50 protein-coding genes, 1 tRNA gene and 3 pseudogenes (1 of these 54 only partly in view) are annotated in these 56,004 nt (G+C 71.5%); 28 read left to right on the top strand and 26 right to left on the bottom strand.

Translation table 11 applies throughout. From position 1 onward, the window contains the following. Positions 1-90: 90 nt before the first annotated feature. Positions 91-411: a hypothetical protein gene (locus ABZT03_RS26245; protein WP_356043341.1), complete on the top strand. Its 321-nt coding sequence runs from the start codon at positions 91-93 to the stop codon at positions 409-411. Here ABZT03_RS26245 and ABZT03_RS26250 read toward each other — a convergent pair. Genes ABZT03_RS26250 through ABZT03_RS26265 form a run of 4 tightly spaced genes read right to left on the bottom strand, consistent with a single transcriptional unit; the run spans position 359 to position 4,318 of the window. Continuing rightward, positions 359-1,600: an MFS transporter gene (locus ABZT03_RS26250; protein WP_356043343.1), complete on the bottom strand. Its 1,242-nt coding sequence runs from the start codon at positions 1,598-1,600 to the stop codon at positions 359-361. The two genes, ABZT03_RS26245 and ABZT03_RS26250, sit on opposite strands and share 53 nt — an antisense overlap. Next, positions 1,597-2,901, bottom strand: coding sequence for a GH1 family beta-glucosidase (locus ABZT03_RS26255; protein ID WP_356043345.1), 1,305 nt, complete (start codon positions 2,899-2,901; stop codon positions 1,597-1,599). Before ABZT03_RS26255 ends, ABZT03_RS26250 begins: the two co-directional genes overlap by 4 nt. A 58-nt stretch (positions 2,902-2,959) precedes the next feature. Next, entirely contained in the window at positions 2,960-3,226 is a 267-nt protein-coding gene (locus ABZT03_RS26260) for a protealysin inhibitor emfourin (protein WP_356043348.1), read from the bottom strand. Positions 3,227-3,247: 21 nt separating this feature from the next. Next, on the bottom strand, positions 3,248-4,318 hold the full coding sequence (locus ABZT03_RS26265) for a M4 family metallopeptidase (RefSeq protein ID WP_356043478.1): 1,071 nt from the start codon (positions 4,316-4,318) through the stop codon (positions 3,248-3,250). A 338-nt stretch (positions 4,319-4,656) separates the two neighbouring features. On the opposite strand from ABZT03_RS26265, the gene leuA reads away from it, so the two are divergent. The 3 genes from leuA (at position 4,657) to ABZT03_RS26280 (ending at position 8,794) form a co-directional block, all read left to right on the top strand. Continuing rightward, the gene (leuA, locus tag ABZT03_RS26270; protein WP_356043349.1) at positions 4,657-6,378 is read left to right on the top strand and encodes a 2-isopropylmalate synthase; all 1,722 of its coding nucleotides are present in this window, start codon (positions 4,657-4,659) and stop codon (positions 6,376-6,378) included. A 196-nt stretch (positions 6,379-6,574) separates the two neighbouring features. Then, a complete protein-coding gene (locus tag ABZT03_RS26275) occupies positions 6,575-7,273 on the top strand; it encodes a TerB family tellurite resistance protein (RefSeq protein WP_356043352.1) in 699 nt (232 codons plus the stop codon). A 174-nt stretch (positions 7,274-7,447) separates the two neighbouring features. Next, positions 7,448-8,794: a sialidase family protein gene (locus ABZT03_RS26280; protein WP_356043354.1), complete on the top strand. Its 1,347-nt coding sequence runs from the start codon at positions 7,448-7,450 to the stop codon at positions 8,792-8,794. Here ABZT03_RS26280 and ABZT03_RS26285 read toward each other — a convergent pair. The 4 genes and pseudogenes from ABZT03_RS26285 to ABZT03_RS26300 form a co-directional block, all read right to left on the bottom strand. Continuing rightward, the gene (locus ABZT03_RS26285) at positions 8,697-9,632 is read right to left on the bottom strand and encodes a dihydrodipicolinate synthase family protein (RefSeq protein ID WP_356043356.1); all 936 of its coding nucleotides are present in this window, start codon (positions 9,630-9,632) and stop codon (positions 8,697-8,699) included. The two genes, ABZT03_RS26280 and ABZT03_RS26285, sit on opposite strands and share 98 nt — an antisense overlap. After that, positions 9,629-9,772: pseudogene (locus ABZT03_RS26290) on the bottom strand (peptide ABC transporter ATP-binding protein); the annotation flags it as partial. The pseudogene ABZT03_RS26290 and the gene ABZT03_RS26285, both read right to left, overlap by 4 nt. 271 nt (positions 9,773-10,043) lie before the next feature. Then, entirely contained in the window at positions 10,044-11,012 is a 969-nt protein-coding gene (locus tag ABZT03_RS26295) for a hypothetical protein (RefSeq protein WP_356043359.1), read from the bottom strand. Beyond that, positions 11,009-11,536, bottom strand: a complete 528-nt coding sequence (locus tag ABZT03_RS26300; protein WP_356043362.1) for a SigE family RNA polymerase sigma factor — start codon at positions 11,534-11,536, stop codon at positions 11,009-11,011. Before ABZT03_RS26300 ends, ABZT03_RS26295 begins: the two co-directional genes overlap by 4 nt. A gap of 81 nt (positions 11,537-11,617) precedes the next feature. Between ABZT03_RS26300 and ABZT03_RS26305 the strand changes: the two genes are divergently transcribed. Further along, the gene (locus ABZT03_RS26305; RefSeq protein WP_356043364.1) at positions 11,618-12,091 is read left to right on the top strand and encodes a protein phosphatase; all 474 of its coding nucleotides are present in this window, start codon (positions 11,618-11,620) and stop codon (positions 12,089-12,091) included. Here the strand turns inward: ABZT03_RS26305 and bla are convergent. Then, positions 12,084-12,971 carry a class A beta-lactamase gene (gene bla / locus ABZT03_RS26310; protein WP_356043365.1) on the bottom strand — a complete coding sequence of 296 codons (888 nt, stop codon included), beginning with the start codon at positions 12,969-12,971 and terminating at the stop codon, positions 12,084-12,086. The genes ABZT03_RS26305 and bla overlap by 8 nt on opposite strands. A 152-nt stretch (positions 12,972-13,123) precedes the next feature. Here bla and ABZT03_RS26315 point away from each other — a divergent pair, with 152 nt between their 5' ends. After that, the gene (locus tag ABZT03_RS26315) at positions 13,124-14,326 is read left to right on the top strand and encodes an abortive phage infection protein (protein ID WP_356043367.1); all 1,203 of its coding nucleotides are present in this window, start codon (positions 13,124-13,126) and stop codon (positions 14,324-14,326) included. On the opposite strand, the gene ABZT03_RS26320 is transcribed toward ABZT03_RS26315, so the two are convergent. Further along, positions 14,278-14,730 (bottom strand): GNAT family N-acetyltransferase, encoded by a 453-nt coding sequence (locus tag ABZT03_RS26320; protein WP_356043369.1) that lies wholly within the window; start codon positions 14,728-14,730, stop codon positions 14,278-14,280. The genes ABZT03_RS26315 and ABZT03_RS26320 overlap by 49 nt on opposite strands. Before the next feature lie 175 nt (positions 14,731-14,905). Here ABZT03_RS26320 and ABZT03_RS26325 point away from each other — a divergent pair, with 175 nt between their 5' ends. The 9 genes from ABZT03_RS26325 (at position 14,906) to ABZT03_RS26365 (ending at position 24,674) form a co-directional block, all read left to right on the top strand. Then, positions 14,906-15,694, top strand: coding sequence for an SCO2525 family SAM-dependent methyltransferase (locus ABZT03_RS26325; protein ID WP_356043371.1), 789 nt, complete (start codon positions 14,906-14,908; stop codon positions 15,692-15,694). Between the two features lie 40 nt (positions 15,695-15,734). Further along, a complete protein-coding gene (locus tag ABZT03_RS26330; RefSeq protein WP_356043374.1) occupies positions 15,735-17,573 on the top strand; it encodes an SCO2524 family protein in 1,839 nt (612 codons plus the stop codon). Between the two features lie 3 nt (positions 17,574-17,576). Beyond that, entirely contained in the window at positions 17,577-18,494 is a 918-nt protein-coding gene (locus tag ABZT03_RS26335; RefSeq protein WP_356043377.1) for an SCO2523 family variant P-loop protein, read from the top strand. Further along, positions 18,491-19,486, top strand: coding sequence for an SCO2522 family protein (locus ABZT03_RS26340; RefSeq protein ID WP_356043380.1), 996 nt, complete (start codon positions 18,491-18,493; stop codon positions 19,484-19,486). Before ABZT03_RS26335 ends, ABZT03_RS26340 begins: the two co-directional genes overlap by 4 nt. Position 19,487: 1 nt before the next feature. Beyond that, positions 19,488-20,471 carry an SCO2521 family protein gene (locus ABZT03_RS26345; RefSeq protein WP_356043383.1) on the top strand — a complete coding sequence of 328 codons (984 nt, stop codon included), beginning with the start codon at positions 19,488-19,490 and terminating at the stop codon, positions 20,469-20,471. 40 nt (positions 20,472-20,511) lie between these two features. After that, on the top strand, positions 20,512-21,486 hold the full coding sequence (locus tag ABZT03_RS26350; protein WP_356043386.1) for a DUF6879 family protein: 975 nt from the start codon (positions 20,512-20,514) through the stop codon (positions 21,484-21,486). Positions 21,487-21,618: 132 nt separating this feature from the next. Then, a complete protein-coding gene (gene recO, locus ABZT03_RS26355; protein ID WP_356043389.1) occupies positions 21,619-22,365 on the top strand; it encodes a DNA repair protein RecO in 747 nt (248 codons plus the stop codon). Between the two features lie 31 nt (positions 22,366-22,396). Next, positions 22,397-23,236 carry an isoprenyl transferase gene (locus ABZT03_RS26360; RefSeq protein ID WP_356043390.1) on the top strand — a complete coding sequence of 280 codons (840 nt, stop codon included), beginning with the start codon at positions 22,397-22,399 and terminating at the stop codon, positions 23,234-23,236. Positions 23,237-23,273: 37 nt separating this feature from the next. Then, positions 23,274-24,674, top strand: a complete 1,401-nt coding sequence (locus ABZT03_RS26365) for a histidine-type phosphatase (protein WP_356043392.1) — start codon at positions 23,274-23,276, stop codon at positions 24,672-24,674. An 11-nt stretch (positions 24,675-24,685) separates the two neighbouring features. On the opposite strand, the gene ABZT03_RS26370 is transcribed toward ABZT03_RS26365, so the two are convergent. The 4 genes from ABZT03_RS26370 to ABZT03_RS26385 are packed head-to-tail and all read right to left on the bottom strand — an operon-like array spanning position 24,686 to position 27,830. Further along, entirely contained in the window at positions 24,686-25,120 is a 435-nt protein-coding gene (locus ABZT03_RS26370) for a transcriptional repressor (RefSeq protein ID WP_356043394.1), read from the bottom strand. Between the two features lie 60 nt (positions 25,121-25,180). After that, positions 25,181-26,083 carry a metal ABC transporter permease gene (locus ABZT03_RS26375; protein ID WP_356043397.1) on the bottom strand — a complete coding sequence of 301 codons (903 nt, stop codon included), beginning with the start codon at positions 26,081-26,083 and terminating at the stop codon, positions 25,181-25,183. Beyond that, positions 26,083-26,850, bottom strand: a complete 768-nt coding sequence (locus ABZT03_RS26380) for a metal ABC transporter ATP-binding protein (RefSeq protein ID WP_356043480.1) — start codon at positions 26,848-26,850, stop codon at positions 26,083-26,085. Before ABZT03_RS26380 ends, ABZT03_RS26375 begins: the two co-directional genes overlap by 1 nt. Before the next feature lie 26 nt (positions 26,851-26,876). Continuing rightward, positions 26,877-27,830, bottom strand: a complete 954-nt coding sequence (locus ABZT03_RS26385; protein WP_356043399.1) for a metal ABC transporter substrate-binding protein — start codon at positions 27,828-27,830, stop codon at positions 26,877-26,879. Positions 27,831-27,991: 161 nt separating this feature from the next. Between ABZT03_RS26385 and ABZT03_RS26390 the strand changes: the two genes are divergently transcribed. The 3 genes from ABZT03_RS26390 (at position 27,992) to ABZT03_RS26400 (ending at position 31,168) form a co-directional block, all read left to right on the top strand. Further along, positions 27,992-29,374 carry a glycine--tRNA ligase gene (locus ABZT03_RS26390; RefSeq protein WP_356043402.1) on the top strand — a complete coding sequence of 461 codons (1,383 nt, stop codon included), beginning with the start codon at positions 27,992-27,994 and terminating at the stop codon, positions 29,372-29,374. 173 nt (positions 29,375-29,547) lie between these two features. Further along, positions 29,548-30,558 (top strand): aldo/keto reductase, encoded by a 1,011-nt coding sequence (locus tag ABZT03_RS26395; protein WP_356043405.1) that lies wholly within the window; start codon positions 29,548-29,550, stop codon positions 30,556-30,558. Between the two features lie 25 nt (positions 30,559-30,583). Next, the gene (locus tag ABZT03_RS26400; RefSeq protein WP_356043408.1) at positions 30,584-31,168 is read left to right on the top strand and encodes a TetR family transcriptional regulator; all 585 of its coding nucleotides are present in this window, start codon (positions 30,584-30,586) and stop codon (positions 31,166-31,168) included. A gap of 7 nt (positions 31,169-31,175) precedes the next feature. Here ABZT03_RS26400 and ABZT03_RS26405 read toward each other — a convergent pair whose 3' ends face one another. From ABZT03_RS26405 to ABZT03_RS26425, 5 genes are all read right to left on the bottom strand, one after another. Next, positions 31,176-32,141, bottom strand: a complete 966-nt coding sequence (locus ABZT03_RS26405; RefSeq protein ID WP_356043411.1) for a hypothetical protein — start codon at positions 32,139-32,141, stop codon at positions 31,176-31,178. Then, positions 32,138-32,995 carry a hypothetical protein gene (locus ABZT03_RS26410; protein WP_356043414.1) on the bottom strand — a complete coding sequence of 286 codons (858 nt, stop codon included), beginning with the start codon at positions 32,993-32,995 and terminating at the stop codon, positions 32,138-32,140. The genes ABZT03_RS26405 and ABZT03_RS26410 overlap by 4 nt, the downstream gene beginning before the upstream one ends. A gap of 61 nt (positions 32,996-33,056) precedes the next feature. Then, entirely contained in the window at positions 33,057-34,199 is a 1,143-nt protein-coding gene (locus ABZT03_RS26415; RefSeq protein ID WP_356043417.1) for a serine hydrolase domain-containing protein, read from the bottom strand. A gap of 142 nt (positions 34,200-34,341) precedes the next feature. Further along, entirely contained in the window at positions 34,342-34,548 is a 207-nt protein-coding gene (locus ABZT03_RS26420; protein ID WP_356043420.1) for a hypothetical protein, read from the bottom strand. A gap of 199 nt (positions 34,549-34,747) precedes the next feature. After that, positions 34,748-36,175 (bottom strand): MFS transporter, encoded by a 1,428-nt coding sequence (locus ABZT03_RS26425; RefSeq protein ID WP_356043423.1) that lies wholly within the window; start codon positions 36,173-36,175, stop codon positions 34,748-34,750. A gap of 100 nt (positions 36,176-36,275) precedes the next feature. Between ABZT03_RS26425 and ABZT03_RS26430 the strand changes: the two are divergent. Continuing rightward, positions 36,276-37,164: pseudogene (locus ABZT03_RS26430) on the top strand (helix-turn-helix transcriptional regulator). A gap of 15 nt (positions 37,165-37,179) precedes the next feature. Here ABZT03_RS26430 and ABZT03_RS26435 read toward each other — a convergent pair. Further along, a complete protein-coding gene (locus ABZT03_RS26435; protein ID WP_356043426.1) occupies positions 37,180-38,625 on the bottom strand; it encodes an MFS transporter in 1,446 nt (481 codons plus the stop codon). Between the two features lie 109 nt (positions 38,626-38,734). On the opposite strand from ABZT03_RS26435, the gene dusB reads away from it, so the two are divergent. Continuing rightward, the gene (gene dusB, locus ABZT03_RS26440) at positions 38,735-39,886 is read left to right on the top strand and encodes a tRNA dihydrouridine synthase DusB (RefSeq protein WP_356043430.1); all 1,152 of its coding nucleotides are present in this window, start codon (positions 38,735-38,737) and stop codon (positions 39,884-39,886) included. A 35-nt stretch (positions 39,887-39,921) separates the two neighbouring features. Here the strand turns inward: dusB and ABZT03_RS26445 are convergent, their stop codons facing one another. The 3 genes from ABZT03_RS26445 to ABZT03_RS26455 form a co-directional block, all read right to left on the bottom strand. Further along, positions 39,922-41,589 carry a CDP-alcohol phosphatidyltransferase gene (locus tag ABZT03_RS26445; RefSeq protein ID WP_356043483.1) on the bottom strand — a complete coding sequence of 556 codons (1,668 nt, stop codon included), beginning with the start codon at positions 41,587-41,589 and terminating at the stop codon, positions 39,922-39,924. 565 nt (positions 41,590-42,154) lie between these two features. Next, positions 42,155-44,092 carry a glycogen debranching N-terminal domain-containing protein gene (locus tag ABZT03_RS26450; protein ID WP_356043433.1) on the bottom strand — a complete coding sequence of 646 codons (1,938 nt, stop codon included), beginning with the start codon at positions 44,090-44,092 and terminating at the stop codon, positions 42,155-42,157. A 148-nt stretch (positions 44,093-44,240) separates the two neighbouring features. Further along, entirely contained in the window at positions 44,241-45,668 is a 1,428-nt protein-coding gene (locus ABZT03_RS26455; protein WP_356043436.1) for a trehalase family glycosidase, read from the bottom strand. A gap of 247 nt (positions 45,669-45,915) precedes the next feature. On the opposite strand from ABZT03_RS26455, the gene ABZT03_RS26460 reads away from it, so the two are divergent. Together ABZT03_RS26460 and ppdK are read left to right on the top strand one after the other, a co-directional pair. Next, complete coding sequence (locus ABZT03_RS26460; protein ID WP_356043439.1) at positions 45,916-47,142, top strand: ROK family protein; 1,227 nt, start codon at positions 45,916-45,918, stop codon at positions 47,140-47,142. 475 nt (positions 47,143-47,617) lie between these two features. Beyond that, positions 47,618-50,311 carry a pyruvate, phosphate dikinase gene (ppdK, locus tag ABZT03_RS26465; RefSeq protein WP_356043486.1) on the top strand — a complete coding sequence of 898 codons (2,694 nt, stop codon included), beginning with the start codon at positions 47,618-47,620 and terminating at the stop codon, positions 50,309-50,311. Positions 50,312-50,659: 348 nt separating this feature from the next. On the opposite strand, the gene ABZT03_RS26470 is transcribed toward ppdK, so the two are convergent. Continuing rightward, complete coding sequence (locus ABZT03_RS26470) at positions 50,660-51,184, bottom strand: hypothetical protein (RefSeq protein ID WP_356043441.1); 525 nt, start codon at positions 51,182-51,184, stop codon at positions 50,660-50,662. A 230-nt stretch (positions 51,185-51,414) separates the two neighbouring features. Between ABZT03_RS26470 and ABZT03_RS26475 the strand changes: the two genes are divergently transcribed. The 4 genes from ABZT03_RS26475 to ABZT03_RS26490 all read left to right on the top strand — a co-directional run bounded on the left by ABZT03_RS26475 (position 51,415) and on the right by ABZT03_RS26490 (position 53,120). Further along, a complete protein-coding gene (locus ABZT03_RS26475; RefSeq protein ID WP_356043444.1) occupies positions 51,415-51,744 on the top strand; it encodes a hypothetical protein in 330 nt (109 codons plus the stop codon). 213 nt (positions 51,745-51,957) lie between these two features. Beyond that, on the top strand, positions 51,958-52,311 hold the full coding sequence (locus tag ABZT03_RS26480; RefSeq protein WP_356043447.1) for a hypothetical protein: 354 nt from the start codon (positions 51,958-51,960) through the stop codon (positions 52,309-52,311). A 169-nt stretch (positions 52,312-52,480) separates the two neighbouring features. Beyond that, entirely contained in the window at positions 52,481-53,023 is a 543-nt protein-coding gene (locus tag ABZT03_RS26485) for a DUF4262 domain-containing protein (RefSeq protein WP_356043449.1), read from the top strand. A 4-nt stretch (positions 53,024-53,027) separates the two neighbouring features. Beyond that, a tRNA-Pro gene (locus ABZT03_RS26490) sits at positions 53,028-53,120 on the top strand. A gap of 132 nt (positions 53,121-53,252) precedes the next feature. Here the strand turns inward: ABZT03_RS26490 and ABZT03_RS26495 are convergent. Both ABZT03_RS26495 and ABZT03_RS26500 read right to left on the bottom strand, forming a co-directional pair. After that, the gene (locus tag ABZT03_RS26495) at positions 53,253-53,573 is read right to left on the bottom strand and encodes a hypothetical protein (RefSeq protein WP_356043452.1); all 321 of its coding nucleotides are present in this window, start codon (positions 53,571-53,573) and stop codon (positions 53,253-53,255) included. Between the two features lie 735 nt (positions 53,574-54,308). After that, positions 54,309-54,795 (bottom strand): annotated as a pseudogene (locus ABZT03_RS26500) (transposase); the annotation flags it as partial. A gap of 301 nt (positions 54,796-55,096) precedes the next feature. Between ABZT03_RS26500 and ABZT03_RS26505 the strand changes: the two are divergent. After that, the gene (locus ABZT03_RS26505) at positions 55,097-55,411 is read left to right on the top strand and encodes a hypothetical protein (protein ID WP_356043455.1); all 315 of its coding nucleotides are present in this window, start codon (positions 55,097-55,099) and stop codon (positions 55,409-55,411) included. Between the two features lie 27 nt (positions 55,412-55,438). Then, positions 55,439-56,004, top strand: the 5' portion of a protein-coding gene (locus ABZT03_RS26510; RefSeq protein WP_356043490.1) for an ABC transporter ATP-binding protein. 106 nt of this gene lie beyond the right edge of the window; the window shows 566 of its 672 coding nt (coding positions 1-566); its start codon is at positions 55,439-55,441; its stop codon lies off the right edge, out of view.

Below are 56,004 nucleotides of genomic sequence, written 5' to 3' on the forward strand. Positions count from 1 at the left end.
GAACGCCCAGCTGGTCAGGGCGGAGAAGGAGTGGCAACTGGAGCGGGAGATCCTGCGCCGGGCGGCCCAGTATTTTGCCCGGGAGATGAAGTGAAGGCCCGCCGCTGGGACTTCATCTCCGCCCACGCCGACGACTTCGGTGTGCAGCGGCTGTGCCGGGTGCTGCAGGTCTCCCGGTCGGGCTACTACCGGTGGATCGCCGGCGCCGAGGCCCGCGCCGCCCGGCAGGCCGAGGAGGATGCCCTGGTGGAGGACCGAACCCGGGGGCTCCGCCCCCGGACCCCCGCTCCTCAAACGCCGGAGGGGCTGGATGTGACGCCGCAGGGGCTGGATGTTCGCCGGAAGGGCTGGACCTGGTTCAGTCCACCCCCCGGATCCGTCGTACCAGCAGCGCTCCCGCCAGGCCGATGACCGCCGCCACCAGGTACAGCATCCGGTAGCCGCCCAGGTAGGTCACGATCGGGGCGGCCAGGGCGGGGGCGGCGACCTGGGGGAGGGCGTTGGCCACGTTGATGACGCCCAGGTCCTTCCCGCGGTCCAGGGCCGTGGGCAGGACGTCCGTCATCAGGGCGAAGTCCACCGAGGTGAACACGCCGAAGCCGATGCCGAGGACGGCCGCCGCGACGATCGCGCCCGGCCAGGTCTGCCAGCCGGCCAGGGCCGCCGTCGCCACCGCCATCAGTACGCCCGACCAGATCACGAACGGCTTGCGGCGGCCGACCCGGTCCGACCAGACGCCCCCGACGACGACCGTGGCCAGCAGGGTCACGCCGTTCACGGCGGTCAGGATCAGCACGCCCTGTTCCGGGTCGTCGTGGTGCAGGCGGTCGCGCAGGTAGTACAGCAGGTACAACAGCACCAGCGCGTTGCTCAGGTTGATCAGAAAGCGGGTCAGCCAGGCCCACCCCAGGTCCGGGTGGCGGCGCGGACTCAGCCAGAAGCCCGCCAGGAAGCCGCGCCAGGACCAGGGCGGCCGGTCCGCCGGCGCCAGCCGCAGATCCTCGTAGCGCACGACGTACGGCAGGACGCCCACCACCGTGAACACCGCGCAGGCCGCGTAACCCGCCCCGGTGCCGCCGGCGACCGTGGCCAGGCCCGTCCCGCCGACCACGCCCAGGATCTGCGCGGCTCCCAACCAGCCGCCCACCGAACCCCGTTGGGAGCGGGGCACGCGGTCGGGCACCGCGGCCGTCACCGTCGCGAAGGCGGCGTTCAGGGTCAGCTGGACCAGGCACCAGCCCGCCGCCATCGTCCACACCCCGCCCGCCCCGGCGAGCAGCAGCAGCGACAGCGCGCCGCCCGCCGCCCCGGCCACGATCCAGGGCGTACGGCGGCCCCAGCGGGCCGTCGTCCGGTCCGACAGGGCGCCGAACAGCGGGTTGGCGACCAGCGACACCACCGCGCCCGCGCCGGTCACCCAGGCGAGCAGCGTCTCCTTGGACATGCCGGTGCCGGGGGCGAAGTCCTCCGACTGCGAGGCCAGCAGGATCTGGAGGGGGCCGTACCAGCCCACCCAGATCGCTCCGTTGGCGAGCGAGAGCGCCGACGCCCAGCCTCTGCCGACCCGTTCGACGGGCTCGGCGAGCGCCGTCGTCGTCATCTCTGCGCCCGCAGGACGTCCCGCAGCCAGCCGTACGACGCCTTGGGGGTCCGCTCCAGCGTCTCGAAGTCCACGTGGACCAGGCCGAAGCGGCGCTCGTAGCCCTCCGCCCACTCGAAGTTGTCCAGCAGCGACCACACGAAGTAGCCGCGGACGTCGACCCCCGCCTCGACCGCCCGGTGCAGGGCACGGAGGTGGCCGTCGAGGTAGGCGATCCGGTCCTGGTCGTCGAGGCCGGGGTAGGAGCAGCCGTTCTCGGTGACGACGATCGGCGGGAGGCGGTCGCCGTAGCGCTCCTTGAAGCCGGTGAGCAGCTCGGTGAGTCCCTCGGGGACCACCGGCCAGCCGAAGTCGGTCACCGGTACGTCCTCGATCTCCCGGACGGAGAAGGGGAGTTCGGCCGGCATGGTGATCCCGCCGAACTCGATCTCGGTGCCCTGCGGGGCGCCGACCCTGGTGGGGGCGTAGTAGTTGACGCCGTACCAGTCGAGGGGCTCGGAGATCACCTTCAGGTCCGAGGCCACGTCGCCCGGCATCAACTCGCCCAGGCCCTCGGGGTATTCGCCGAGCAGCAGCGGCTCCGCGAACAAGCGGTTGAGCAGGACGTCGTAGAAGGCGGCGGCCTCCAGGTCGGCGGGTTCGCGGGACGCGGGCCAGGTCGGGCCGTGGGAGTTGGCGACGCCGATGTCGGTGGCGCCGGCCGCGCGCAGGGCCCGTACGGCCAGGCCGTGGGCCAGCAGCTGGTGGTGGGCGACCGGCAGCGCGTCGAAGAGGAGCTGCCGGCCCGGGGCGTGGGTGCCGAGGGCGTGGCCCAGCAGGGTGTGTTCGGCGGGCTCGTTGAGGGTGATCCACTTCTTCACCCGGTCGCCCAGCCGGTCCACCACCACGGAGGTGTGGTCGGCGAATCGCGACGCCGTGTCCCGCTCCAGCCAGTCCAGTTCGGCGGGCAGGTCCCAGTGGAAGAGGGTCGGCACGGGCCGTACGCCCGCGGTCAGCAGGGCGTCGACGAGCCGGTCGTAGAAGTCGAGGCCGCCCGGTGAGTTCACCCGGGGCCAGGAGACCGAGAAGCGGTACGCGTCCACGCCGAGGCCGGCCAGCAGCGCCACGTCCTCGCCGTAGCGGTGGTAGTGGTCGCAGGCCACCGCCGCCGTCGAGCCGTCCTTCACCCGGCCCGGCTCGGCGGTGAAGGTGTCCCACACGGACGGCCCGCGCAGGTCCACCGCCCCCTCGATCTGGTGGGCCGAGGTCGAGACGCCCCACAGGAAGCCTGCCGGGAACTGGGGTATCGGGTTCGTCGCCATGCGCCGGATCATCCGTACCAGCGGTAACAGAAGTCAACGGGCGGGCGTGAACAACGAGTTACGCGCCCTCCTTCAGCACCCGCGAGATCAGCCGGCGCTGCTCCTCCGTCAGTCGTGGGTCGGCCGCGTGGACCGTCCGGCCGTCCACCGTGATCTCGTACACGAAACCGTCCGGCACGCCCTGGACGGGTGTGCCCCGGCCGGCGGCGAGCGCCTGCTCGGCCAGGGCCTGCCATTCGCGGGCGTCGGGCCGTCCCGAGGTGTCGACCTCGGCACGGCGCTCGATGCCCGCGAACCCGCCCGTGCGACTCACCTGAATACGCATGGGTCCCTGTCTAGTACGGAGTCACAGAATCCGCACCCCCACCTGTTCCCACGCCTTGGTCACGGCCTGGATCTCCTCGCCGCCGGCGCCGTAGCGCTCGCGCGCGGCCTCGACGGTCAGCCGGGCGAAGTCGCCGAAGAACGCCCGCTCCGTGAGGTCGCCGCCGGTCAGGACGTCGTACCAGAGCTGTCCGGCCCGCTCCCAGGCGTGGCCGCCGAGCGCGGTGGCGGTCAGGTAGAACGCGTGGTTGGGGATGCCCGAGTTGATGTGGACCCCGCCGTTGTCGCGGCCGGTGCGGACGTAGCCGTCCATCGTCGCGGGCTGCGGGTCCTTGCCGAGCACGTCGTCGTCGTAGGCGCTGCCCGGTTCCTTCATGGAGCGCAGGGCCGTGCCGGTGACGCCGGGGGCGAGCAGGCCGGCGCCGATCAGCCAGTCGGCCTCGGCGGCGGTCTGGCCGAGCGTGTACTGCTTGATGAGCGAGCCGAAGACGTCCGACATCGACTCGTTGAGGGCGCCCGGCTGGCCGTAGTAGGTGAGGTTCGCGGTGTGCTGGGTGACGCCGTGGGTGAGTTCGTGGCCGATGACGTCGACCGGGATGGTGAAGTCGAGGAAGATCTCGCCGTCGCCGTCGCCGAACACCATCTGCTCGCCGTTCCAGAAGGCGTTGTTGTAGTGCTCGTCGTAGTGCACGGTCGCGTCGAGGGGCAGGCCGTCCCCGTCGATGGAGTGGCGCCGGTACGCCTGGAGGTAGAGGTCGAAGGTGGCGCCGAGACCGGCGTAGGCGCGGTCGACGGTGGCGTCCTGGCCGGCTTCCTCGCCCTCCCCGCGCACCCTGGTGCCGGGCAGGGAGGTGCCGTGCCGGGCGTCGTAGAGGGTGCGCAGCGGCTGGTCGGCGGGCGCCTTGGTGGCCGGGGCGGCGGCGAGGCCGTACTCGGCGGTCACCCGGCGGCGGGCGCGTTCCTGGGCGTCGCGCACCAGGGTGCGCTGGGCCGCGCCGGCGATCGCGGGGTCCGCGCTGCGGGCGAGGCGGTCGAGGACGTGGGGCGGTACGACGGTGCAGAAGACGGGCTCGAAGCCCCCGTTGGTCTTCATCATGCCCGCACCCTTGCACTGAGTTATCACTGTGTCACTACCCGCCACCATGATTGGTGAAATGTGCGGACAACAAACGTCACGCTCCGTGGTGGAGTGGTATGGAGCACTTTTTGTCCCCTTCGCCCCTTCTAGCCGACGTGATCCCGCATACTGATACGGGCCCTCGCGTCCGGCGCGGCTCGGCTAGGCTGCGGAGCATCATGCGTATCGGGCTGCTTCTCCTCCTTAGCTGCCGCGGCGAGGGCCTGTAACCGAGGCCGACCCCCTCCCCGCGGAGTTCTGGCGTTGCGCCGTCGGCCGTCCTTCAGGACCCGCCTTCGAGGAGCCCCCGCATCATGGCGAACCGCCAGCAGCCCAGCCACATGCCGATCCACAAGTACGGGCAGTACGACCAGGTCGACATCCCGGACCGCACCTGGCCGCAGAACCGGATCACCGTCGCCCCCCGCTGGCTCTCCACGGACCTGCGTGACGGCAACCAGGCCCTGATCGACCCCATGTCGCCCGAGCGCAAGCGCCGGATGTTCGACCAGCTGGTCGCCATGGGCTACAAGGAGATCGAGGTCGGCTTCCCCGCCTCCGGCCAGACCGACTTCGACTTCGTGCGCTCCATCGTCGAGGAGCCCGGCGCGATCCCCGACGACGTGACGATCTCCGTACTGACCCAGGCCCGCGAGGACCTGATCGAGCGGACGGTGGAGTCGCTGAAGGGCGCCCGCCGCGCGACCGTCCACCTGTACAACGCCACCGCCCCCGTCTTCCGCCGCGTGGTCTTCCGCGGGTCCAGGGACGAGATCAAGCAGATCGCCGTCGACGGCACCCGGCTGGTCATGGAGTACGCCGAGAAGCACCTGGGCCCGGAGACGGAGTTCGGCTACCAGTACAGCCCGGAGATCTTCACCGACACCGAGCTGGACTTCGCCCTGGAGGTCTGCGAGGCGGTCATGGACGTCTGGCAGCCCGGCCCGGGCCGCGAGATCATCCTCAACCTGCCCGCCACCGTGGAGCGTTCGACGCCGTCCACACACGCCGACCGCTTCGAGTGGATGGGCCGCAACCTCTCCCGCCGCGAGCACGTCTGCCTGTCGATCCACCCGCACAACGACCGCGGTACGGCGGTCGCGGCAGCCGAGCTGGCGCTGATGGCCGGCGCCGACCGCGTCGAGGGCTGCCTGTTCGGGCAGGGCGAGCGCACCGGCAACGTCGACCTGGTCACCCTGGGCATGAACCTGTTCTCCCAGGGCGTCGACCCGCAGATCGACTTCTCCGACATCGACGAGATCCGTCGAACGTGGGAGTACTGCAACCAGATGGAGGTCCACCCGCGCCACCCGTACGTGGGCGACCTGGTCTACACGTCCTTCTCCGGCTCCCACCAGGACGCCATCAAGAAGGGCTTCGACGCCATGGAGGCCGACGCAGCCGCCAAGGGCGTCACCGTCGACGACCTGGAGTGGGCGGTCCCCTACCTGCCGATCGACCCGAAGGACGTCGGCCGCTCCTACGAGGCCGTCATCCGCGTCAACTCGCAGTCCGGCAAGGGCGGTATCGCCTACGTCCTGAAGAACGACCACAAGCTGGACCTGCCGCGCCGGATGCAGATCGAGTTCTCCCGGCTGATCCAGGCGAAGACGGACGCCGAGGGCGGCGAGGTCACGCCGAAGGACATCTGGGCGACCTTCCAGGACGAGTACCTGCCCAACCCCGAGAACGCCTGGGGTCGCATTCAGGTCAAGAACGGCCAGTCGACCACGGACACCGACGGCGTCGACACGCTGACGGTGGAAGCGACCGTCGACGGCGAGGACACCGTCCTCACCGGATCCGGCAACGGTCCGATCTCGGCCTTCTTCGACGCCCTGGCAAGCGTGGGTGTCGACGTACGCCTGCTCGACTACCAGGAGCACACGATGAGCGAGGGAGCCTCCGCTCAGGCCGCCTCCTACATCGAATGCGCGATCGACGACAAGATTCTCTGGGGCATCGGCATCGACGCCAACACCACGCGCGCCTCCCTGAAGGCGGTCGTCTCGGCCGTCAACCGAGCGACCCGCTGACCATCCTGACCGGGGATTCGTCCGGCTGCACAGGGGCCCCGCCCGCCGTCACCCGGCGGGCGGGGCCCCGTCGTATACCGGCCATTCCGAGTGGAGGTCACGAGCAGGTCTCGTCCAGGGTGCTGACTCCGACTCGCCGATGTGGCTAACATCACGCAAGCGCGGCGATGTTGCCGTGGCGTAACGGAGGTGCGACGTGCTGCCAGTACGGGGACGAGACGACCGTGGTGCCGCCAGGCTTGCGCGCCTGCTGGGCACGCGCGTCGCATGGACACCGGTGGGTGACGGCGAGTTCTTCTGTCCCGGCTGCGGAGGCGACCGCAACTACCAGCGGCTGACCGGCCGCCGCCGCTTCACCCTGCTCGGCGTGCCCGTGCTGCCGCGCGGCGAGACCGGCCCCGTCGTCGAGTGCGCCGCCTGCCGCCGCCACTTCGGCACCGACGTCCTCGACCACCCGACCACCACCCGCTTCTCCGCGATGCTCCGCGACGCCGTCCACACCGTCGCCCTCGCCGTCCTCGCGGCCGGCGGCACCGGTGCCCGTACGGCCCTGGAGGCCGCCGCCGGCACGGTCCGCGCCGCCGGCTTCGACGACTGCACGGAGGAGCAACTGGAGGCCCTGGTGGAGGCCCTGGCCGCCGACACCGGCCGGGTCTACGGCCGCGCCTGCGGCGCCGGGCTCGCCATAGAGCTGCACGAGGCCCTGGACCCCCTGACCCCGCACCTCGCCCCCGCCGGCCGCGAGTCGATCCTCCTCCAGGGCGCCCGCATCGCTCTGGCGGACGGCCCCTACACCCCCGCCGAACGCGAGGCCCTCACCACCGTCGGTGCCGCCCTCACCATCTGCGCGGACGACGTCACCCGCCTGCTGGCGGCGGCCCGTACCCCGTCCTGAGCCCGTCGGCGCCCGCGCCTGCGACGCTCCCCGCGCCTGCCGCACTCCCCGCGCTTCCCGGGGGGTGATGCCGCGGCGCGCCCCGCCTGGCCCGCGCGCCGTGCCGGGCGGGAGCGGCGGGGGCGGGAAACATGGGGCGGACAGTCGGTGTCCGCCCGCCCGTAAGGGAGCTCGATGGCCCTCCTGAGCCGCGCCCTGCTCGTGACCGCGGTGTTCCTCACCCCGTTCACCGCTCCGCACACCTCCTCGGCCGCCACCCGGTGCGTGTCCTCCGTCCCCTACGTCTCGGGCCGGGACGGGTACGCCACGTACCGCATCCCGGCCGCCGTCACCACCCGCCGGGGCACGCTCCTCGCCTTCGCGGAGGGCCGGCGGCACGGCGCCGGGGACACCGGCGACATCGACGTCGTGCTGCGCCGCTCCACCGACGGCGGCTGCACCTGGGGCCCGCTCCAGGTGGTGGCGGCCGGGGACGGGGACACGCGGGGCAACCCGGCGCCGGTCGTCGACCCGCGCACGGGCGCGGTCGTCCTCCTCACGTCCTTCAACAGCGGGACGGTGACGGAGGCGCAGATCATGCGCGGCGAGGTTCCGCCGGAACACGGCCGCCGGGTGTTCGTGCAGCGCAGCGGGAACGACGGCCGGGACTTCTCCGCGCCCCGGGACATCACCCGGCAGGTCAAGCCGGCCGGCTGGCGCTGGTACGCGACGGGACCCGGACACGCGGTGGCCCTCACCCGCGGGCCGCACGCCGGCCGGCTGGTCGTCCCCGCCAACCACTCGGCCGCGCCACCGGCCGGCTCGCCCGACACCGGCCGCGAGTCCCGGTACTACGGCGGCCACGCGATCTACAGCGACGACGGCGGGCGCAGCTGGCGGCTGGGCTTCGTCGACGGCACCTACGACGGCGTCACCAACGCCAACGAGTCCTCGGCCGCCCAACTCCCCGACGGACGCCTGTACTTCAGCGCGCGTGACCAGGCGGGCAGCAGCCCGGGCAACCGTCTCGACAGCTATTCGAGCGACGGCGCCCGGAGCCTGGACCGCCCCTACGCCGCGCAGCCCACGCTCGACGACGTGCCGGTGGTGCAGGGCAGCGTCCTCCACCTCGACCGGCTCGGCGGGCTGCTGCTGTTCTCCGGGCCGTCGGTGCCCACCGCCCGGCGGGAGATGGCGCTGTGGCGCAGCGTGGACGGCGGGGCGACCTTCACGAAGGCGGTCACCCTGTCCCGGCAGCGGGCCGCGTACTCCGACCTCGTCCGGGTCGGCCGGGGCACGGTCGGGGTGCTGTACGAGACGGGGGACACGGGGACGTACGACACCATCGAGTTCCGGCGCGTGGACGTGACCGAGCTGCGCGGCCCCGGCGGGGGCGGGGCGCCGTCCCTCACGGCGGGCGGCGGTGAGGGCGGGGCGCCGTCCGTCACAGCAGGCCGGCCGCCGTCAGGAACCCGCGCACCCGTGCCACCTCGTCCGGCGACAGCGGCACCTGGGGCTCCGCCGTCGCCGGGCAGTCGATGACACCCCGCAGGTGCAGCGCCGCCTTGAAGGCGCCCAGCGCCGACGAACCGCCGCCCATGCGGGCCGGGTCCCCGGCGCCCACGAGGCCGAACAGCGCGCACAGCCGCTCCTGTTCGGCCCGCGCCCCCTCCCGGTCACCGGCGCGGCACAGGGCGTCGAGGCGGACGTAGCCGTGCGGGTCGACGTTGGCGAGGCCGGGCACCGCCCCGTCCGCGCCCAGCGCCATGGCCGCGTCGACGACGGTCTCGGACCCGGTCAGGACGCTGAAGCCGGTGATGCCGGGGTGGTCGCGGGCGCCCGTGACGACGGCCCGGAAGCCGGTCAGGTCGCCGCTCGAGTCCTTGAGGCCGGCCAGCACCCCCTCGGCGGCGAGGTCCAGGACCAGGTCCGCGGGCAGCTTCGCGTGGACGGCGACCGGGATGTCGTAGGCCAGGACGGGGACCGGGCTCGCGGCGGCGACCCGGCGGAAGTGGCGGCCGATCTCGGCCGGGTGGGTGCGGGTGTAGAACGGGGCCGTCACGACCACCGCGTCCGCGCCTGCCGACACCACCGAGGCGACCTGGTCGAGGACCCGGGGGGTCGTCATGTCGATGGCGCCCGCCAGGACCGGCAGCCGGCCGCCCGCGTGTCCCACCACCGACTCCACGACCAGCCTCCGCTGCCGGTCCGTCAGGAACGCCGCCTCCGAGGTCGAGCCGAGCACGAACAGGCCGCTCACCCCGCCCGCCACCAGATGGTCCACCAGCCGCAGCAGCGAGGGGACGTCCACCGCGCGGTCCGGGGTCAGGGGCGTGCAGACGGGCGGGACGACACCGGTCAGCGGGGCGGGGATCGTCATGAGGGCTCCGTGGGGCGTTCGGGCCGGACGAGGTCGCGGGTCGACCCGTCCTCCTCCACGGGATGGTGGCAGCGGAAGCGGTGTCCGGGGCCCGACGCGGCCGAGAACCCCGCGGCGGCCGCGCACACCTCGCGCGCCTTGCGTCCGGACGCGGCCGACAACCCCGCCGCCGCGCACGCCTCGCGCGCCTTGCGTCCGGAGGCGTCCGCCTTGCGTCCGGACGCGGCCGACAACCCCGCCGCCGCGCACGCCTTCCCTTCCGGACGGGCGCGGCAGCCCGCACGCGGACCCGCGTCCCGCAGGTCGCGGGTCCGGCCGCGTGGCCGGCGGGGGGCGCCGACCCCTGTACGGCGCCCCCCGCCGGCCCGGCTTCCGTGCTGCCGTCACGGTGACGCCGTCACGGTAGTGCCGTCACGGCAGCGTCTTCTCGTAGTACTTGTCCTGGTCGGAGTCGTAGACGAGGCGGCCGTGGGCGTCGTACCCCTTGATGCGCGGGGCCTTGGTGACCTGCTGGTTCAGGATGCCGGAGGCGACGAACCAGCCGTGGTCGAGCACGGCCCGGCCGCCGGTGTCACCGTAGGAGACGGTCACCTCGGAGACCGAGGACTTCACCCTGCCGATGGCCCCCCAGCGGAACGGCAGTTTCCAGTTGCCCTTGTCGAGGACGGACTGCTGGTAGAGCTTGCCGCCGTTCATGTCGGGGTACACCGGACCGCCGTCGGGCAACGTCGCGCTGTCGTCACCGACGCTGGTGCCGAGGCCCTCGGCCGCGCCGTTCTTCACGGTGCACACCAGCCGGATCTTCGCCCGCTCCTTCACCGCGACGACGTACACGCCCGCGCCGGGCGCGTTGGAGTCGCCGGTGCTGCGCATCGCCAGGATGATCCGGTAGCCCGCCGACGTGCCCAGGTCCGGGCTGCCCGGAGCCTGTTCGTGGGAGCGGTCGTAGGCGAGGCACTTGTTGAGCCCGTCCGCGGCCTGCGCGAGGGTGATCCCGTCCAGCAGCTGCCCCGCCGTGGCCGGTCCCGCGGGTCCCGAGGGCTTCGGTGCCGGTTTCGTCGGGGTCGGGCTCGGGGACAGTGTGGCGCCGGCCGACGACTGGGGCGTCCCGGTGCCGGGGCCCCCGCCCACCGCGTACGCCCCCACGGGCACCGCTGCCAGCGTCACCAGGGCCGCCCCGGCCGCCGTCATCCTGCGCCGCCGCTCCAGCGTGCCCCGCCGGCGGATCGCCGGATACGGCGCCGGGGACGGCCGGATCGTGTACGCGTCCTCGGCGAGCAGCTCCCGCACCCGCTCCTCGATGTCCCGCTCCTGCTCCTGTTCGTGCTCCCGCTCCGGCTCCTGTTCCGGGTCCTGCTCCCGTTCCCGCTCGTCGCTCACCTGCTGCCCTTCTGTCCGGCCGCGTCCATGACCTGCGCGAGCCCGGGATACGTACGCAACTTCGCCAGCCCCTTGGACGCCTGGCTCTTCACCGTGCCGGGGGAGCAGCCGAGCACGTCGGCGACCTCCGCCTCGGACAGGTCCTCCCAGTAGCGCATGACGACCACCGCCCGCTGCCGGGGCGGCAGTCCGGCCAGCGCGGTCATCAGCGCGCTGCGCTCGTCGGCCCACGACACGGCCTCGTCCCGCCCCGCGACGTCCGGCGGGGCCGCCGTGAGCGACTCCGCGACCCGGCGCTTGCGGAACCGGTCGCTGTTGCAGTTGACGAGCATCCGCCGGACGTACGCCTCCGGGTTGTCGCTGCGCGCGACCCGCCGCCACGAGCGGTACGCCTTCGCCAGCGCGGTCTGCGTCAGGTCCTCGGCGTGGTGCGCGTCGCCGGTGAGCAGGTACGCCGTCCGCACGAGATGGGACCACCGCGCTCTGACGAACTCCTGGAATCTGTCTTCCTGTTCGGCCTGCATCAAGCACCCTCCCTCGCTCCCCAGACCACCGCGGGGACCGATTCGGTTGCCCGGGAGGCGGGGTGGGGCTGGAATGGTCCGGTGACCTACGACGGGCGAGCGGACGGGGCGCGGGACACGCGGTGGAGCGAGCGGGCCGCGGGTGTCCTGCGCCTGCCGTCCGGACGCCTGGTCCGCGGGCGTGGCCTGCGGCGCCCCCTGCCACCGGGGGCGCCGGCTCCGTCGTACGGCCTGTATCTGCTCGGCGGCCCGCCGCCCCCGGTGCCCTGGGAGTCCCGCTGGCTGCGCTGGCCCGACTTCCGGCTGCCGGCCGACCGGGTGGCGGCCCGCACCCTGCTGGCCGAGGCGTGGGAGCGGGCCGCGGACGAACGGGTGGAGCTCGCCTGCGGCGGCGGCCGGGGCCGTACCGGCACGGCTCTGGCCTGTCTCGCCGTCCTGGACGGTGTGCCGCCCGAGCAGGCCGTCGGCTACGTCCGCGCGCACTACGACCGGCACGCGGTGGAGACACCCTGGCAGCGGCGCTACGTACGGCGGTTTCCCGGACCGGTCAGGTGAGCGCGTCCGCGAGCAGCGCCGCGGTCTCCTTGATCAGGTCGTGGTCGTACGCCGCGTCGCGGTCCGGCAGCGTCGTCTGGACCGCCAGGACGAGCGGGGTGCCGTCCTCGGTCCACGCGATACCGACGTCGTTGTTCGCGCCGTACCAGCCGCCGCCGGTCTTGTCGGCGACCGTCCACGTCGTGGGCAGCCCGGCGCGGAAGCGGTTGCCGCTGGTCGTGTTGTTCAGCAGCCAGCGCGTGAGCAGGTCGCGGTCGGGACGGTTCAGCGCGTCGCCGAGGACCAGACGGGCGTACGTACGGCCGCTCGCACGGGGGCTCGTCGTGTCCGTGATCCGCCACGGCTCCGCCGAGTTGAGCTCCGTCTCCCACCGGTCGAGGCGGGTCACCCGGTCGCCCAGGGAACGCGCGAAGCGGGTCACGGCGGTGGGGCCGCCCAGTTGGCGCAGCAGGAGGTTGCCCGCGGTGTTGTCGCTGTAGCGGATGGCCGCGTCGGCGAGTTCGGCGACGGTCATGCCGTCGGCGAGGTGCTTCTCCGTCACCGGCGAGTTCTCCACCAGGTCGGCCGCCGTCCAGCGCACGCGACGGGCGAGGACCTCGCCGTGCCGGTCCAGATCGCGCAGGACGGCTCCGGTGGCCAGGGTCTTGAACAGGGAGCAGAGCGGGAAGCGTTCGTCGGCGCGGTGGCGGACGGTCCGCCGGGTGGCCAGGTTGCGGGCGAACACGCCGAGCCGGGCGCCGTGTTCGGCCTCCAGCGCGCTCAGCCGGGCGGTGACCGGGTCGCCGCCGCTTCCTCCGGCGGCGGCGTGCGCGGGTGCGGTGGGCACCAGCAGGGTGGTCGCGGCGGCGGTGCCCGCCGTGAGGAGGGCGCGTCGGGTCATCGGGGACTTCGCGGAGCGGGGGATCTTTCTCTCCTTCGTCGAAGCGGGCCGTCGATCTCTTCAGTGACCGACGCCGGATGTCGTTCCTTGGTTGCGGCACGGTGAACCGTCGGCGGACGGCGCCGGGTCCGGGCGCCGCGCACAGTGGCGGCATGGAGAAGACGAAGGGGATCGACAGGGCACAGTTCCTCGCCGGGGCGGCGGCCCTCGGGCTCGCTGCGGCCGTGCTGCCGGCCGGACCGGCGGCGACCGGGGGCGGAACCGGGGGAGGGCACGGGGGCGGAACCGGGGGAGGGCATGGGGATGCGGGTCGGCGCGGCCTCGCGCGCCGGGGGGTGGTCTACACCGTCGGGGAGGGGGAGCGCCCGGCCACCGCCTTCAGCCCGGCCCGGATGCGGGCCGACCTGCGCACGATCCGCGACGACCTGCACGCCGACACCGTCGACGTCACCGGTGACGGCGTCGAGCGCCTCACCGCCACCGCCGCCGAGGCCGCCGAGCGCGGACTGCACGTCTGGCTCCAGCCGACCCTCGGGGACGTTCCGGAGCGGGACATCCTCGACCACCTGGCCGAAACCGGCCGGTTCGCGGAACGGCTGCGCCGGCAGGGCGCGAGCGTCGACCTCAGTGTGGGCTGCGAGTTCTGGCTGTTCGTGCCCGGGATCGTGCCGGGCGACACGGTCATGGAACGCGTCGAGAACCTGCTGAACGGCACCTTCGACCCGCAAAGGACGCAGCGCCTCCTCGACCGCTTCACCGCGCGGGCGGCGGCGGTCGGCCGCTCCGTCTTCCACGGCCGGCTGAGCTACGCGGCCGCGCAGGACGACAAGGTCGACTGGGACCTGTTTGACGTCGTCGGCATCGACTACTACTCCTACCACCGCCAATCCGCCGCTTACGTAAGCGAGTTGCGCCGGTACCTGCGCTGGGGCAAGCCGCTCGCCGTCACCGAGTTCGGCACCTGCGCGTACCGGGGCGCGCCCGAAACGGCCGGCATGGGCTGGAACATCGTCGACTACGACAAGGACCCCCCGGAGATCAAGGGGCACCCCGTCCGCAGCGAGCGCGTCCAGGCCGCCTACCTGACCGACCTGCTGCACGTCTTCGAGTCGATGAACCTCTACGCGGCGATGGTGTTCGAGTTCGTCACCCCCGACGCCCCGCACCGGCCGGGCGACCCGCGGCACGACCTCGACCTGGCGGGCTACGGCATCACCAGGACCATCGAGGGCCGCCCGGGCGACCCGGACTCCGGCCGGCACCGGGAGCCGAAGGCGGCGTTCCACGCCGTGGCGCGTGCCTACCGTCAGAAGGCGAGCGTCATCAGCAGGCGGTCCTCACCGGGACCGAAGTAGTCCCGGCGGGGCGCCCCTTCCGCCACGAAGCCCAGCGAACGGTAGAGCAGCACCGCCGTGTCGTTGTTCGGCTCCACGGTGAGCCAGACCTCCTTGACCTCCTCCGACCGCAGCCGCTCCAGGATCTCCGACATGAGCCTGCGGCCCAGACCCCGGCCCTGGAGGCCGGGCGTGATGGCGAGGCTGAGGATCCAGCTGTGGTCGGCGTTCGGCGCGGTCGCGAACACGTAGCCGAGCAGACCGGAGCCGTCGTCGAGGACGAGCAGATGGTCACCGTAGGCGTCGAGGAATTGCCGCAGGACGAAGTACGGATACGGTCCCGACGGGAAGGCCTGCCCGTCGAGGCGGACGAGTTCCGGCAGATCCGCCGCGGTGACCGGCCTGATCGAGGGAAGAGGAGCCATGTAGTCCCCTTGTGGAGCATTCGAAGATGCATACCAATGGTGCGATATCCATACCGACCGTGTCGGCGCAGGTTCCCCTATCTTCGCCGGACGCTATCCGGTCATTCAAGGTGAGAACAGGACCTGGCGTGATTGGCTGGCACAGCGCGTGGGCGCGGTGCGCTACATTGAGCCAATGACCCCGGGATCACCAACTGGTGCCGATAAGCTGAACGCCGACGTCGATTGGGACAATTTCGACCCCCAGGCGTACATCAGGAACAATTACCTCGTCCTTCATCCCGACGACGAGGAGATCCTTTCGGCTGTCCGCGACCACTTCGGTGATCATTTCCGGCGGAACCCCGGCACGGTCGCCACCGGTATCGATGTCGGCGCGGGCCCGAACCTCTACCCCGCCTTCACGATGCTCCCGTGGTGCGAGGAGATCACCCTCTACGAGTGGTCGGCCGCGAACGTCGCGCATCTCGAGGGCCAGCGCGTCTCCTTCGACCCCAACTGGGACCGGTTCTGGGACGTCCTGCGTGAGGAGGAGGGCTACGGCCGGCTCGGCGCGGCCCCCCGGGCGCGGTTCGGGCGGACCGTCAGACCCCGCCGCGGCAACCTGTACGACCTCGGTCAGGCGGGCCCGGACGGCGAAGCGGAACGCTGGGGCATGGGCACGATGTTCTTCGTCGCGGAGTCGATCACGACCTCGCTGGAGGAGTTCCGGCGCGGGGTGTCCTGCTTCATGAACGCCCTCGAACCGGGCGCCCCGTTCGCCGCCGCGTTCATGGAGCACTCCCTCGGATACCAGGTCGGCGCGCACGACTTCCCGGCCAGTGACGTCGGCGAGCAGGAGGTGCGCAACCTGCTCAAGCAGTACGCCGGAGACGTCGACCCCCTGCACATCGGAAAGCCGGGCGGTCTCGTGCGCGAGGGGTACACGGGAATGATCCTTGCTTGCGGTCACCGCAACGACTGACAGCGGTCTCTTTTTCGCACCTGTGTGAGGGGGCATGGGAATGCAGATCAAGCCGCGTCTTCAGCTTCTCGACGTGTGGCAGGCCATTGCCGGCCACTCTTTCAGGAGTGGCGACTGGGCCTGGGGTGAATGGGGAGGCCGCAGCAGCGTCGCCGACGCCGAACGCCTGCTCTGCCTCATGTATCCGGCGACCGAGATTCCCGAATTCCGGCTCGACAACCCGGACACCACCCAGGAGGACGTGGAGAAGGCCCTCAAGGAGATGGGCGATCCCACGGAGATTCCCGGAAGTCTCGTACGGATTCTCAGTGAATTCATGGGAAAGCATCACGGCGGTGACGTCGGCCCCACGTTCTCCGGGGGCTATTACTTCCAGTCCGAGGACCCCGACCAGGAACTCACCAAGGAACAGCAGGAGATCGGGGTGGTCGACTCCTTCTCCATGTCCGTCACCCTGTGCCTCGCCACCCTCGGCTTCCTCAAGATCTACCGCACGAGAACCAACCGGTCCGACACCCAGCGGCTGATCCAGGAACTCTGGGACGCCACCAGCCAACGCCTCACCTCCGCCATGGTGAGCCTGCTGCGCTCCTTCACCGTCAACGTCTTCGACGCCGAGTCCGGCCAGGGACAGGCGCTGTGCCGGCTCCTGGGCCAGCAGCGACTGTCGGACCGTGTGGTCCTCGGCCGGTTCCAGGAACGCTTCAAGGCGCTGCGTGCCGTCATCAGCGAGAGCCTCGTCCTCGGCGTCGACGTCGAGGAGCAACTCCGCAACGAGAACCGGCTGTTCGAGTGCGGCTGGGCCTGGAGCCTGGTCCGGGACGCGCCCGAGGTGGAGACCAGCGACGACATCGGCGTCCAGCCCTCGGGCGCCGCCGACGCCGTCCCCTACCTGTACTTCACCGTCGTCGCCCTCGACGGCATCCAGGACCTGTTCTCGGACCGCACGCTGACCCTCGCCCTGCTCAACACCGAACAGCAGCGGCTCGCGGAGGCGCTGCGGCTGCGCTGGGAGATCACCCAGCAGTACTGGTCGGCCATCGCCCGCTTCGGGGACGGCAGCTGGCCCCTGGAGGACATCCCGTGGCGGACCACGGGCCAGCAGCTGGAGTCGGAGTACTTCTCGCTCTGCGTCGCCTCCATCCTCGTGCACGACCTGGTCCGCCGCCGGGCCACCGACGACGACCTCACCCGCACGGTCGGCATCATGGAACGCCTCGCCGAGCGCGGCCGTATCACCAGCCGGATGACCAGGGACGATCCCGCCGTACGCCTGCACAACCCGGGAGTCGCGCTGCCCCTGCTGGGGAGCGACGGGCAGGGGCCCGCCATGCAGTGGGCCATGACGGACTTCTCGGCGCAGCTCCTCAAGCGGACCATCCAGCTGTGCTCGCTCTCCCGCAACCTCGCCTCCCACGACCGGCTCCTCCAGCTGGCCGAGGACATCCTCGGCCACCTGTGGAGGCGGCGCGTGAGCGACGGTGAGGGGGTCGGCCTGTGGGACAACGTCCACGCGGCGTACCCCAGTTCGCAGGAGCGCACCGGACCGCTGTCGTGGAGCATCACCGAACGCGTCACCGAGTGCATGGTCGCCGCCTCCCAGCTCTACACGCAGCCGCCGATCCGCAGCGCCGAACTCACCGCGCTCGCCCGGTCCCTGCTCAGCGAGTCCACGCACCTGCTGGGCAAGGAGCAGATGAAACTCGCCCCGCCGGCCAAGAGCCAGGAGGGCGAGGAACTCAAGGGCGTCGAGGCCGACCTGCGCCGCGCCCGGCTGCTCCTGGACACCGAGCCGGGCACCGCCTGCGCCCTGTCCATGGGAGTGCTGCGCCGGCTCGACACCCTGGCCCGCGCCAGGGACACCGGGTCGGGGGTGTGAGGGGTGCTGGTGTTCGCCGCCTCCGACAAGGGAGGCACCGGCCGCTCGGTCACGAGCGCCAACCTCGCCTACCGCCGGGCACTCGACGGCGACGACGTCTGCTATCTCGACTTCGACTTCGGCTCGCCCACCGCCCCGGCCGTCTTCGACATACCCGATGTCCTGAAGGAAGCCGAGGGACGCGGCCTGCACTCCTATCTGAAGGGCGAGACCGGGGAACCACTGCGCGTCGACATCTGGGCACGCACCGAGCATTACGTCCTGCGCGACAAACCGGACCGCTCCGGACGACTCGTCCTGCTGCCCGGGGACCGCACCGGCGGCGAATTCGTCACCGACACGGAAAACCTGCACCGCTGCGTCGACCTGATCCTGCGCCTCCGACGTGAATTCGACGTGATCGTGGTCGATCTGAGCGCCGGACGCAGCTATGCGATGGACCTGGCACTCGCCGCCACCGCCCAGGAGGAGTTGCGGCGCGTCAAAGTCCGCTGGCTGGTCTACCACCGCTGGACCCGGCAGCACGTCATGGCCGCCGCCGAACTCGTCAGCGGAAAACAGGGCATCGTGAGCGCCGGTGAGGAAATGGGGCACGACCGGCAGGCGCTGCTCGGCGCGATCCGTTTCGTACGGGCCGCCGTGCCGGATCTCGAATCGTCGCTCTGGTCGCAGATGCCGCCCGCGCAGTCGGCCTGGATGCGCCAGTACAACAAACAGCTGGAGGTCGTCGCCGCCGAACTCGGGATCGGCAGGAGCAGGGTGCTCGGGTCCGTACCCCTGGAACCCGTCCTGCAGTTGCGGGAACAGCTCATCACCGACCAGGACGTGCTGGACAGCCGGATCGCCAACATCGGCACCTGGCAGGCGATGGGCGAACTGGCGGAACGACTGGCCGACGACAAGCACTGGGGGGAACTGTGAGCGGAACCGGAAACGGAACCGGCGCCGTCTTCCAGGAGACCAGCGCCCAGCCGCGCACGGAGGCCGTGCCGTTCTCCCATCTCTCCCTGGAACTCGGCCACTTGTACATGGAGGACGTCACCGAGGGCCCCGAACGGCTGCGCGCGCACTTCGCCGCGGTACGCCCCTGGGTGGACGCCGCCCGCGCCGCGCTGCCCGCGCTTCCCGGCGCCGGGAAACCCCGGATCAGCACCTGCTTCCTGATCGACGACTACTTCAGCCGCCCGGCCACCCCCGCCGAACTCCTGCCGCCCCTGATCGAGGCGGCCGAGCGGGCCGGTCTGACCATCGACTACCTGGCCCGCGAGTCCGGCTGCGCCGCCACCGACCCGCGCCGGCCCGAGCGCGGCGGCCTCGCCGAGTTCGTCCTGGGCCGGCTCGTCGAGACACCGCCACCCGGCAGCCGGGGCTTCCGTCCACCCCTCAGCCGGACCGGCTGGCTCACCAACGGGCGCCGCGCCCCGGCCCAGCGTACGGCGGCCGCGCTGAGCGCCACGCCCGCCTGGCAGCCCCCCAGTGAGACCGGCGCGCGCGGCCACTCCGTCTTCGTGGACGTGGAGCTGTGGGACGAGAACACCGACCGCCGCACCTGGTCCTGCGCCTTCCTGGCCGCCGTCTGGCAACTGGCCCGCCTCGGACTGCTCCGTGACAACGGCAGGGCCGTCCTCACCCCCACCGGCTGGGACCCGGCCGCCTTCCCCGACGACTGGGACGCCCTCCCGCCACTGCTCCGGCTCAACCCGTCCGCGCCCCCCTTCACCGCGTACTACACGTGCAGCGTGCTGCCCGCCCGGTTCCTGCCGGTCGAGCACGCCGTGCGCGTCGTCCTGGAGCAGACCCAGGTGGACGCCGGAGCGCTCGGCCAGGTGATCCGGCGGGCCGCCGACGAGGGGTTCCCGGTGCCCGCCGGCGCCGTGGAGCGCACGTCCTACGTGTTCCCGCCGGGGCTGTGACATGGGCGCCCCGGGGGAGACGACGGGCCCGGTCCTCGTCTGCGGCGAGGTGCGCACCTGCCTGCTGCCGTGCCGTGACGCGGTGAGCGCGGCCGTCACCGAGCGGCTGCTCACGCTGCGCGCCGACGAACGCGTCCGCGTCTCCCGGCGCCCCAACCTGCACGCCGTCTCCCCCGAGGTCCTCACGGGCGTGGACTGCCGGCTGCCCACCGCCAACGGGGCCAGGGTCCGCGCGGTCGGCACGGTGGCGGCCCGCGCGAGCCTCACCGAGGGCCGGGTCCTCCAGGCGACGGCGTACTTCGGCGCACCGGCCGCCGGCCCGGACCGCCGCCGGCCGTGGGGCCACTACCTGGTCCGGCCGGGGGAGCTGGAGACACTCGGCAGGCTGCCCCGACTCGGCGTCGCCCAGGCTTTCCTGGCGGAGCACCGGCAGCCGGGCCCCGAGGAACTCGACGTCGGGTCGGTCGCCGAGGGGCTGCTCGCGACGGTCTCCCGCGAACACCGGCTCCTCGACTACGAGGCCCCCCTCACCTCCCCCACCACCAGCCTGCGCTGGGCGGCGCTTCCCGCGCCGGACGGACAGGAGGCACGGCTGGAGCGCTTCACCGTGGCCGCCGACGGGGTACGGCTCGTGGAGATGACGGTGCCGCCGGGCACCGACCCCGCCGCCCTGGCCGGGCTCACCGAGGACTTCGCCCTGCACGACTGGCTGTTGACGACGGTCGTGGACAAACTCGACGGCATCCGGCTCGGGTCCAGCGACGGGGCGCAGGCCCTGAGAACGCTGCGCCCGCTCGTCGACCACCTGCTGCACCTGTGGATGCCGAGGGCCCGCGTCGAGCGGTCCCTGGGCGCCCTGTGGGACGTACTCGAAGAGGAACCCGGCTTCAGCCGGCAGTGGCGGACGCTGGTCCAGCGCGTCCGTGACCAGCTCGCCCTGCACGCCGCGACGCCGCGGCACGAACTCCAGACGACAGGGCCCTGATCGCGGAGCACAGACACATCCCAACGGGGGGAGAAGCGAGATGAGTTCACCGACACCGCCGCGCGGCGCCGCCGGTCCCACGGGCAGAGGCGAGCGCCAGAGAGACGACGGCGCCCGGTCACTGCTCCAGAAGTTCCTGATCACCGTGGTGACCGGGGGCGTGGCCTACGTCCTGACGAACGTGATCTCCCCCTCCCAGGACGACCTGTGGCGGGTGGTCGTGTCCGTGCTGTTCGGCGGCGCGATCCTGATCGTCCAGTTCATGATCACCTTCGCGCAGCAGCTCGGTGAGCTGAGGACCGTGGTCGAGCAGCGCTTCGTCGACATCGGGCGGGCCACCAAGCTCTTCAACGAGGTGGAGCAACTGCGCGACGACGGGGTGCCCCGGCTGGCCGAGCACGCCACGAAAGTGGTCGCCGAGGGGCCCACGATCCTGCACGAATTCGCCCACCAGGAGATCGACCGGCTTGCCGGCTACATGTACAACTTCGCCAATCTGCACGCCAAGTCCCCCGGCGAGAACCACGACTGGCTGCTGACCCTCACCCGGTGCGCGCGGATCTCCGTGGACGCCATCTCCACCTCCGTCGACCGTGACTTCTGGAGCAGCGAGCCGGCGGGCCGCTACCTGGAGGCGCAGAGCGAGGCGGTCCAACGCGGGGTCCGGGTGCGCCGGCTGCACGTGGTGAGGAACCCCGAGGAGATCGCCCTGCTGGACCAACTCCGCGAGGAGCAGCGGGGGATCGGCATCGAGGTGCGGGTCGTGGCCCTGCCCCAGCTGCCGATGTACGCCCAGCGCGGCAAGATGATCGACTTCATCATCTTCGACGGGGCGCTCTCCTACGAGATCACCGCGGACCAGATGAACGTGCCGTCCTGGACGACGGTGGACGCCACCCACAAGGAGGTGCGGGAACGCGTCAAGCGCTTCGCCGAGCTGTGGAACATCAGCCCCAACGGCTTACCCGACCCGCTGCGCGCGGCGACCAACCCGCCGGAGCCCTCCGGCCCGTGATCCCGCCCTCGCCCTGGCCCGGCGAGCCCCGGCGCCTCGGTGGCGGCCCGCCGCGGACCGGCGGCCGCCCCGCCGTGACCGATGCGGCCGGCCCGGCCCCGAGCGCTTTGGCCGTGGGTGAGAATGGACGGCATGAGTCTGTTCCGCGACGACGGCATCGTGCTGCGCACCCAGAAGCTGGGTGAGGCGGACCGGATCATCACGCTGCTCACACGCGGTCACGGCCGGGTACGCGCGGTGGCTCGCGGGGTGCGGCGCACCAAGTCCAAGTTCGGGGCGCGGCTGGAGCCGTTCTCGCACGTCGACGTGCAGTTCTTCGCGCGGGGCAGCGAGCTGGTCGGCCGCGGCCTGCCGCTGTGCACGCAGAGCGAGACCATCGCACCGTACGGCGGCGGGATCGTCAGCGACTACGGCCGGTACACCGCCGGCACCGCCATGCTGGAGACCGCGGAGCGGTTCACCGACCACGAGGGGGAGCCCGCGGTGCAGCAGTACCTGCTGCTCGTCGGCGCCCTGCGCACCCTCGCCCGCGGCGAGCACGCGTCGCATCTCGTGCTCGACGCCTTCCTGCTGCGCTCGCTCGCCGTCAACGGCTACGCCCCGAGCTTCGGCGACTGCGCGAAGTGCGGGCTGCCCGGTCCCAACCGGTTCTTCTCCGTCGCCTCCGGCGGCTCCGTATGCGTCGACTGCCGGGTGCCCGGCAGCGTCGTGCCCTCGCCGCGGACCCTCGAACTGCTCGGCGCGCTGCTTACGGGAGACTGGGAGAACGCGGACGCGTGCGAGGCGCGGTACGTCCGCGAGGGGAGCGGGCTGGTGTCCGCGTATCTGCACTGGCACATGGAACGCGGGCTGCGTTCGCTGCGCTACGTGGAGAAGTAGAGAAGCACGAGACCGAGGAGACGAGAAGCACATGGCCGTACGCGGGATCCTGGGGCGCCAGCGCCGCGAGTACAGCACGCCGGAGCCCCATCCGTCCGGCGCCCGTCCGCCGAAGCTCCCCGGTGAGCTGGTCCCCGAGCATGTGGCGATCGTCATGGACGGCAACGGCCGCTGGGCCAAGGAGCGCGGGCTGCCGCGCACCGAGGGGCACAAGGTCGGCGCCGAGCAGGTCCTCGACGTGCTGCAGGGCGCGGTCGAGATCGGGGTGCGCAACATCTCGCTGTACGCCTTCTCCACCGAGAACTGGAAGCGCTCGCCCGACGAGGTCCGCTTCCTGATGAACTTCAACCGTGACTTCATCCGCAAGTCCCGCGACCAGCTCGACTCGCTGGGCATCCGGGTGCGCTGGGCGGGCCGGATGCCCAGGCTGTGGAAGTCGGTCGCCAAGGAGCTCCAGGTCGCCCAGGAGCAGACCAAGGACAACGACCGGCTCACCCTGTACTTCTGCATGAACTACGGCGGCCGGGCGGAGATCGCGGACGCGGCGCGGGCCCTCGCGGAGGATGTGAAGGCGGGCCGCCTCGACCCGTCGAAGGTCGACGAGAAGACCCTCGCGAAGTACCTGTACTACCCGGACATGCCGGACGTCGACCTGTTCCTGCGGCCGAGCGGCGAGCAGCGCACCTCCAACTACCTGATCTGGCAGAGCGCGTACGCGGAGATGGTCTTCCAGGACGTGCTGTGGCCGGACTTCGACCGCCGGGACCTGTGGCGGGCGTGCGTGGAGTTCGCCTCCCGCGACCGCCGCTTCGGCGGGGCCACGCCGAACGAGGTGCTGTTGTCGCTGGAAGGCGGAGAGGCCACCCCGTAGTCATCCGCGGTTCATGACGGTCCCCGACGATCCGTTCATGAACCGCCTCACACCCGCCCTCTCGCTCGCGGTGTGCGCCCTGCTGGCCGCCGCCCTGCCCGCGCGGGCGGAGACGGAAGCCGCCGGCCGGCAGCCGGTGCCGTCACGGTCCGCGCCGCGGCAGTCCGCGCCGTCGCGGTCCGTGCCGCACGCCGACAGCTACGGCACGAAGGCGCCGTACGCCCCCCGGCAGAGCGCGCGCGACTACCAGCGGCCGCCCGCCGGGTTCACGGCCGTCTTCACGGAGAACGTCTCCCGGCACGGCTCCCGCGCCGCGACGGACGGCGAGGACGGCGACCTGGTCCTCGCCCTCTGGGACAGGGCCCGGGCGGCGGGCGCGCTCACCCGCCGGGGCGAGGAGTTCGGGTCGAGGACGCGGGCCCTGCTCGACGCCATGGCGACGGTCGGCTACGGCGACCTGAGCGCGCGCGGCGAGCGGGAGATGCGGGAGACGGCCCGGCGCACGGCGGCCCGGCTGCCGTCGCTCTTCACGAGGATCGCGGCGGACGGCGAGAGGATCGACGTCGTCAGCTCGGGGCAGGGCCGGGCCGTCGACAGCGCCGACCTGTACGCCGGTGCCCTCGCCGACGCCGACCCGGCCCTGAAGCCGCTCATCGGACCCACCCGCACCGACAAGGACCTGCACTACTTCCACAAGGCGGCCGGGGGCGCCGCATACCGCGACTACCTCGCGAACGACCGGCGCCTCGCGGACACCCTGCGGAGCGTCACCGACCAGCCGAGGACCCACCAGGCCGCCCGCGGTGTCCTGCGGCGCCTGTTCCGGGCCGGCTTCGTGGCCGGTCTGAGTACCGCCGACCAGGTCGCCGCCGCGACGGCCGTCTACAACCTGTACGCCATCGCCCCCGCGATGAGCGAGGAGAGCCCGGGCGGCGGGGGGTGGGGGATGCAGCGGTACGTCTCCGCCTCCGACGCCGCATGGTTCGGGTACCTGAGCGACACCGAGGACTTCTACGAGAAGGGTCCCGGCTTCGCCGACAGCGACATCACCTACCGGATGGCCGGGGTGCTGCTCGACGACTTCTTCGGGCAGGTGGAGAAGAAGCGCTCCGGCACCGGCACGCTGGGCGCCGAACTCCGTTTCACCCATGCCGAGGAGATCATCCCGCTGGCCGCGCTGATGGGCCTGCCCGGCAGCACGAAGCCGGTCACCGCCGACCGGCCGTACACCTACGCCGGCAATCCCTGGCGGGGTGCGTCCGTGGCGCCCCTCGGCTCGAACATCCAGTGGGACGTCTACGAGAGGGACGGCCGCTACCTGGTCCGCATGCTCTACAACGAGAAGGAGACCGCCTTCAGAGCCGGCTGCCGCCCGATCACCAGGGGCAGCGTGTTCTACGACCTGGACGAGCTGGAGAGGTGCTTCGGGCGGGCGTAGGGACGACCAGGTCAGCCGGCCGCGGCGGGGGGCGTCGCCGCGGTCGCGCAGTCGGAGCAGGTGCCGAAGATCTCCACCGTGTGCGCCACGTTGACGTAGCCGTGTTCGGCGGCGACGGCCTCCGCCCACGTCTCCACGGCCGGGCCCTCGACCTCGACGGCCTTGCCGCAGACGCGGCACACCAGGTGGTGGTGGTGGTCGCCGGTGGAGCAGCGGCGGTAGACGGACTCGCCGTCGGACGTGCGCAGGACGTCGACCTCACCGGCGTCGGCGAGGTTCTGCAGCGTGCGGTAGACCGTGGTGAGGCCGACGGAGTCGCCCTTGTGCTTGAGCATGTCGTGCAGGTCCTGGGCGCTGCGGAACTCGTCCACCTCGTCGAGGGCGGCCGCCACGGCAGCCCGCTGCCGGGTGGAGCGGCCCTTCACGGGCGGTCCAGCGATCGTCACCGGTTGCCTCCTCACGTCTGCGCTTGCCCGGGTCATTGTGCCAGTCCGCCCTGTCAGCGGTCAGACACCGACGGTGCCGTCGGCCGGCCGTGCGGCCGGAATCGTGCACTCGGTGGGGTCGCCGTCCGGCTGCTCGGCGGCCACCGCCCGCGCGCGGCGCCGGGCCAGTGGCGCGGCGAGCAGCGTGAGCACGAAGAACGCGGCGATGGCCATCAGCACGATCGTCGCACCGGGCGGCACGTACTGGTAGTACGAGGTGACGGTGCCGCTGACGGTCACGGTCACGCCGATCGCCACCGCGACCGCGAAGGTCGCCGCGAAGCTGCGGGTGAGCTGCTGGGCCGCCGCGACCGGGACCACCATCAGCGCGGAGACCAGCAGCAGCCCGACGACCCGCATCGCGACCGTCACGGTGACCGCCGCGGTGATCGCGGTCAGCAGGTTCAGCGCGCGCACCGGCAGGCCCGTGACCCGGGCGAACTCCTCGTCCTGGCTGACCGCGAACAGCTGCCGGCGCAGGCCCAGGGTGACCAGCACCACGAAGCCCGCGAGCAGGCAGATCGCCGTCACGTCGGACCGCGAGACGGTCGTGAGGGAGCCGAAGAGGTACGACATGAGGTTGGCGTTGGAGCCGCCCGGTGCGAGGTTGATGAGCATCACGCCGCCGGCCATGCCGCCGTAGAAGAGCATCGCGAGGGCGATGTCGCCGCGGGTCCTGCCGTACCAGCGGATCAGCTCCATCAGGACCGCGCCGAGGACCGAGACGGCCGTCGCCATCCACACCGGCGAGGTGGACAGCAGGAAGCCGAGGCCGACGCCGGTCATCGCGACATGGCCGATACCGTCGCCGAGCAGGGCCTGGCGGCGCTGCACGAGGTAGATGCCGACGGCGGGGGCGGTGATGCCGACCAGGACGGCGGCGAGCAGCGCCCGCTGCATGAAGGGGAAGTCGAGGAAGGTCATCAGCTCAGCAGTCCCGTGCGGATCGGTTCGGTGCCCGCGGGCGCGTGCGGGTGGACGTGGTCGTGGCCGGGCAGCGCGTGCTGGCCGACCGCCCGCGGGGGCGGACCGTCGTGCACCACGCAGCCGTCGCGCAGGACGACCGCCCGGTCGATCAGCGGTTCCAGGGGCCCGAGTTCGTGCAGGACGAGCAGGACCGTCGCACCGGCGGCGACCTGTTCGCGCAGGGTCGCGGCGAGCACCTCCTGGCTGGCGAGGTCGACGCCCGCCATCGGCTCGTCCATGATCAGCAGTTCGGGCTCGGCGGCGAGCGCGCGGGCGATCAGGACCCGCTGGTGCTGGCCGCCGGAGAGGGCGTTCACGGAGTCCCGGGCCCGGTCGGCCATGCCGACGAGCTCCAGGGCCCGCCGTACGGCCGCGTGGTCCGCCTTGCGCAGCACGCCGAAGCGGGCGGCCGACAGACGGCCGGAGGAGACGACCTCGGTGACCGTGGCGGGCACTCCGCCCGCGGCCGTCGTGCGCTGCGGTACGTAGCCCACGCGCCGCCAGTCGCGGAAGCGCCGGCGCGGGGTGCCGAACAGCTCGATCTCGCCCGCGCTGACCGGCACCTGGCCGATGACGCTGCGCACGGCCGTCGACTTGCCGGAGCCGTTCGCGCCGAGCAGCGCGACGACCTCGCCTCGGCGCACGGTCAGGTCGATGCCGCGCAGGACGGGGCGCGAGCCCAGTTCGGCGCGCACCCGGCGCAGCTCTATGACGGACTCGCCCATGACGTCCCTGCCGCCTTCCGTGCCGCTCACTTGGTTCCCAGGGCCGTCTGCAGCGCCCTGAGATTGGCTTCCTGGACCGAGAAGTAGTCCCTGCCGCGGGACTTGGCCGTGATGCCCTCGATCGGGTCGAGGACGTCCGTCCTCAGGTCCGCGTCCTGGGCGACGGTCTTCGCGGTCTTGTCGCTGACGAGCGTCTCGTAGAACACCGTGGAGACGCCGTCGGCCTTCGCCATCCTCTCAAGGTCCCGCACGCGCGCGGCGCTGGGCTCGGACTCGGGGTCGAGGCCGTTGATGGCCTCCTCGGTGAGGCCGTAGCGCTCGGCGAGGTAGCCGAAGGCGGCGTGGGTGGTGATGAAGACCTTGGACCTGGTGTTCTTCAGGCCGTCCGCGAACCGGGTGTCGAGCGCGTCGAGCCTGTCGACGAGGGCGGCGGTGTTCTTCCGGTAGTCGGCGGCGTGCTTCGGGTCGGCCTTCTCGAAGGCTTTGCCGACGCCGGCGGCGACCTGGGCGTAGCGCACCGGGTCGAGCCAGATGTGGGGGTCGAGACCGGCCAGTTCCGTGTCGTCGCCGCTGTCGTGCTCGGCGGAGTGGCCGCCGACCTCGTTGCCGTGCTTCTCCAGCGTGGTGAGGGAGGCGGCGTCGATCTTCGTCCTCACGTCGGACTGCGCGACGGCGTCGTCGACGGAGGGCTGGAGGTTCTTCAGGTAGAGGACGGCGTCGGACTCCTCCAGCTGGACGCGCTGCCGGACGCTGATCTCCAGGTCGTGCGGTTCCTGGCCGGGCTTGGTGAGGCCGGTGACGTGGACGTGGCTCCCGCCGATCCGCTCGGCGAGGAAGGCCATCGGGTAGAACGACGCGACGACGTCGAACTTGTCCGTGTTGGCCGCGGCGGTCCCGGTCGAGCAGGCGGAGAGGCCGGCGAGGCCGAGTGCGGTGGCCGCCGCGGTCGCGGTCGCGGGTATGAGCCGTCGTACGTTCATGACAGTCATTTTCAACTAACATGGAAACCGTTGTCAACAACCCGGGCGAAAGGCTTGTACGGGACACCGATTTGGTCGAGGGGGAGCCCCCGCCGGTACGCTGAAGCATTCGCTCTGAAGCGTCTCGCTTCGTCGTCCGTCGTCGTTATGAAGAGAGCACCGTGGCCGCCGACAAGATCGACACCATCGTCAGCCTGAGCAAGCGCCGTGGCTTCGTATACCCCTGCAGTGAGATCTACGGCGGCCAGAAAGCCGCCTGGGACTACGGACCGCTGGGTGTCGAGCTCAAGGAGAACCTGAAGCGCCAGTGGTGGCGCTACATGGTGACGTCGCGCGAGGACGTGGTCGGCCTCGACTCGTCCGTGATCCTGGCCCCCGAGGTCTGGGTCGCCTCCGGTCACGTCGCCACCTTCTCCGACCCCCTCACCGAGTGCACCTCCTGCCACAAGCGGTTCCGCGCGGACCACCTGGAAGAGGCGTACGAGGCCAAGCACAACCGCCCGCCGGAGAACGGCCTCGCGGACGTCAACTGCCCCAACTGCGGCAACAAGGGCCAGTTCACCGAGCCCAAGCAGTTCTCGGGCCTGCTCTCCACCCACCTCGGCCCGACGCAGGACACCGGCTCCGTCGCCTACCTGCGCCCCGAGACCGCCCAGGGCATCTTCACCAACTTCGGCCAGGTGCAGACCACTTCGCGCAAGAAGCCCCCGTTCGGCATCGCCCAGATGGGCAAGTCCTTCCGCAACGAGATCACGCCCGGCAACTTCATCTTCCGCACCCGCGAGTTCGAGCAGATGGAGATGGAGTTCTTCGTCAAGCCGGGCGAGGACGAGAAGTGGCAGGAGTACTGGATGGAGCAGCGCTGGAACTGGTACACCGGCCTGGGCCTGCGTGAGGAGAACATGCGCTGGTTCGAGCACCCCAAGGAGAAGCTCTCCCACTACTCCAAGCGCACCGCCGACATCGAGTACCGCTTCCAGTTCGGCGGCAACGAGTGGGGCGAGCTGGAGGGCGTCGCCAACCGCACCGACTACGACCTGGGCGCCCACTCCAAGGCCTCGGGCCAGGACCTCTCCTACTTCGACCAGGAGGCCGGCGAGCGCTGGACGCCGTACGTCATCGAGCCCGCCGCCGGTGTCGGCCGCGCGATGCTGGCGTTCCTGCTCGACGCCTACATCGAGGACGAGGCGCCGAACGCCAAGGGCAAGCTGGAGAAGCGCACGGTGCTGCGCCTGGACCACCGCCTGGCCCCGGTGAAGGTCGCGGTGCTGCCGCTGTCCCGCAACCCGGAGCTGTCGCCGAAGGCCAAGGGTCTGGCGACCGCGCTGCGCCAGAACTGGAACATCGAGTTCGACGACGCCGGCGCCATCGGTCGCCGCTACCGCCGCCAGGACGAGATCGGCACGCCGTACTGCGTGACGGTCGACTTCGACACCCTCGACGACAACGCGGTGACCGTGCGCGAGCGCGACACGATGAAGCAGGAGCGGGTGTCTCTCGACCAGATCGAGGGCTACCTGGCCGGGCGCCTGCTGGGCGCCTAGCCGGCGGGGTCGCGGCCCCTTCACCTTCCGACGCCGGACGGGCTGAGTGGATCAGCCCGTCCGGCGTTCGTCGTGTGCGGCCGCGACCGTCGCATGACAACCGGCGGAAGACGGATGACAGGTGACAGCTGACAGATATTGAAATCTGTCAGCTGTCATGTCAGGGTGGACGCATGACCACACGCACGCGCACCCTCGGCACCACCGGCCCCCAGGTCTCCGCCCTCGGCCTCGGCTGCATGGGCATGTCCGCGCTGTACGGCGACGCGGACCGGGCCGAGTCGATCGCCACCATCCACGCCGCCCTGGAGGCGGGCGTGACGCTGCTGGACACCGGCGACTTCTACGGCATGGGCCACAACGAACTGCTCATCGGCGAGGCGCTGCGCACCGCCCCCGCCGCCCGCCGCGAACAGGCCCTGACCAGCGTCAAGTTCGGCGCCCTGCGCGGCCCTGACGGCAGCTGGTCGGGCTACGACGGCCGCCCCGCCGCGGTGAGGAACTTCGCCGCCTACTCCCTCCAGCGCCTCGGCGTCGACCACATCGACGTCTACCGCATGGCCCGCCTCGACCCGGACGTCCCCGTCGAGGAGACGGTCGGCGCGATCTCCGAGCTGGTCGAGCAGGGGTACGTCCGGCACATCGGCCTCAGCGAGGTCGGCGCCGAGACGATCCGCCGGGCCGCCGCCACCGCGCCGATCGCCGACCTCCAGATCGAGTACGCCCTCATCTCGCGCGGCATCGAGGCCGAGATCCTGCCCACCACCCGCGAACTGGGCATCGGCGTCACCGCCTACGGCGTCCTGTCCCGCGGCCTGATCTCCGGCCACTTCACCCACGACCGGCAGCTCGCCGCCAACGACTTCCGCACCCACTCGCCCCGCTTCCAGGGCGACAACCTGCGGCACAACCTCGACCTCGTCGAGGCGCTGCGCAAGGTCGCCGAGGGGAAGGGCGTCAGCGTCGCGCAGATCGCCATCGCCTGGGTGCTGTCCCGCGGCGAGGACATCGTGCCGCTGATCGGCGCCCGCAGCCGGGAGCGGCTCGCGGAGTCGCTGGGCGCGCTGGACGTCACCCTGGACGCCGCCGACCTCACCGCGATCGAGGAAGCGGTGCCGGCAGGCGCGGCCGCCGGTGAGCGTTACGCGCCCGCCGCCATGGCCCACCTCGACAGCGAGCGCTGATCCGGCCGCCGGTACGGTCCTTCCCATGGCAACCAGCGAGACCCTGACCGCCGAGCGCATCCTCGAAGCGACCGAGGAGGTGCTGCGCCGCCACGGCCCGGCCAAGGCCACCGTGGTCGACGTGGCCCGCGCGCTCGGCGTCAGCCACGGCAGTGTCTACCGGCACTTCCGCACGAAGGCCGCGCTGCGCGAGGCGGTCACCAAGCGCTGGCTGGACCGGACGACCGACATGTTGTCTGCCATCGTCGCCGAGGACCGGGACCCGGAGTCCCGGCTGCGCGACTGGCTCGCCGCGCTGTTCGCCGCCAAGCGCCACAAGGCGGGCGACGACCCCGAGCTGTTCGCCACCTACATGGTCCTGACCGGCGAGAACGGCACCGTGGTCGGCCAGCACGTCACCCATCTCGAGGACCAGCTGACCGTGATCGTCGAGGCGGGCACCGACACCGGCGTCTTCAGTGCCCCCGACCCCCGGGCCACGGCCCGCGCCGTCCTCCAGACGACGGGCCGCTTCCACGACCCCTGCTACTCGCGCTACTGGCAACACCCGGAGATCGAGGCCGACTTCGCCGCGGTGGTGCAGCTGGTGCTGCGCGGGCTGCGGGCTTAGGCCCGGGTCAGCCGTCACGCTGCGGCATGAGCCGCACCCGTACGTCGTTGCCGTAGGGTAGGACGACGGTCGCGTCCCGGCCGAGTTCCCAGTTCGGGGTGACCAGGAACAGCCGTCCGCCGGAGGCGAGCAGCAGCCGGAATCCCCGGTAACGGTGACGGTACTCCCGGGCGCTCTCCCCGGCCGTTCCGAGCCGGGCCTGGGTCACGCCCGTGGGCACACCGTCCAGCGGCTCCCTGGTGTCCACGACGACCTCGGGGCGGTCCGCGAGGTCTTCCGCGTCCTGCTCGCCCCGACCCGTGCCGTACGCCCACGCCAGCTGTGTCGACGCCCAGAACAGCCCGGCCACGCCCAGCGCGATCGCGCACATGACGCCGTTCCTGGCCAGGCGCAGCGGCAGCACCGGGCGCCCGCGCCGCCGGCCGTGGATCCAGATGCCGTACGCCACCGCCGTCGGCCCGAAGGCCAGTGACAGCGGGGTGGCGCCGATGACCACGCTGACCTCGGGCCCCTGCACGAGGATGCCGATCAACGCTCTGCCGATCAGCAGGACGCCGACGAGGACGAAGCCGTACGCGAGGAACGCGGCGGCGGAGGTGTCGTTCCGCGCGTCCGCGTCGCGGGACAGCATCCACAGGACGAGAGCGTGGACGCCGACGAGCGCCATGACGCCCAGGAAGATCATCGACGCCGGGACGAAGATCACCTCGAGGCCGTCCAGCATCAGGTCCTGATTGGAGAGACCGGTCATGTCCACGGGCACGCCGAAGTAGACGTACCGGGCGCGGGTGGCGACATAGCCGAAGTAGAACAGCAGCGCGGTCGCCAGGGTCGCCGGGCCCAGCGCCTCCGCGAGCCGCCGTACCCGGGCGGGGACCGCGTGCTCTTCGGCGGTGGGATCGGGTGCGGGTGCCGGGGGCGGGGCTGGTGCCGGTTCGGGCGCGGGCGGTGGTGGCGGCTCCGCGGCCGTCATTCCCCGCCCCCCTCTTCCTCCCCCGCGGAGGGGGAGGTGCCGCGGGGAGGCGAGTCGTCGGGTGAGGGACTCGTGCCCCCCACCACGATCGTTGACCGGAGGGCTTTTACGGTGCTGGAGCAACGGACCCGTACAGGGTCCTGCGGGGTGGGCGGCGGGCCGCCCCAGTCCTTCACGTCACTGCACGGATCGATCTTGTCGTTGTCGCACAGGAAGCTCGAGTGTACGACCGCCTGAACCGTGTACTCACCCGTCCGGGCGCCCGGCGCGAGGACCGCGCCCGTCAGGCACTGGCGGCCCTCGACCAGCCGGAGGCCGAGGCAGGGATCATCACGCTCGTCGCCCTCCGCCCGGTAGCAGTGGTCGCCGTTGTCGGAGTGGACCGCAGGCCGCGCCGGCCCGTCGACGACGACGAAGGAGACGCTCTCGATGACCGCCGGAGTGGCCGTCTTGTTGATGACGGTCACACAGCCTTCGCTGTTTCCGGAGCCCTGGAGGTTCACGCCGTTCAGCCTGACCGACGGTCGCCCGTGCCTGGGTGTCCTGCCGCCCTGCGGCGTCCCGCCACCGTCGGTGGAGGTGCCCTGCGAGGCCGCGCCGGACCCCGTCGTCCGGCTGTCGGGCGTACCGTCGCCGTCGCTGTCGATGGTGGCGTCGGTCGTGCCGTCGGCCGGGCCGCGGGTCGTGCCGTCGGTGACGATCGACGTGCCGGCGGAGTCGGCGGTCCGGTGCGCACCGGCGGCGTTCTCGCTGTTGTGGGTGGTGGCGGATCTGACCAGCCAGACGGCCCCGAGCACGGCCACGAGGCCGAGGACCGTCGCCATGACGCTGAGACGGGCGCGCGAAGATGGCATATTCGGAGAGTAAGGGCGTATTTCTCCTACTTCCTCCCGGGGTACTCCGCCTTCCTCCCGGTCACTCCGCCGCGCAGCGCCAGAAGTCCCGCATCAGTAGGGTCGGGGTCGGGTTCCGCATCGCCACCTGGGTGAGGAGGACGGCCACGGTGCCGGTCCGCGGGACGAGGTGGGCCGTCGTGCCCGTGCCGCCGACCCAGCCGTAGCGGCCGGGGACGTTCCAGGGCTTAGCCGGGGTGACGTCGACCGAGCCGCCGTAGCCCCAGCCCTGGTTTTCCAGGAAGAGACCGCCGAGCTCACGCTGCCGGGCCGTCAGATGGTTGGTGGTCATCCGGCCGACCGAGGTGGGGGACAGGACCCGGTGACCGTTCGCCGTGCCGCCGGCCAGCAGCATGCGGGCGAAGGCCAGCCAGTCGTCGGCCGTGGAGGCGAGGCCGCCGCCGCCGGACGGGAAGGCCGGGACGCTGCTCCAGTCGCCGTCCGGGGTGTCGGCGCGTTCCAGGGCGCCCGACTCGTCGGCGCGGTAGAGGCTGGTGAAGCGGTGCCGCTTCGCCGCCGGCACCTCGAACGCCGTGTCCGCCATGCCCAGCGGCTCGAAGATCCGCTCCGCCAGGTACCGCGGCAGGGTACGGCCCGACACGCGGGCGATCAGGATGCCCTGCAGGTCGGACGAGGTGCCGTACAGCCACGCCTCGCCCGGCTGGTACAGCAGCGGCACCCCGGCGAGGGCCGCCAGCCAGGTGTCCGGGTCGGGGTACGCCCGCGGGGCGCGGCCGTCCTTCTGGACCTCGAACAGGGCCTGCACGGCAGGCAGCGTGAAGTCCGAGGGAAAGCCCCAGCCGGTGCGGGAGCTGAGCAGGTCCTCGACGGTGATCGGGCGGCCCGCCGGGACGACGTCGTCCAGGGAGGAAGCGGGGGTGCGCACCACGGCCGGCTCGGCCAGCTCCGGCAGCCACTCCTGGACCGGGTCGTCGAGACCGAGCCGTCCGTCCTCCACCAGCGTCAGCACCGCCGCCGCCGTGACCGGCTTGGTGATCGAGGCGATACGGAAGACCGAGTCGCGGGTCATCGGGGCGGTGCCCTCGGCGTCCAGCCGGCCGACGCTCACCACCTCGACGTCGTCGCCGCGGGCCAGCAGGCCGACGGCGCCCGGCACCGATCCGCCGTCGACGTGCCGCTGCAGGGTGGTACGGAGTGCGCTCATGGCTCGGCCTTCCGGTGCGCTGTCGTCGTACCGCCCCTGACCGCCCCGGCCGCCGAAACTCATCGCCCGCCGGGGCGGACGGCGGACACCGCACGACGTGACGCCGGGGCCGCGAGCCCCGCCCGATCCGATCCGGGAGGCCCTACGCCCCCGCCGGGTCCACCGTCGCCTGGTGGGCCTCGGCCAGGTGTTCCTCCGCCTTCAGCCAGGGCAGGAACTGCGCCCCCCTGCGCCAGCCGCAGGTGTCGCATCTGATCGTGCGCTGCATTCCCGAGCGCCGCACCCGGACGACGTGCTCGCGTCCGTGCTGGTCCCAGCGGCTCACCTTGCTCGTGTTGATCTCCAGCATGACGCCTCCAGCGGCGACCCGCAGCGAAGAACCCGTCCGGTTGCGCGGCGGAGTCCGCGCAGCAAGGAGTGTGCAGCACGCCCGGCGTCAACAGGGAGCGCACGGTGATGAGTTGTCCATACCGTGAGGTCACGTGCGGACAGGTGCCCACATGTCAGGACACCTGGGGGCGCTCCGGACCCCGGGCCGGCGGTGGGCGTCAGCCGATGGTCCGCGGGAGGCGGGTGCTCAGCAGACCCGTCAGGGCGATGCCCGCCAGCTGCACGAGGAGCGTGGTGACCAGGGCGTCCCGCATGCCGAGGCTCGACGCCAGGGACAGGAACAGGGTGCCGAGGGTGGCCACGCCCAGCGCCAGCGACGACTGCTGGGCGGTGATCATGACGCCGCCGCCCACACCCGCCCGGGCGGGCGGCACCTCGGAGAGGATGATCCGGAACACCACCGGGAGCTGGAGCGCCTGCCCCGCGCCGGCGACCGCCGCACCCGGAAGCAGCTCGACCAGCCCGAGGTCCGGCCAGGAGCCGCGGACGGCCAGCACCATCAGCGCCACCCCCAGTCCCTGGATCACGGCGCCCGCCGTCACCACCCGGGTGCCGAAGCGGGCCACCAGCCGCGGGCCGGCCAGCGACACACAGAAGAACACGACGGCCATCGGGGCCAGCGCCAGCCCCGCCCGCACCGGCCCGAGGCCCGCGCCCTGCTGGAGCGCCACCGCGATCACGAACATGAAGCCGCTGAAGCCGACGGAGAACGGCACGATCATCACCAGGCCCCGCCGCAGCGACACCAGCTCGAACAGGCTCGGCGGCACCAGGGGCGTACGACCCCGCCGGTCCGCCCCGCGCTCCACCGCGTAGAACGCCGCCGCCAGGAACGGGAACGCCGCCAGCGACAGCCACGTCCACACCGGCCAGCCCGCCGCCCTGCCCTCGGTCAGCGGGGCCAGCAGCGCGAGCAGGGACAGCGCCAGCAGCACGGTGCCCGGCCCGTCCACCGGCTCGGGCTGCTGCGAGCGGGTCTCCGGCACGGTGCGCACGGCCAGCACCAGGCCGGCGATCACCACCGGCACGTTCACCAGGAACACCGAACGCCAGCCGGTGCCCGCGATGTCCGCGGCGACCAGGACGCCGCCGAGGATCTGCCCGGCCACCATGGACAGCCCGGCCGTCGCGCCGTACAGGCCCATCGCCCTGGCCCGGCGGGGTCCGGCGGTGGCCGCCTGGATGGTGGCCAGCACCTGCGGCAGCATCGCGGCGGACGCGGCGCCCTGCGTGACCCGGGCGGCGACCAGGGTCCAGGCGGTGGGCGCGAGTCCGCAGGCCAGCGAGGTCAGTCCGAAGGCCGCCATGCCGCCCAGGAACATCCGCCGCCGGCCGAACAGGTCGCCGAGGCGCCCGCCGAGGACGAGGAGCACCGCGTACGCGAGTCCGTACCCGGCGACGACGAGTTCGAGGACCGCCTCGCTCGCGGAAAGGTCGTGGCCGATGGTGGGCAGGGCGACGTTGACGATGAAGAAGTCGATGAGGGGCAGTGCCGCGGCCAGCAGCACGGTGAAGAGCCCGGGGCCGCCGAGCAGGGGCGGGGACAGCGGGGTGGAGGAGGGGCGTGAGGTCGTGGTTTCGGTCACGTCCCGAGCCTGCGCCGACTCCCAGACGGGTACCAGAGTGTCCTTGTCCTGGTAGAAGGAGTACCTGGCAACAGGGTCGGCGCCACGGCAGGCTGGAGGCATGACGACGATGGTCCAGGAGACGGCGCCGGGCACGCTCCCCGGCGGCAGCGCGGTGGCGGAGATCCGGCGGCACGAACTCGCCGCCTTCCTCCGGCACCGCCGCGAGCACCTCGCCCCCGAGCAGGTCGGCCTGCCCCGCGGCCGCCGGCGGCGCACCCCGGGCCTGCGCCGCGAGGAGGTGGCCCAGCTCTCGGCGGTCGGCGTCACCTGGTACACCTGGCTCGAACAGGCCCGGGACATCCAGGTCTCCGTGCAGGTCCTCGACGCCCTCGCCCGCACCCTGATGCTCGACCCCAGTGAGCGCGTCCACCTCTTCCAGCTGGCCGGGGCGGCGGATCCGACGCCGGCCACCACCTGCCCGTCGATCACGCCGGCGCTGCGGGCGGTGCTGGAGCAGCTGGAGCCGGTCCCGGCCTGCGTGCAGAACAGCCGGTACGACATCCTGGCCTACAACCGGACGTACGGACTGCTGCTGTGCGACCTGGACGCGGTACCGCCCGAGGACCACAACTGCATGATCCTCTGCTACACGAACGAGGAGTGGAGCTCGTCGATCGTGCACCTGGAGGAGACCCGGCGCCTGATGGCCGCCCGGTTCCGCGCGACCATGGCCGGTCATCTCGCCGAGCCGGCCTGGAAGCTGCTGCTGAAGCGGCTGCGCGCGGAGTCCCCCGCCTTCTGCGAGGCGTGGGAGCGGCACGAGGTCGTCGCCCCACCGCACCAAGCGCAAGGAGTTCGACAACCGGCACGTCGGCCGGATCACCGTCGACCACACCGACCTGTGGCTCGGCCCGGGGCTCGGTCCGAGGGTGGTCACGTACGTGCCGGCGGACCAGGTGTCGAGAAAGCGGCTGGAGAAGCTGCACGCCATGGCCCTGGAGAGGTGACGCGCCCGCCGGGGGTCAGGCGACGACCCGCGCCGCCTCGCGCACGTCCGTCGCCGCCAGCTGCTCGGCCGTCCGCTCGGCGGTCCGCCGGGCCCAGGGACCGCTGGTCAGCGCCCCGAACACCAGCACCACGAGGCCGCAGGCCGCCAGGATCCACCACCCCGGCCGGGCCGCCGACACGAACGTGTCCCGGTACGACGAGGAGCCCACGCCCGACGCCAGCACCGCGCCGATCACCGCGACGCCGAGCGTCTGCCCGAGCTGGCGGCTCGTGGAGGCGACGGCGGCGGCGACCCCGGCCTGGGCCCGCGGCATGCCGGACACCGCGGTGTTGGTGATCGGCGCGTTCACGAAGCCGAAGCCGACACCGAACATCACGTACCCGGCGAACAGGGTGACGTTCGAGGTCTCGGCCTCGAAGGCGGCGAACAGCACCCCGCTCGCCGTCATCGCGAACCCGGCGACCAGCAGCGACAGACGCGGCCCCCGGCTGCCCACCAGCCGTCCGGACAGCGGCGCGCACAGGAACATCGGCACCGCCATCGGCAGCATCCACAGACCGGCGTGCAGGGCGTCCAGACCGCGCACGTTCTGCAGGTACAGCGTGGACAGGAACAGGAACCCGCCGAGCGCGGCGAACGCGCCGATCGCGATCACGGTGGCCCCGCTGAACGGCACCGAGCGGAAGAAGCGCAGGTCGATGAGGGGTTCGGCGCGCCGGGGCTCGTACCGCAGCAGGCCGACCAGGGCGGCCAGCGCGAGCACCCCGAAGGGCAGGACCGTGGTGAGTCCGGCGCTCGGCGCCTCGATGATCGCGTACGTCAGGGAGCCGAACAGGGTGATCACCAGGAGCTGTCCGACCGGGTCGGGGCGGCGCGCCCTGGGCGCCCGGGACTCGGGCACGAAACGCAGGGTGAGCAGGAGGGCGGCGAGGCCCACCGGCAGGTTGACCCAGAAGATCGACCGCCAGCCGACCGACTCCACCAGCACTCCGCCGACCAGCGGTCCGGCGGCCATGGAGATGCCGACCACCGCGCCCCAGACACCGATCGCGCGGGCCCGCTCGCGGGGGTCGGTGAAGGTGTTGGTGATGATGGACATGGCGACCGGGTTGAGCATCGAGCCGCCGACCGCCTGCACCATGCGGAACGCGACCAGCGCGTCGAGGTTCGGTGCCATGGAACACAGCAGCGAGCCGATGACGAAGATCACCAGGCCGGAGACGAAGACGCGCTTGCGGCCGATCCGGTCGGCCGTGGAGCCCGCCAGCATCAGCAGCGAGGCCAGGACGAGCGTGTACGCGTCGATCGTCCACTGGAGGCCGGCGGTGCTCGCGTGCAGCTCCTGCTGCATCGAGGGCAGGGCGACGTTCAGGGCGGTGACGTCCAGGCTCACGATCAGCAGGCTCATGCAGCAGATCGCGAGCACCAGCATGCGGCGGCGATGGCTCAGCTCGGGCATGCGTTCCATCGTACCCGCATATCAATAGTGCGGCTAACTAATGACCACTACATGGTCATGGCCCGGCCGCCGTTCCCGGGCACCGGCCGGGGTGCGCCACAATGGAGCAATGTCCACGCCCGTGTCCCTCCTGTCCCCCCTGCAGATCGGCCCGCACACCGTCCGGCCGCCCGTCGTGCTGGCACCCATGGCCGGGATCACCAACGCGCCCTTCCGCACCCTGTGCCGGGAGTTCAGCGGCGGCAAGGGCCTGTTCGTGAGCGAGATGATCACGACCCGGGCGCTGGTCGAGCGCAACGAGAAGACCATGCAGCTGATCCACTTCGACGCGAGCGAGAAGCCCCGCTCGATCCAGCTGTACGGCGTGGACCCGGCGACCGTCGGCAAGGCCGTCCGCATGATCGCGGACGAGGACCTCGCCGACCACATCGACCTCAACTTCGGCTGTCCGGTGCCCAAGGTGACCCGCAAGGGCGGCGGCTCCGCGCTCCCCTACAAGCGCAACCTGCTGCGCGCCATCCTGCGCGAGGCGGTCGGCGGCGCCGGCGACCTCCCCGTCACCATGAAGATGCGCAAGGGCATCGACGACGACCACATCACCTACCTCGACGCCGGGCGCATCGCCGTCGAGGAGGGCGTCACCGCCATCGCCCTGCACGGCCGCACCGCCGCCCAGCACTACGGCGGCACCGCCGACTGGGACGCCATCGCCCGCCTCAAGGAGCATGTCCCGGAGATCCCGGTGCTCGGCAACGGCGATATCTGGGCGGCGGAGGACGCGCTGCGGATGGTGCGCGAGACGGGCTGCGACGGCGTGGTCGTCGGACGCGGCTGCCTGGGGCGGCCCTGGCTGTTCGCCGACCTGGTCGCCGCCTTCGAGGGCCGTCCGCAGGACATCGCGCGGCCCTCCCTGCGCGAGGTCGCCGACGTCATGGTGCGCCACGCCACCCTGCTCGGCGAGTGGATCGGCGACGAGACGCGCGGGGTCATCGACTTCCGCAAGCACGTCGCCTGGTACCTCAAGGGCTTCGCCGTCGGCTCCGAGATGCGCAAGCGGCTGGCGATCACCTCCTCGCTGACCGAACTGCGTTCCGGCCTCGACGAGTTGAACCTCGACCAGCCCTGGCCGGACGGCGCCGACGGGCCCCGCGGCCGTACGTCCGGCAACAACCGGGTGGTGCTGCCGGACGGCTGGCTCAAGGACCCCTACGACTGCGCGGGCATCGGCGAGGACGCGGAACTCGACACCTCTGGAGGCTGAGCGCCGCCGGGGCCGCCGCGCGGCCTCCCGGGTGCTCAGTCCTTGGTGGGGTGCGGAGTGGACCCGTACGCCGTCAGGAAGCGGTCGCGGAACGAACTCATCTTCCACACCGGGGCGTTGTGCGCGGGCATCAGACCGTCCGACCAGTTCCAGGAGGCCACCTTGTCCAGGACCTTCGGGTCCTTGGCGACGATCGACACCGGCACGTCACGGCTGGCGTGGTTGCCGCTGACCCGGGCGATGGGCTGGTGGTCGCCGAGGAAGACGAGAACCGTGTCCTTGCTGCCGTAGCGCTCCAGCCACTGCGTGAGGCTGGTCACCGAGTACTGGATCGACCTGCCGTACTCCTGCTTGGAACGGGTGGAGTCGGCGATGATGTCCGACGGCTTGTTGCCCGCCTTCTGGATGGGCCCGAACACCGAGCCGTCACCGAGCTGGTCCCAGCCCACCGACTTCGGGATGGGCGCCCACGGCTGGTGGCTGGAGGTGAGGATGATCTCCGACATCAGCGGCTTGTCGCGCTTCCTGCCGTGCTCCAGCCGCTGGAACGCCTCCAGCGCGTACTGGTCGGGCATCGTCGACCAGCTGAACTTCGGGCCCTTGTAGCCCATCTGGAAGGCGTTGTAGACCTTGTCCAGGCCGTAGTACTTCGCCTCGGGCCAGCCCTTCTGGATGCCCGGCATGACCCCGACCGTGTTCCAGTCGCCGGTCTTCTGGAACGCCTTGGTGAGGCTGAGGTGATCGCCGGCCATGACCGTGCGGTAGCGCTGCTGGTTGTCGATCCACAGGCCCGACATGGTCGTGGAGTGGCCGAGCCAGCTGCTGCCGCCGTACGTCGCCGAGGTCAGCCACCCGCTCTTCGCGTGGAAGCCGGCCTTGGCCAGGGCCGCCGTACGGACCTTGAGCGTCCGGTCCACGCCGGGGGCGATGGCCGGGTCCTCGATGGCGCTGCGGCCGTAGCTCTCGATGAACGTGAAGATCATGTCCTTGCCCCGCAGATCGGGCACCAGCTGGGCGCCGGGCGTCCCCCCGAAGCGGTCGGCGCCGGCCTCCTTCGCGAACGAGGCCTCGTCCCTGAGGGTGTCCCTGACCCTGTGCGCCTGGATCTGGAGTGCGCCGGCCGCCCGGTCGGAGGCGACCGGCATGCCCGCCACCTGGATGCCGAGCGTGGAGCAGGTGACCCAGGCGATGGCCGCGATGAGCGTGGAGCGGGTCGCGGTCCGGGCGTTGCCGGCCAGCAGGTTGGCGAGCCGGACCGTCGCCAGCGCCATCACCACGAGCAGCAGCAGGACCAGGACGACGAGACCGACGGTCGCGGCGATCGCCGTCGTCCGGCCCAGCGAGTCCGCCACGTACGACTGGGCGTCGGGCAGCAACTCCCAGTCCAGGACGGCGTTGAAGCCCCGGCCCAGGTATTCGTTGAAGCCCATGTCGAGGACGTTCAGCACCGTCAGCACGCCCAGACCCACCCCGGACACCGCCGCCACCACGATGCGCGGCCGGCGCGGCAGGGCGATCACCACCGCCGCCCCGACGATCGCCTCCGCGGGCAGCCGCGTGAACCGGTTCAGGTGCAGCGCGGCCTCGTTGTTCGGCAGCAGCAGGGCACCGAGCACGAGCGCCGCCGCGAGCACGCTCACCGCCCAGCGCAGCACCCGCGCGGCCTCCGGGTACCGGGTCCGCCAGGCCCGGAGGTACGCCAGGCGGGATCTGAGGGTGGCGGGGGCGGGGGCCTCGGGGGCCTCGGGGGTGGCGGCCTCGGGGTCCGCCGGGGCCGGGGTCTTGGCCTCGGGGTCCGCCGGGGCCGGGGGCTCGGGTGCGGCCTCGGGGTCCGCCGGGGTGGCGGCCTCGGGGTCCGCCGGGGCCGGGGTCCTCGCGTCCGTCTCCGTCGCCGCGGCGGACGGTGTCGCCGGTGCCGTGCCCGCTTCCGGGGCGGCCGGCGCCGCGGGCTCGGGCGACGGGGACGCCTCCGTGTCCGCCGGTGCCGCCGACGTGCTCTCGGGTGACGGCGACGGCGCCGGCGACGACGCGTCGTCGTCCGGCGCGGGCAGATGGCGAAAGCGCGTGAAGACAGGCACCCGAAGGTCCTTCCGTACGAAACCCGGTGAACCGGCGGACCCGACACGGGGGGAACGATTCCGCCGTAATCCCGTACGGCCGGTGCGCGAGCCCTGTTCAGCCCTGACGGACAAGAGCTCGGCAAACACCGGGCAAACGCCTCACCAACCCCTCACCGGACCGCGCGCCGCCGGCCCCGCACCCCCCCGGCTACGCGCCGCCCACCGCGGTGAGCAGCGCCAGCGGGGCCGCCGCCGACCGGGACTCCCGCACGCAGGCGTGCGGGTAGGGGACCGGCTCGGCGTGCGTGTCGCGGCCGTAGCCCGCGATCACCTCGGGCAGGCGGTGGCCGGTCGCCGTCGCCGCGTCCACCAGGGCGTGGGCGACCGTACGCGCCTCGTCGTGCAGGCCGTAGCGGGCCAGGCCCAGCGTGATCAGCGCGTTGTCGTGCGGCCAGACCGAGCCGCGGTGGTACGACAGCGGGTGGTACGCCCGCTGCCCGGCCGCCAGCGTGCGCACGCCCCAGCCGGAGAAGAAGTCGGGCGCCAGCAGACGCCGGCCGACCAGCTCGCCGTACTCCTTGTCCAGCAGTCCCGACCACAGCAGGTGCCCGGCGTCGGAGGCCAGCGCGTCCACCTGCCGGCCGTCGCCGTCGAGCGCGAGCGCCGGGAAGGAGTGGGCCCGCATCCAGAAGTCACGCTGGAACCGGTCGCGCAGGTCGGCGGCGGCCTGCTCCAGCAGAGCCGCGTACACCTCGTCGCCCCACACCGTGCGGGACAGGTGCGCGGTGCGGCGCAGCGCGTCGTACGCGTATCCCTGGGCCCCCGCCGCCAGCACCGAGCCGCTCGCCCGGGTGCCGTCGGCGGAACAGATCGCGCCGGGGGAGTCCTTCCAGTTCTGGTTGGCCAGGCCCCCCTGGTCGGCGCGGTAGACCAGGTAGCCGCGGGAGGTGAGGCCGCCGTGGTCGAGCATCCAGCCGATCGCCGCGCGGGCGTGGGGCTCCAGACGGCGGGCCAGGGCCAGGTCCCCCGTCTGCTCGACGTACGCCCCGAGCAGCACCAGGAACAGCGGGGTGGCGTCGACCGAGCCGTAGTACCGCCCGTACGGCACCTGCCCGAAGTGCGCCAGTTCCCCGTGCCGCACCTCGTGCACGATCTTCCCGGGCTGTGCCACCGCGTCGGGGCCGACCTCGGTGGCCTGCGCCGCGGCGAGCGCGGGCAGCGTGGCGGCGGCCAGCTGCGGCCGGTAGGGCAGGGCGAACAGCGAGGTGAGCAGGGCGTCGCGGCCCAGCAGGGTCAGGAACCAGGGGGCGCCCGCGGCGGGCACCCGCAGCTCCTCGCCGTCCGGGCCGGTCGCCGGGACCTGGAGCGAGGCCAGGTCGGCGAGACCGCGGGCGCAGGCCGCGGCCAGCTCGGGCCAGCCGGTCGGGAAGGCCACACCCTCCACGAACTCGCCCTCCAGAGCCAGGAGTTGCTGGTTGAGGGCGGCGGGGGAGCGGGGCACGCGCCGGGCCCGCCGGTCGCCGTGCGGCCGTGCCATGACCCGCAGCGTCAGTTCCGCCGACCCGTGGGCCTCCAGCTCCAGCGCCCACACCAGGCGCCGGGCGCCCGTGCCGGTCTCCTCGACGGCGTCCGGCGCGGGGTCCGCCGTCACGGTCGTGACGGACCGCCATTCCCGGCGCCGGTAGGTGAACTCCACGCCGTCGTCGTGGATGTGGCGGGAGCGGGTGGCTCCGGTCTTGGCGTAGGTGCGGTGGTCGGAGCGCAGTTCGAACTGGTCGGCGAAGTCGGCGTCCGCGGTGACCGCGAGACGTACGGTGGTCGGCTCCGGGCGGTTGCTGGTCACCCGCAGCGACTCGACGAACGCGCCGTCCCCGACGGCCTGTTCGCGGAAGAGCGTGTACGCGGGCGGTTCCTGCCGGCCGCCGCGCGGGACGAGGACGCAGCGCGCCGTGTCCCCGTCCGCGACCGGCGTGAGTGCCTCGGGCACCGCGCCGTCGACCGTCAGTTGCCAACGGCTCAGGTGCCGCGCGTCGCGCACGAACAGTCCGTCCGGGGAGCTGCCGCCCCGGACCCCGCTGATGTCCCCACCGTCACCCACGGCGGCGAACGTCCCACCGTGCACGAGCAGATGATGCCGGTCCGTCATCCCCGGTCCCCTCCCTTGACGCCGTTGCGTGCCTTGCCGCCCGGGCCGCTGGGGCCCGCGCTGGGCGGGCCGTTCACGTCCGGCCTGTTCCGGTTGCCGCTGTCGCGGTGCCGGCCGATCCCGTCCGGACGGGTCCCGTCCGGGCCGCTCACGTGGTCCGGCTGTTCACCTCACTCGGGTCGCGCGGGCCGGGAACGCCGGTGCTCCGAGGCGTGCCGATGCCGCTGTCCGTGCCGGTGCCGGTGCCCGTGCCCGGGGCGCCGGGTGCGCCGCCCGCGAGGGGCTCGTGCAGCAGGTCGAGCGTGAGCGCGGCGGTCCAGCTGAAGCCCGTCGCCCCGCAGCCCTCACCGGTGTACGGGTCGACGTACTCCGCGAAGTCCGAGGTCCCGGCGGTGCGCAGCACGGCCTCCCGCAGCGCCTGTGCCCTGGCCTGCTCGCCGTGCTGCCGCAGCCCCCGTTCCACCAGCCAGCTCGTGTTGAACCAGGCCGGTCCGCGCCAGTAGCGATGCGGGTCGAAGGCCTCGCCGAGCAGGTCGTAGCTCGGTACGAGTCGGGTCGAGGTGCCGAGCCCGAAGTGGGGGGAGTACACCGTCTCGACCAGCCGGGCGGCGATCTCGCGCGGCAGGCCGGGCAGCAGCAGCGGGATCAGCCCGGAGACGCTCCGCTCGGGGACCAGTTCCCCGCCGCGCACGTCACGGCAGAGGAACATGCCCCGCGCCGGGTCCCAGAGCCGGTCGACGAGCGCGGCCGTCAGCCGCTCCGCGCGCGCGTGCCGGGCCGTTCCGGTGGCCCCGAGTTCCCGGGCGATGCGGGCCAGCGCGTGCTCCGAGGCGATGAGCAGCGCGTTGAACGCGGGGTCCTCCACCGCGAACTCGCTCGCCCCGTCGGCGTACTGGCCGTCGCGGTAGTCCGTCGCCAGCCGCACGTACCGGCCGTAGTCCAGATCGGTCGGCCGGTCGTCGGCGGCGCCGTGGTCGAGGTCGGCGCGGCGGAACGAGCGGGCCGGGGCGGGCGTGATCCGGCTCAGCGGGGCGTCCCAGCAGGGACTGTTGTCCATCCCCTGCTCCCAGGGGTGGACGACGGACGCCAGCGAGCCCCCGCCCAGGTCCCGCCGGTGCAGCAGATAGCGGTGCCAGGCGGCGAGGCGCGGGTACACGCCCGTCAGGAAGCCGCGCGCCCGTGACAGACCCGGGTCCGCGCAGTGCACCAGCCACGCGGCCAGGGCGTGCACCGGTGGCTGCACGATGCCCGAGGTCTGTACGGTGCGCGGGGCGCCCGCAGCGCGCCCCGCGGTCGAGGAGCGCCAGAAGTCGGGGCTCGGGAAGTACGCGTCGAGCGGGACGGAGGGGTTGAAGACGATGTGCGGGATGCGGCCGTCGCCCCACTGGGCGCCCAGCAGTGTCTCCAGTTCCGTCTGGGCCCGTAACGGCGACAGGTGGCGCAGGCCGATCGCGATGAACGCCGAGTCCCAGGACCACTGGTGCGGATACAGGCCGCGCGAGGGCACCGTCGAGGTGCCGGTCCAGTTGCCCTCCAGCACCCGGGCCGCCCTGACGTGCAGTGACGGCCTGGTCACCGCCGGATCGTATGCAATGGGCCCCGGGCCGGAAACCTCACCCTGGCCGGAGAACGGAGGTGAGGAGGTGGTGCGCGCGTGGTCCAGGCGTCCCGCGATACGAGCGGTCAGTTGGGTTGTGCGGTCCACTCAGGCTCCCCGAAGACGTACGGCCGACCAGTTCGGCAGTGGCCACCGTAGGGTTACGTCTATTTAACACGCAAAACTCAATATGTAATGCAACATGGAGAAACACAAGGGGGTGCGCATGACCGGAAGGCCCGGCAGGACCGGGAGGGGCGCGAGCCAGGCGAGTGCGGGAGACCTGCTCGAACTGGTCCGCAGCGGGCGCGCCACCACCCGCGGCGCGCTCCAGCAGGTGACCGGACTCTCCCGCGCCACCGTCGGCCACCGCCTCGACCGCCTCTTCCGCGCGGGCTGGCTGCGCGAGGGCGCCGGCGGCCCGGTGGACTCCCCGCAGGGCGGCCGACCCTCGATCACCCTGGAGTTCGACGACGCCCACGCCGTCGTCGTCGCCGCCGACCTCGACACCCGGCACGCGCGCGCCGCCGTCCTCTCCCTGACCGGCGAGATCCTCGCCGAGCACAGCGGGACCCCGCGCCTGGAGGACGGCCCCGAGGCCGTCCTGGGCGAGCTCGGCCGCTGGTTCGCCGAACTGGTCGAGAAGACCGGCCGTCGGGCGGAGGAGGTCTGCGGCATCGGGCTGGCGGTACCCGGGCCCGTCGACAGCGAGAGCGGCCGGGTCGTGCAGCCGCCGATCATGCCCGGCTGGGACGGCTACGACATAAGAAGCCGCCTGGCCGGAGCCTTCACCGAGCGCACGGGCGCCCCGGCAGTGCCGGTGCTGGTCGACAACGACGCCAACCTCATGGCGTACGGCGAACAGCGCACCGCCCACCCCGACTGCTCGGCGTTCGTCCTGGTCAAGGTGTCGACGGGCATCGGCGCGGGCGTCGTGGTGAACGGCTCCGTCTACCGCGGCGTCGACGGGGGCGCCGGGGACATCGGCCACATCCGCGTCCCCGCGGGCGCCGACCTGCTGTGCCGGTGCGGGTCCTACGGCTGTCTGGCCGCCGTGGCCAGCGGTGGCGCCGTCGCGCGGAGGCTGGCGGAGGCCGGCGTGCCGGCCGCCTCCGGCTCGGACGTGCGGGACCTGCTGGCCTCGGGGCATCCGGAGGCGGCGGCCCTGGCGCGTGAGGCGGGCCGGCAGGTCGGTGACGTGCTGGCCACCGTGGTGACCCTGCTCAACCCGGGGGTCCTGATGATCGCGGGAGACCTGGCCGGCACGCCCTTCCTCACGGGGGTGCGCGAGCTGCTGTACCAGCGGGCGCTGCCGCGCTCCACCGGCCACCTGGACGTGGTGACCTCGCGGCTGGGGGAGCGGGCCGGGCTGGTGGGGGCCGGTGCGCTGGTGGTGGAGCATCTGTACGCGCCGGAGCGGGTGGAGGACCGGCTGCTGGCGCTCGGCGTGTGAGGTCGGCCGTCGTCACGGTTCCCCGCGCGCGTCCGCATCATGAAATTCCATGGGCCGGACCAGGTGATTCTCGCCACCCCTGATCAGGGTTCCGCTCAGATGAGCGGATCATGGGCGGCTGCACTTCTCCAAGGGGTGGCACTCAGTGCCACCCCTTGATCGTTCATCGATCGAAATCAAACGTGCCGAAAGACGCTCACCTGAGCGCTATGGTGGGACTATGGACGCGGTTCAGGGGGCCGTCGCGTTCAAGAAGTGAAAACACAAACGGCCGGTCGCTTGCCAAGCCTTGACTTTCGATCCGCTGGCGGACGGCTGGTTACAGGCGCATGACACGCAAGTGGACGTACCCAGGCGCCTTCGATCTGGGTATGTTCCTGCCCGTCAGGGCAGCCACCGCGTCCTCGAGGAGTCGAGACCCGTGTCGGAAAACAGAGAACCCCACGTAGCTGAGCACGGCACCAGCGTTGAGGGCGTGAAGTTCGTCTACGACTTCACCGAAGGCAACAAGGACCTCAAGGACCTCCTCGGCGGCAAGGGCGCCAACCTCGCCGAGATGACCAACCTGGGCCTTCCGGTGCCTCCGGGCTTCACCATCACCACCGAGGCCTGCAAGGTCTACCTCGACAGCGGCGACGAGCCGGCGGCACTGCGTGACGAGGTGAGCGCGCACCTCGACGCCCTCGAAGCCAAGATGGGCAAGAAGCTCGGCCAGGCCGACGACCCGCTGCTCGTCTCGGTCCGCTCCGGCGCGAAGTTCTCCATGCCCGGCATGATGGACACCGTCCTGAACATCGGCCTCTCCGACAGGTCGGTCCAGGGCCTCGCCGCCCAGGCCGGCGACGAGCGGTTCGCCTGGGACTCCTACCGCCGCCTGATCCAGATGTTCGGCAAGACCGTCCTCGGCGTCGACGGCGACCTCTTCGAGGACGCCCTGGAGAAGGCCAAGGACGCCAAGAAGGTCACGGTCGACACCGAACTGGAGGCGGCCGACCTCAAGAAGCTGGTCACCCGGTTCAAGCGGATCGTCAAGACCGAGGCCGGCCGGGACTTCCCCCAGGACCCGCGCGAGCAGATGGACCTCGCCATCCACGCGGTCTTCGACTCCTGGAACACCGACCGCGCCAAGCTCTACCGCCGCCAGGAACGCATCCCGCACGACCTCGGCACCGCCGTCAACGTCTGCTCGATGGTCTTCGGCAACCTCGGCCCCGACTCGGGCACCGGCGTCGCCTTCACCCGCGACCCCGCCAGCGGCCACCAGGGCGTCTACGGCGACTACCTCCAGAACGCCCAGGGCGAGGACGTGGTGGCCGGCATCCGCAACACGGTCCCGCTCGCCGAGCTGGAGACCATCGACAAGACGTCGTACGACCAGCTCATGCAGATCATGGCCACCCTGGAGAACCACTACAGGGACCTGTGCGACATCGAGTTCACCATCGAGCGCGGCCAGCTGTGGATGCTGCAGACCCGCGTCGGCAAGCGCACGGCGGGCGCGGCCTTCCGCATCGCGACCCAGCTCGTCGACCAGGGCCTCATCGACGAGGCCGAGGCGCTCCAGCGGGTGACCGGCGCCCAGCTCGCCCAGCTGATGTTCCCCCGCTTCGACGAGCACACCAAGGTCGCGCAGGTCGGCCGGGGCATCGCGGCCTCGCCGGGCGCGGCCGTCGGCAAGGCCGTCTTCGACTCGTACACGGCGGTGAAGTGGTCCCGCTCCGGCGAGAAGGTCATCCTGGTCCGCCGCGAGACCAACCCCGACGACCTCGACGGCATGATCGCGGCCGAGGGCATCCTCACCTCGCGCGGCGGCAAGACCTCGCACGCGGCTGTCGTCGCCCGCGGCATGGGCAAGACCTGTGTCTGCGGCGCGGAGGAGCTGGAGGTCGACACCAAGCGCCGCCGCATGACCGTCCCGGGAGGCCACGTCGTCGAGGAGGGCGACCTGATCTCCATCGACGGTTCGAGCGGCAAGGTGTACCTCGGTGAGGTCCCCGTGGTCCCCTCCCCGGTGGTGGAGTACTTCGAGGGCCGGATGCACGCGGGCGCCAACGACGCCGACGAACTGGTCGAGGCCGTCCACCGGATCATGGCCTTCGCCGACCGCAAGCGCCGGCTGCGCGTGCGCGCCAACGCGGACAACGCCGAGGACGCGATGCGCGCCCGCCGCTTCGGCGCCCAGGGCATCGGCCTGTGCCGCACCGAGCACATGTTCCTCGGCGACCGTCGTGAGCTCGTGGAACGGCTGATCCTGGCGGACACGGAGACCGAGCGCGAGGAGTCGCTGAAGGAGCTGCTGCCGCTCCAGAAGAAGGACTTCGTCGAGCTGTTCTCGGCGATGGACGGCCTGCCGGTCACCGTCCGCCTCCTCGACCCGCCGCTGCACGAGTTCCTCCCCGACATCACCGAACTCTCGGTCCGGGTCGCGCTCGCGGAGTCCCGGCAGGAGCCGCACGAGAACGAACTGCGCCTGCTCCAGGCCGTCCACCGCCTGCACGAGCAGAACCCGATGCTGGGCCTGCGCGGCGTACGCCTCGGCCTGGTGATCCCGGGCCTGTTCACCATGCAGGTACGGGCGATCGCCGAGGCCGCCGCCGAACGCAAGGCCGCCAAGGGCGACCCGCGGGCGGAGATCATGATCCCGCTGGTGGGCACCGTCCAGGAGCTGGAGATCGTGCGCGAGGAGGCGGACCAGGTGGTGGCCGAGGTCGAGGCCGCCACCGGCACCGAACTCAAGCTGGCCATCGGCACGATGATCGAGCTGCCGAGGGCCGCGCTGACGGCCGGTCAGATCGCGGAGGCTGCGGAGTTCTTCTCCTTCGGCACGAACGACCTCACCCAGACGGTGTGGGGCTTCAGCCGTGACGACGTCGAGGCATCCTTCTTCACCGCGTACCTGGAGAAGGGCATCTTCGGCGTCTCCCCCTTCGAGACGATCGACCGGGACGGCGTCGGCTCCCTGGTCAAACTCGCCGCGGAGGCCGGCCGCGCGACCCGGCCCGACCTGAAGCTCGGCGTCTGCGGCGAACACGGCGGCGACCCGGAGTCGGTCCACTTCTTCCACGAGGTGGGTCTCGACTACGTCTCCTGCTCCCCGTTCCGCATCCCGGTGGCCCGCCTGGAAGCGGGCCGCGCGGCCTCGCAGTCGACGGGCAGCGACCACCGGTAGTTCGACCGGACCCTCCGGAACCCCGGAGCCGTCACCCGTCCCCGACCCTCACGACGGGGTGACGCCTCCGGAGCACAAAGAGCGGGCGGCACCCTGTGCGGGGGTGCCGCCCCCTCATGCGTCACCCGTAGAGACTGTCAAGCGGCACCTTCCAGGGCGGGCCCTGCGTTTTGCCAGTCTTGAGGGGTGCCCCCGACACGCTTTCCAATTGTGGTGGTGGGGTGTTGGGGCGCGTGCAGGTGCGTTCATGGGTGGCTGGCCTGTGGAGTCAGTCCGGGCGTTGGTCTCGCCTGAACGGCCGCGAACGGGGCTGATTGAGACGGAAACTGAGACGGCGACGTGCACTGCCTACGTGCATGGCACGTCGTGGGGCAGGCCGCAGGCGTCGTCGCGCAAGTGCAGCCTGCCGAGGGCCTGGACCAATCCGAGGGGGTAGGGATGCATCGCCCACTTGGCGTGATAGCCAACCTCGCCGTGCTCCCTGAGTAGAGTGTGGGCTGCTTCCAAAACAGCGTGAGCGAACGCCGAGCGCGGATGGGTCGACTGCCACATCACCGTGCCGTCGGAGTCCGGAAGGTCGGGGCTGACGGCGATGTCGGGGAACTTGTAGATGGTCACGTTGATCGCGTCATCTGTTGTACGGAGCGTCCAGCGCAGCTCCTGCGGCTCGGCGTCGAGGAAAAACCGGGCTGAGCGCTGCTGCCCGTACAGCTCGCCTGTTGCTGCTACGAGGTCCGCCAACGCGTCAGTGCAGTAACTGGCGATCATCGATGCTGTCTGAGAGCCGTCGGCTAGGTGGCATCGCGCCCAACCATGTCCCACCAGTTCCCACTTCAGCTGAAGGACAACTGCTGGCCCTTGCTCGATCGACATGAGCCCAGGCTACGGGCAGCGATTGACCCTGAGCTTGGGAAGCTGAAGTGATCTACGGACGATTGTCCGGCTGACCTGGGCGGGAGCGCTGCCAGCGTCTGATTGCGTATTGGACCAGTACCCGGCGTTCCCAGTGGTTCCCCCACACCATCTGGCACGGGTCTGGCACGTCTGTCTTCTACGGACGGTGGAGCCAGAGTCGCAAGCATCCTCCATATCGAGGGGGAGTCATGGCACTGGGGCGTATGGGCGCACGGCACATCGTCGTGGATGGCACGGCCTACCGCTGGCGGTTGCCACGTCGGCCTACCTACGCTCAGGGCCTGGCCTGGTCACCGGGCACGTACGCGGTCGAGCACGCGGGCACCCCGGGGACGACGCTTGTGGCCACCACCAATCAGGCGCACCCGAGCAACTGGATCGGGCGCCAGGCTGAAGCGGTACTGCCGTCCGCCGTTGCCCGAGCCATCGAACGCGCCCTGCGCGAGGGCTGGATTCCAACGGCTTCAGGGTCCCCCCTCCATCTCAACCTGTTCGCCGACTTCACGCCCTGGCCCTGAGCGGAAGGTGAACACCGCTTTAGGAGCCAGGTGAGGCAAGCATTGGCCTGACCTGTGGATTCCCCGGCTTGAGTTGCGTGGCCGGCGCGTCCCACTGCGCACCGCGATTTCCCCTGAGTGCCCGCTCGTTCTGGCACAAGAGCGGCACGCCAGGGCACGAGCGAGGAGCTAGGCTCCGCCTTCGGCATGGAGTGAAGAGGAGTCAGGGACGTCATGTGGGACGGGCCTTTTTACCGTGTGCAGCGGGACGGGTACGAGATCTGTTTCGTGCCGGATGTGGGCGAAGCGCTTGAGGACGTCTGCAACGTCGACATGTGGGTGATCTTCGCGGATGGCCTCCGGTGGTCAGGGACCATCTTCACGCTCGCGGAGGTGCAAAGGCTCATGGATCGGTGGGTGACGACGGGTGAGGAGCTGGGAGGAAGCTTCTTCGCCTGCTGGGACGGCCTCATTGTCCGCGACGCTGGCATCTCGGCCATGGTGAGAGTTGTGGATCATCTGGTGCATGCAGGTGAGTATGAGACCGTGTTCCGCTCCGTAGACCGCGCGGACTCTGACGCGGGCTGATCGCCTCGATGCGAACTATGGGCACGACGCTTGCTGACCGTCTCTCGGGCATGTCGGACGGGCGCTCAGGGCCGTTAGTGGTCGGGGCTGGTCGGACGGTTGCTGCACTGCGCTTCTGTACAGCCGCAACGGACGACGGCCCCTGCGCGAGCATGCCTACTCTCCTCGAATGGACGACGCCCCTTGCTTCTGCCTCCTCTGCGCCCCGACGGAGTGGGGCGGCCCCGTGTCGGGGGAACGCGACAGCCGTATAGCCAAGAGCGTGGTGGACTTCGGCTGGCATGTCATGGGCGTGGCCGGCGATGATGCCCCCGGCGATTGGGGCTACTCCATCGGTCTCTGGCACGCACTGCGCAGTCCCGAGGTAAGCGTGTTCGGCCTGCCGTCGCAGACCGCGATGCGCGTGGCGAACGCCGCTGGGGCAGCAATACGGGGTGGCAACCCACTTGAGCCCGACCAGCGCCGGGGAGACGTCCTCAACGGCTACGACGTGGCCGTCCGGCCCGTGCATCCCAGCTGGTACCACGACTTCTTCGGCGCCGGCATCGACTTCTACCAGACCCCGCCACTGCCGATCATGCAGCTGTTCTGGCCGGACAAGGACGGGCGGTTCCCTTGGGAAGAGGGTGCAGACGAGCGCTGTCGCACGGGGCAACCACTGCTCTGGATCGCAAAAGACGAGACCACCGGCCCGTGGACCGAAGTCACGTGAGGTCGGTGGAGTCTCAGTGCCGAGTCGACCCGCTTGAGCGGTCTTGGAAACCGTCGTGGCAGCGATGTCACCGTGGGTTCAAATCCCACACCCACCGCAGCAGGTCAGGAGGTTGCAGGAGAAGGGGTGCCTTCTCCGGCGCGGCACCCCTTCGGCGTAACCGTGTCTCACCCTGATTCGCCGGTACCCCGCCTTTGACCAGTATGCGCGGCCAACCTGCGGCCAGGATTTACGGCTTCTGCGTCGAACCGGATGCGCTGCTGGGAAGCTCGTCATCGTGGGTGTCGGCTATGAGTTCGGCGAGGGTGAAGTGGGCTTCGTAGTTCGACCATCGGTTTTCGACGCGCACGACGTAGCTGCGATCGGACACGCGGAAGACCCGTCTTCTCTCTCGGCGGCGCCCTGCTTCGGTGAAGGCCTCTGCAACGGTGTCGATGATCCGCAGCATCTCTGCAAGGGCTTGGGCTTCGGTCCCTTCCAGTTCCTTGTGGATGTTGTACCGGAAGGCTTCCGCCTCACCGTCAGCCTTCACGATGGCCCATCGGGGCATGGTGTTCTCCAGTCCGTGACACGACATGAGCCGCGAAGTCACGTAGCCCCGTCGCGCAGTGGGCCCGAATCCGGCTTCGGGCTTGGTGATCTTGGCGCGGGGAGACTATCGGACAGGGAACGGCCGGACGCCTGTGTTCTGGATCTCTACAGGGTGCGTTCCTCAGCCCTCATGCTCTGCCAGCCCCTGCGAACGACGGCTACCGCTTCAGCGCTCGGTAGCTCTTCAGGAGCGAGGTGGAGCGACCCTGCGGCTGGCCTGCAAAGGAAGCACTCTGGCTGACGTGGGGCACGCTGCCCACTGGCGCCTGCTGTTCCCCGTGAGTCCCCGCTCGTTCTGGCACGGTTGTGGCACGGAGAACGTCCGATCCGGTGGTCGAAGCTCTGCTAGGGGTCAGTGCTGCGGCGCTTCCCTGGCAGGAATCTCGAATCCGGAGGATTCATCCCACGGAACCGCCTTCCACAGGCTCACCACAGCGGCCCAGATGTGGTGCACGAGGGCCCAGTCGGGGTTGTCCCCGCTGAGGGTGATGGTGGCAAGCAGGTCGCATCCCCAGATGCCCCACTCGTCATTGGGCGATGCAGCGATCACGGACTCTGCGATCTCGGCCACGCCCACGTGTAGTTCCAGTGTCAGCAAGTCCGCGACCGGCCCGTCGCTGTCCTTACTGCAGGCTATCGCCAGGCGGGCGGGGTGCGCTGGCCCGTTTAAGCGGCTTGGACGGGCCGGTGGGTGGACGGTGAAGAGTCGGTTGTCGCGCAGGAGGGCCCGTAGGACGTCGACACGTTGGCGGGCGAGGGCGATGACGGCCTGGACGTGCTTGCAGCCCTCGGCCCGCTTCTTCAGGTAGTAGTCGGGGCTGGGGCCTTCGCGGTTGATGCTGGTCGGCGACTGCGTCGGGGTTGCGGGCACTGCGTCCCTTGAGCCAGGCCGTGAGACGGGTTTGGCCGTGGCGGCGTATGGCTGCCGGGCTCTGGTGGCGGGTGAGCAGAATGAACGAGCCTTTGTGGTCGGCACAGTCGAAGGCCCGTTCCAGGGCGGGGAAGATCCCGGGGAGCATGTCGCGGAGCCGGTTGAGCATCCGGACGCGGTCGGCGATCAGGTCCGTGCGGTGGGCGGTCAGCAGAGCCGGATCGGCTGCCTCCTGGCCGGGGACGTCGATGGAGGTGAAGTCCCGCCGCAGGCATGCGGTTTCTGCGATCACGTAGGGGTCCCGGGCGTTCCCGGCCGGACGGTCAACCGGATGTCCGGGTCCTACCGCGGTGAAGCCAAGACCGGGAGTTGGGGGATCGGCGGGAGGTTCACCTGATGTGGTGGCGGTGGGCGAGGATGAAGGATTCTCCGCGTCACTGATCCACTACTGTGCGTAACTCCAGGCGGTGGTGGGGCCGTTCGGACGCAGAAGAGGTGACCTGTGAAGAAGGCAGTGGTGGGCGTGATCGCGGCAGGAGTCTTCCTGGTGGGGGGGCGGCACGGCGCTCGCGTCCTCGTGGCATTCCCTGCCCCCGCTGACGCCGAAGGGGGTGGCTTTCGAGCACGGCTCCTACCGGTTCAACCCGCCTGCACGGAACCACGGTTCCTTCGAGTGGAGCGGCTACCTGCGGGATGCCCTCCCCGACGACCGCCACAACGGATACGTGCAGGTGCGGGTCGAAGGCCATGACGCGGTCCGCTACTACGGAAAGCAGCGGGCGGTGAAGTTCATGCACCACTCCAACTGGTCCGGCGCACAGCGCTACACGGACGACGCCTACCTGCGCGTGTGCCGTGACACGGGCGCCCTCCGGCCGGACAACTGCACCCTGGAACAGCACTTCCACTACACCGGCCAGGGCTGAGTGGGAGTCCCGATCAATACGTCAGAGATCCTTGTCGCCGATGGAGTCGACCTCTTCTACGGCCCGTCGCAAGCCGTCAGAGGGGCGTCGCTCGTGCTCCGCCGGGGCGAGACAGCGGCGATCACCGGACCCAGCGGATCCGGTAAGTCGTCGCTCCTGTACTGCCTGGCCGGAGTACTTCCCGTCGTGGCCGGTGAAGTCCGTTTCGAGGGAAGCTCGTTGGGTGATCTCGGTGACGAGGAGCTGAGTGCCCTGCGCCGGAGCCGCTTCGGTTTCGTCTTCCAGTACGGCGAGTTGCTGCCCGAGCTGACCGTGGAGGAGAACGCCGCTCTGCCGCTGAGGCTGGCAGGGCAACGCAAGCCCGCGGCCCTGGCCGCGGCCGGCGAGGTGCTGGGACGGCTGGGCCTCGCCGACCTTCGGACACGGCGCCCCTCACAGGTGTCGGGCGGACAGAGCCAGCGGGTCGCCGTGGCACGCGCGCTCGTGCACCGGCCGGCGGTGGTCTTCGCCGACGAGCCGACCGGCTCCCTCGACAGCGCCAACGCCACCGCCGTACTGGAGGAGTTCCTCACTCTCGCCCGCTCGCAGGGCAC

Source organism: Streptomyces sp. NPDC005574 (assembly GCF_040605435.1).
GTDB lineage: Bacteria > Actinomycetota > Actinomycetes > Streptomycetales > Streptomycetaceae > Streptomyces.

What these genes read in the sequence shown, in the direction of transcription:
- ABZT03_RS26330 (WP_356043374.1), top strand. Translation starts at nt 15,735, where the DNA reads ATGCAGATCAAGCCGCGTCTTCAGCTTCTCGACGTGTGGCAGGCCATT.
- ABZT03_RS26345 (WP_356043383.1), top strand. Translation starts at nt 19,488, where the DNA reads ATGGGCGCCCCGGGGGAGACGACGGGCCCGGTCCTCGTCTGCGGCGAG.
- ABZT03_RS26320 (WP_356043369.1), bottom strand. Translation starts at nt 14,730, where the DNA reads ATGGCTCCTCTTCCCTCGATCAGGCCGGTCACCGCGGCGGATCTGCCG.
- ABZT03_RS26485 (WP_356043449.1), top strand. Translation starts at nt 52,481, where the DNA reads ATGGACGACGCCCCTTGCTTCTGCCTCCTCTGCGCCCCGACGGAGTGG.
- ABZT03_RS26260 (WP_356043348.1), bottom strand. Translation starts at nt 3,226, where the DNA reads ATGCGTATTCAGGTGAGTCGCACGGGCGGGTTCGCGGGCATCGAGCGC.
- ABZT03_RS26460 (WP_356043439.1), top strand. Translation starts at nt 45,916, where the DNA reads ATGACCGGAAGGCCCGGCAGGACCGGGAGGGGCGCGAGCCAGGCGAGT.
- dusB (WP_356043430.1), top strand. Translation starts at nt 38,735, where the DNA reads ATGTCCACGCCCGTGTCCCTCCTGTCCCCCCTGCAGATCGGCCCGCAC.
- ABZT03_RS26315 (WP_356043367.1), top strand. Translation starts at nt 13,124, where the DNA reads ATGGAGAAGACGAAGGGGATCGACAGGGCACAGTTCCTCGCCGGGGCG.
- ABZT03_RS26265 (WP_356043478.1), bottom strand. Translation starts at nt 4,318, where the DNA reads ATGAAGACCAACGGGGGCTTCGAGCCCGTCTTCTGCACCGTCGTACCG.
- ABZT03_RS26300 (WP_356043362.1), bottom strand. Translation starts at nt 11,536, where the DNA reads ATGCAGGCCGAACAGGAAGACAGATTCCAGGAGTTCGTCAGAGCGCGG.
- ABZT03_RS26350 (WP_356043386.1), top strand. Translation starts at nt 20,512, where the DNA reads ATGAGTTCACCGACACCGCCGCGCGGCGCCGCCGGTCCCACGGGCAGA.
- ABZT03_RS26325 (WP_356043371.1), top strand. Translation starts at nt 14,906, where the DNA reads ATGACCCCGGGATCACCAACTGGTGCCGATAAGCTGAACGCCGACGTC.
- ABZT03_RS26410 (WP_356043414.1), bottom strand. Translation starts at nt 32,995, where the DNA reads ATGCCATCTTCGCGCGCCCGTCTCAGCGTCATGGCGACGGTCCTCGGC.
- ABZT03_RS26250 (WP_356043343.1), bottom strand. Translation starts at nt 1,600, where the DNA reads ATGACGACGACGGCGCTCGCCGAGCCCGTCGAACGGGTCGGCAGAGGC.
- bla (WP_356043365.1), bottom strand. Translation starts at nt 12,971, where the DNA reads ATGACCCGACGCGCCCTCCTCACGGCGGGCACCGCCGCCGCGACCACC.
- ABZT03_RS26365 (WP_356043392.1), top strand. Translation starts at nt 23,274, where the DNA reads ATGAACCGCCTCACACCCGCCCTCTCGCTCGCGGTGTGCGCCCTGCTG.
- ABZT03_RS26280 (WP_356043354.1), top strand. Translation starts at nt 7,448, where the DNA reads ATGGCCCTCCTGAGCCGCGCCCTGCTCGTGACCGCGGTGTTCCTCACC.
- leuA (WP_356043349.1), top strand. Translation starts at nt 4,657, where the DNA reads ATGGCGAACCGCCAGCAGCCCAGCCACATGCCGATCCACAAGTACGGG.
- ABZT03_RS26385 (WP_356043399.1), bottom strand. Translation starts at nt 27,830, where the DNA reads ATGAACGTACGACGGCTCATACCCGCGACCGCGACCGCGGCGGCCACC.
- ABZT03_RS26435 (WP_356043426.1), bottom strand. Translation starts at nt 38,625, where the DNA reads ATGCCCGAGCTGAGCCATCGCCGCCGCATGCTGGTGCTCGCGATCTGC.
- ABZT03_RS26480 (WP_356043447.1), top strand. Translation starts at nt 51,958, where the DNA reads ATGTGGGACGGGCCTTTTTACCGTGTGCAGCGGGACGGGTACGAGATC.
- ABZT03_RS26415 (WP_356043417.1), bottom strand. Translation starts at nt 34,199, where the DNA reads ATGAGCGCACTCCGTACCACCCTGCAGCGGCACGTCGACGGCGGATCG.
- ABZT03_RS26380 (WP_356043480.1), bottom strand. Translation starts at nt 26,850, where the DNA reads ATGGGCGAGTCCGTCATAGAGCTGCGCCGGGTGCGCGCCGAACTGGGC.
- ABZT03_RS26285 (WP_356043356.1), bottom strand. Translation starts at nt 9,632, where the DNA reads ATGACGATCCCCGCCCCGCTGACCGGTGTCGTCCCGCCCGTCTGCACG.
- ABZT03_RS26495 (WP_356043452.1), bottom strand. Translation starts at nt 53,573, where the DNA reads ATGCCCCGATGGGCCATCGTGAAGGCTGACGGTGAGGCGGAAGCCTTC.
- ABZT03_RS26405 (WP_356043411.1), bottom strand. Translation starts at nt 32,141, where the DNA reads ATGACGGCCGCGGAGCCGCCACCACCGCCCGCGCCCGAACCGGCACCA.
- ABZT03_RS26400 (WP_356043408.1), top strand. Translation starts at nt 30,584, where the DNA reads ATGGCAACCAGCGAGACCCTGACCGCCGAGCGCATCCTCGAAGCGACC.
- ABZT03_RS26360 (WP_356043390.1), top strand. Translation starts at nt 22,397, where the DNA reads ATGGCCGTACGCGGGATCCTGGGGCGCCAGCGCCGCGAGTACAGCACG.
- ABZT03_RS26420 (WP_356043420.1), bottom strand. Translation starts at nt 34,548, where the DNA reads ATGCTGGAGATCAACACGAGCAAGGTGAGCCGCTGGGACCAGCACGGA.
- ABZT03_RS26255 (WP_356043345.1), bottom strand. Translation starts at nt 2,901, where the DNA reads ATGGCGACGAACCCGATACCCCAGTTCCCGGCAGGCTTCCTGTGGGGC.
- ABZT03_RS26470 (WP_356043441.1), bottom strand. Translation starts at nt 51,184, where the DNA reads ATGTCGATCGAGCAAGGGCCAGCAGTTGTCCTTCAGCTGAAGTGGGAA.
- ABZT03_RS26450 (WP_356043433.1), bottom strand. Translation starts at nt 44,092, where the DNA reads ATGACGGACCGGCATCATCTGCTCGTGCACGGTGGGACGTTCGCCGCC.
- ABZT03_RS26395 (WP_356043405.1), top strand. Translation starts at nt 29,548, where the DNA reads ATGACCACACGCACGCGCACCCTCGGCACCACCGGCCCCCAGGTCTCC.
- recO (WP_356043389.1), top strand. Translation starts at nt 21,619, where the DNA reads ATGAGTCTGTTCCGCGACGACGGCATCGTGCTGCGCACCCAGAAGCTG.
- ABZT03_RS26375 (WP_356043397.1), bottom strand. Translation starts at nt 26,083, where the DNA reads ATGACCTTCCTCGACTTCCCCTTCATGCAGCGGGCGCTGCTCGCCGCC.
- ABZT03_RS26475 (WP_356043444.1), top strand. Translation starts at nt 51,415, where the DNA reads ATGGCACTGGGGCGTATGGGCGCACGGCACATCGTCGTGGATGGCACG.